Origin of the sequence: Alteromonas sp. KS69 (genome assembly GCF_003989595.1) — a bacterium.
Taxonomy (GTDB): Bacteria; Pseudomonadota; Gammaproteobacteria; order Enterobacterales; family Alteromonadaceae; genus Alteromonas; species Alteromonas naphthalenivorans.
This window is the reverse complement of the sequence record NZ_PYHU01000010.1, coordinates 57,672-115,342: the sequence shown is the minus strand read 5'-3', so window position 1 is coordinate 115,342 and position 57,671 is coordinate 57,672. Positions and strand designations below refer to the sequence as shown.

At 44.1% G+C, this 57,671-nt stretch carries 45 protein-coding genes and 1 pseudogene (2 of these 46 cut by a window edge); 19 read left to right on the top strand and 27 right to left on the bottom strand.

Annotated features, from left to right (window positions below; translation table 11 throughout):
* Nucleotides 1-1,025 carry the 5' portion of a PQQ-dependent sugar dehydrogenase gene (locus C7Y69_RS08990; protein WP_126872475.1) on the bottom strand. Its footprint begins 298 nt before the window's first position, so 1,025 of the gene's 1,323 nt are visible here — the first part of the coding sequence; the start codon lies at nucleotides 1,023-1,025; its stop codon lies beyond the left edge, outside the window.
* An 84-nt stretch (nucleotides 1,026-1,109) separates the two neighbouring features.
* On the opposite strand from C7Y69_RS08990, the gene C7Y69_RS08985 reads away from it, so the two are divergent.
* The 5 genes from C7Y69_RS08985 to C7Y69_RS08965 all read left to right on the top strand — a co-directional run bounded on the left by C7Y69_RS08985 (nucleotide 1,110) and on the right by C7Y69_RS08965 (nucleotide 8,717).
* A complete protein-coding gene (locus tag C7Y69_RS08985; protein WP_013785405.1) occupies nucleotides 1,110-1,580 on the top strand; it encodes a hypothetical protein in 471 nt (156 codons plus the stop codon).
* A gap of 220 nt (nucleotides 1,581-1,800) precedes the next feature.
* A complete protein-coding gene (locus C7Y69_RS08980; RefSeq protein WP_126872474.1) occupies nucleotides 1,801-3,369 on the top strand; it encodes an AMP-binding protein in 1,569 nt (522 codons plus the stop codon).
* Between the two features lie 139 nt (nucleotides 3,370-3,508).
* Nucleotides 3,509-6,826, top strand: coding sequence for a PAS domain-containing hybrid sensor histidine kinase/response regulator (locus C7Y69_RS08975; RefSeq protein ID WP_260563485.1), 3,318 nt, complete (start codon nucleotides 3,509-3,511; stop codon nucleotides 6,824-6,826).
* Complete coding sequence (locus C7Y69_RS08970; protein WP_126872473.1) at nucleotides 6,819-7,913, top strand: two-component system response regulator; 1,095 nt, start codon at nucleotides 6,819-6,821, stop codon at nucleotides 7,911-7,913. The genes C7Y69_RS08975 and C7Y69_RS08970 overlap by 8 nt, the downstream gene beginning before the upstream one ends.
* 222 nt (nucleotides 7,914-8,135) lie before the next feature.
* The gene (locus tag C7Y69_RS08965) at nucleotides 8,136-8,717 is read left to right on the top strand and encodes an acyloxyacyl hydrolase (RefSeq protein ID WP_126872472.1); all 582 of its coding nucleotides are present in this window, start codon (nucleotides 8,136-8,138) and stop codon (nucleotides 8,715-8,717) included.
* A gap of 118 nt (nucleotides 8,718-8,835) precedes the next feature.
* Here C7Y69_RS08965 and C7Y69_RS08960 read toward each other — a convergent pair whose 3' ends face one another.
* The 12 genes from C7Y69_RS08960 to phoB form a co-directional block, all read right to left on the bottom strand.
* Nucleotides 8,836-10,161, bottom strand: coding sequence for a tetratricopeptide repeat protein (locus C7Y69_RS08960; RefSeq protein WP_126872471.1), 1,326 nt, complete (start codon nucleotides 10,159-10,161; stop codon nucleotides 8,836-8,838).
* Nucleotides 10,162-10,165: 4 nt separating this feature from the next.
* On the bottom strand, nucleotides 10,166-10,774 hold the full coding sequence (locus C7Y69_RS08955; protein ID WP_013785411.1) for an energy transducer TonB: 609 nt from the start codon (nucleotides 10,772-10,774) through the stop codon (nucleotides 10,166-10,168).
* Between the two features lie 3 nt (nucleotides 10,775-10,777).
* Nucleotides 10,778-11,185, bottom strand: a complete 408-nt coding sequence (locus C7Y69_RS08950; RefSeq protein WP_013785412.1) for an ExbD/TolR family protein — start codon at nucleotides 11,183-11,185, stop codon at nucleotides 10,778-10,780.
* A 29-nt stretch (nucleotides 11,186-11,214) separates the two neighbouring features.
* Complete coding sequence (locus tag C7Y69_RS08945; RefSeq protein WP_013785413.1) at nucleotides 11,215-11,733, bottom strand: MotA/TolQ/ExbB proton channel family protein; 519 nt, start codon at nucleotides 11,731-11,733, stop codon at nucleotides 11,215-11,217.
* 2 nt (nucleotides 11,734-11,735) lie between these two features.
* Nucleotides 11,736-13,103, bottom strand: a complete 1,368-nt coding sequence (locus C7Y69_RS08940) for a MotA/TolQ/ExbB proton channel family protein (RefSeq protein WP_126872470.1) — start codon at nucleotides 13,101-13,103, stop codon at nucleotides 11,736-11,738.
* A gap of 13 nt (nucleotides 13,104-13,116) precedes the next feature.
* Nucleotides 13,117-13,875: a DUF3450 domain-containing protein gene (locus tag C7Y69_RS08935; protein WP_013785415.1), complete on the bottom strand. Its 759-nt coding sequence runs from the start codon at nucleotides 13,873-13,875 to the stop codon at nucleotides 13,117-13,119.
* A 155-nt stretch (nucleotides 13,876-14,030) separates the two neighbouring features.
* Nucleotides 14,031-16,727, bottom strand: coding sequence for a TonB-dependent receptor domain-containing protein (locus C7Y69_RS08930; protein WP_126872469.1), 2,697 nt, complete (start codon nucleotides 16,725-16,727; stop codon nucleotides 14,031-14,033).
* 95 nt (nucleotides 16,728-16,822) lie between these two features.
* On the bottom strand, nucleotides 16,823-20,896 hold the full coding sequence (locus C7Y69_RS08925) for a hypothetical protein (RefSeq protein WP_126872468.1): 4,074 nt from the start codon (nucleotides 20,894-20,896) through the stop codon (nucleotides 16,823-16,825).
* A 206-nt stretch (nucleotides 20,897-21,102) separates the two neighbouring features.
* Nucleotides 21,103-21,912 (bottom strand): 2OG-Fe(II) oxygenase, encoded by an 810-nt coding sequence (locus C7Y69_RS08920; RefSeq protein WP_013785418.1) that lies wholly within the window; start codon nucleotides 21,910-21,912, stop codon nucleotides 21,103-21,105.
* A gap of 24 nt (nucleotides 21,913-21,936) precedes the next feature.
* A complete protein-coding gene (locus C7Y69_RS08915) occupies nucleotides 21,937-22,899 on the bottom strand; it encodes a PstS family phosphate ABC transporter substrate-binding protein (RefSeq protein WP_126872467.1) in 963 nt (320 codons plus the stop codon).
* Entirely contained in the window at nucleotides 22,900-24,201 is a 1,302-nt protein-coding gene (phoR, locus tag C7Y69_RS08910; RefSeq protein ID WP_013785420.1) for a phosphate regulon sensor histidine kinase PhoR, read from the bottom strand.
* Nucleotides 24,202-24,274: 73 nt separating this feature from the next.
* Nucleotides 24,275-24,964, bottom strand: a complete 690-nt coding sequence (gene phoB, locus C7Y69_RS08905; protein ID WP_013785421.1) for a phosphate regulon transcriptional regulator PhoB — start codon at nucleotides 24,962-24,964, stop codon at nucleotides 24,275-24,277.
* A gap of 202 nt (nucleotides 24,965-25,166) precedes the next feature.
* Between phoB and C7Y69_RS08900 the strand changes: the two genes are divergently transcribed.
* Together C7Y69_RS08900 and rdgC are read left to right on the top strand one after the other, a co-directional pair.
* Nucleotides 25,167-26,903, top strand: a complete 1,737-nt coding sequence (locus tag C7Y69_RS08900) for a sensor histidine kinase (protein WP_126872466.1) — start codon at nucleotides 25,167-25,169, stop codon at nucleotides 26,901-26,903.
* A 93-nt stretch (nucleotides 26,904-26,996) separates the two neighbouring features.
* On the top strand, nucleotides 26,997-27,908 hold the full coding sequence (rdgC, locus tag C7Y69_RS08895; protein WP_126872465.1) for a recombination-associated protein RdgC: 912 nt from the start codon (nucleotides 26,997-26,999) through the stop codon (nucleotides 27,906-27,908).
* Between the two features lie 129 nt (nucleotides 27,909-28,037).
* On the opposite strand, the gene C7Y69_RS08890 is transcribed toward rdgC, so the two are convergent.
* Nucleotides 28,038-28,607 (bottom strand): helix-turn-helix domain-containing protein, encoded by a 570-nt coding sequence (locus tag C7Y69_RS08890; protein WP_126872464.1) that lies wholly within the window; start codon nucleotides 28,605-28,607, stop codon nucleotides 28,038-28,040.
* A gap of 163 nt (nucleotides 28,608-28,770) precedes the next feature.
* On the opposite strand from C7Y69_RS08890, the gene C7Y69_RS08885 reads away from it, so the two are divergent.
* Nucleotides 28,771-29,934, top strand: coding sequence for a benzoate/H(+) symporter BenE family transporter (locus C7Y69_RS08885; protein WP_126872463.1), 1,164 nt, complete (start codon nucleotides 28,771-28,773; stop codon nucleotides 29,932-29,934).
* Nucleotides 29,935-29,982: 48 nt separating this feature from the next.
* On the opposite strand, the gene C7Y69_RS08880 is transcribed toward C7Y69_RS08885, so the two are convergent.
* Complete coding sequence (locus tag C7Y69_RS08880; protein WP_126872462.1) at nucleotides 29,983-30,819, bottom strand: HDOD domain-containing protein; 837 nt, start codon at nucleotides 30,817-30,819, stop codon at nucleotides 29,983-29,985.
* A 389-nt stretch (nucleotides 30,820-31,208) separates the two neighbouring features.
* On the opposite strand from C7Y69_RS08880, the gene C7Y69_RS08875 reads away from it, so the two are divergent.
* Nucleotides 31,209-32,915: a dipeptidyl-peptidase 3 family protein gene (locus tag C7Y69_RS08875; RefSeq protein ID WP_126872527.1), complete on the top strand. Its 1,707-nt coding sequence runs from the start codon at nucleotides 31,209-31,211 to the stop codon at nucleotides 32,913-32,915.
* A 147-nt stretch (nucleotides 32,916-33,062) separates the two neighbouring features.
* Here the strand turns inward: C7Y69_RS08875 and C7Y69_RS08870 are convergent, their stop codons facing one another.
* From C7Y69_RS08870 to folB, 4 genes are all read right to left on the bottom strand, one after another.
* Nucleotides 33,063-33,431 carry a histidine triad nucleotide-binding protein gene (locus C7Y69_RS08870; RefSeq protein WP_126872461.1) on the bottom strand — a complete coding sequence of 123 codons (369 nt, stop codon included), beginning with the start codon at nucleotides 33,429-33,431 and terminating at the stop codon, nucleotides 33,063-33,065.
* A gap of 152 nt (nucleotides 33,432-33,583) precedes the next feature.
* The gene (locus C7Y69_RS08865) at nucleotides 33,584-34,384 is read right to left on the bottom strand and encodes an undecaprenyl-diphosphate phosphatase (RefSeq protein ID WP_057793864.1); all 801 of its coding nucleotides are present in this window, start codon (nucleotides 34,382-34,384) and stop codon (nucleotides 33,584-33,586) included.
* Nucleotides 34,385-34,392: 8 nt separating this feature from the next.
* Nucleotides 34,393-34,887: a 2-amino-4-hydroxy-6-hydroxymethyldihydropteridine diphosphokinase gene (folK, locus tag C7Y69_RS08860; protein ID WP_013785430.1), complete on the bottom strand. Its 495-nt coding sequence runs from the start codon at nucleotides 34,885-34,887 to the stop codon at nucleotides 34,393-34,395.
* Nucleotides 34,887-35,240 carry a dihydroneopterin aldolase gene (folB, locus tag C7Y69_RS08855; RefSeq protein ID WP_013785431.1) on the bottom strand — a complete coding sequence of 118 codons (354 nt, stop codon included), beginning with the start codon at nucleotides 35,238-35,240 and terminating at the stop codon, nucleotides 34,887-34,889. Before folB ends, folK begins: the two co-directional genes overlap by 1 nt.
* 238 nt (nucleotides 35,241-35,478) lie before the next feature.
* Between folB and plsY the strand changes: the two genes are divergently transcribed.
* Nucleotides 35,479-36,081 carry a glycerol-3-phosphate 1-O-acyltransferase PlsY gene (gene plsY, locus C7Y69_RS08850; RefSeq protein ID WP_126872460.1) on the top strand — a complete coding sequence of 201 codons (603 nt, stop codon included), beginning with the start codon at nucleotides 35,479-35,481 and terminating at the stop codon, nucleotides 36,079-36,081.
* A 63-nt stretch (nucleotides 36,082-36,144) separates the two neighbouring features.
* Here the strand turns inward: plsY and C7Y69_RS08845 are convergent.
* A pseudogene (locus tag C7Y69_RS08845) lies at nucleotides 36,145-37,488 on the bottom strand (ectonucleotide pyrophosphatase/phosphodiesterase).
* Nucleotides 37,489-37,564: 76 nt separating this feature from the next.
* Nucleotides 37,565-38,578: a tRNA (adenosine(37)-N6)-threonylcarbamoyltransferase complex transferase subunit TsaD gene (tsaD, locus tag C7Y69_RS08840; RefSeq protein WP_013785434.1), complete on the bottom strand. Its 1,014-nt coding sequence runs from the start codon at nucleotides 38,576-38,578 to the stop codon at nucleotides 37,565-37,567.
* 536 nt (nucleotides 38,579-39,114) lie between these two features.
* Between tsaD and rpsU the strand changes: the two genes are divergently transcribed.
* The 4 genes from rpsU (at nucleotide 39,115) to rpoD (ending at nucleotide 44,201) form a co-directional block, all read left to right on the top strand.
* The gene (rpsU, locus tag C7Y69_RS08835; RefSeq protein WP_012517258.1) at nucleotides 39,115-39,330 is read left to right on the top strand and encodes a 30S ribosomal protein S21; all 216 of its coding nucleotides are present in this window, start codon (nucleotides 39,115-39,117) and stop codon (nucleotides 39,328-39,330) included.
* 350 nt (nucleotides 39,331-39,680) lie between these two features.
* Nucleotides 39,681-40,127: a GatB/YqeY domain-containing protein gene (locus C7Y69_RS08830; RefSeq protein WP_013785435.1), complete on the top strand. Its 447-nt coding sequence runs from the start codon at nucleotides 39,681-39,683 to the stop codon at nucleotides 40,125-40,127.
* A 141-nt stretch (nucleotides 40,128-40,268) separates the two neighbouring features.
* Nucleotides 40,269-42,050, top strand: coding sequence for a DNA primase (dnaG, locus tag C7Y69_RS08825; RefSeq protein WP_013785436.1), 1,782 nt, complete (start codon nucleotides 40,269-40,271; stop codon nucleotides 42,048-42,050).
* Nucleotides 42,051-42,374: 324 nt separating this feature from the next.
* A complete protein-coding gene (rpoD, locus tag C7Y69_RS08820; protein WP_013785437.1) occupies nucleotides 42,375-44,201 on the top strand; it encodes an RNA polymerase sigma factor RpoD in 1,827 nt (608 codons plus the stop codon).
* A gap of 253 nt (nucleotides 44,202-44,454) precedes the next feature.
* On the opposite strand, the gene C7Y69_RS08815 is transcribed toward rpoD, so the two are convergent.
* From C7Y69_RS08815 to C7Y69_RS08795, 5 genes are all read right to left on the bottom strand, one after another.
* Complete coding sequence (locus tag C7Y69_RS08815) at nucleotides 44,455-46,074, bottom strand: methyl-accepting chemotaxis protein (protein WP_126872459.1); 1,620 nt, start codon at nucleotides 46,072-46,074, stop codon at nucleotides 44,455-44,457.
* A gap of 152 nt (nucleotides 46,075-46,226) precedes the next feature.
* Nucleotides 46,227-47,408: a topoisomerase IV gene (locus C7Y69_RS08810; RefSeq protein WP_126872458.1), complete on the bottom strand. Its 1,182-nt coding sequence runs from the start codon at nucleotides 47,406-47,408 to the stop codon at nucleotides 46,227-46,229.
* A gap of 32 nt (nucleotides 47,409-47,440) precedes the next feature.
* The gene (locus tag C7Y69_RS08805) at nucleotides 47,441-47,845 is read right to left on the bottom strand and encodes a phosphate ABC transporter substrate-binding protein (RefSeq protein WP_126872457.1); all 405 of its coding nucleotides are present in this window, start codon (nucleotides 47,843-47,845) and stop codon (nucleotides 47,441-47,443) included.
* Nucleotides 47,846-48,374: 529 nt separating this feature from the next.
* The gene (locus C7Y69_RS08800) at nucleotides 48,375-51,485 is read right to left on the bottom strand and encodes an efflux RND transporter permease subunit (protein WP_126872456.1); all 3,111 of its coding nucleotides are present in this window, start codon (nucleotides 51,483-51,485) and stop codon (nucleotides 48,375-48,377) included.
* 3 nt (nucleotides 51,486-51,488) lie between these two features.
* A complete protein-coding gene (locus C7Y69_RS08795; protein WP_126872455.1) occupies nucleotides 51,489-52,550 on the bottom strand; it encodes an efflux RND transporter periplasmic adaptor subunit in 1,062 nt (353 codons plus the stop codon).
* A 145-nt stretch (nucleotides 52,551-52,695) separates the two neighbouring features.
* Here C7Y69_RS08795 and C7Y69_RS08790 point away from each other — a divergent pair, with 145 nt between their 5' ends.
* From C7Y69_RS08790 to C7Y69_RS08770, 5 genes are all read left to right on the top strand, one after another.
* Nucleotides 52,696-53,217, top strand: a complete 522-nt coding sequence (locus tag C7Y69_RS08790; RefSeq protein ID WP_126872454.1) for an NUDIX hydrolase — start codon at nucleotides 52,696-52,698, stop codon at nucleotides 53,215-53,217.
* A gap of 116 nt (nucleotides 53,218-53,333) precedes the next feature.
* Entirely contained in the window at nucleotides 53,334-54,101 is a 768-nt protein-coding gene (locus C7Y69_RS08785; protein WP_126872453.1) for a class II aldolase/adducin family protein, read from the top strand.
* A 65-nt stretch (nucleotides 54,102-54,166) separates the two neighbouring features.
* A complete protein-coding gene (locus C7Y69_RS08780; RefSeq protein WP_057793892.1) occupies nucleotides 54,167-55,351 on the top strand; it encodes a mandelate racemase/muconate lactonizing enzyme family protein in 1,185 nt (394 codons plus the stop codon).
* Between the two features lie 61 nt (nucleotides 55,352-55,412).
* Entirely contained in the window at nucleotides 55,413-56,699 is a 1,287-nt protein-coding gene (locus tag C7Y69_RS08775) for a hypothetical protein (RefSeq protein ID WP_126872452.1), read from the top strand.
* Complete coding sequence (locus tag C7Y69_RS08770) at nucleotides 56,696-57,049, top strand: hypothetical protein (RefSeq protein ID WP_126872451.1); 354 nt, start codon at nucleotides 56,696-56,698, stop codon at nucleotides 57,047-57,049. Before C7Y69_RS08775 ends, C7Y69_RS08770 begins: the two co-directional genes overlap by 4 nt.
* A gap of 96 nt (nucleotides 57,050-57,145) precedes the next feature.
* On the opposite strand, the gene C7Y69_RS08765 is transcribed toward C7Y69_RS08770, so the two are convergent.
* A protein-coding gene (locus C7Y69_RS08765) for an amidohydrolase family protein (protein ID WP_126872450.1) crosses the window boundary here: on the bottom strand, nucleotides 57,146-57,671 show its 3' portion. 344 nt of this gene lie beyond the right edge of the window; 526 of the gene's 870 nt are visible here — the last part of the coding sequence; the start codon falls outside the window, past its right edge — the gene reads right to left on this strand; the stop codon is at nucleotides 57,146-57,148.

Sequence of the window (57,671 nt, the reverse complement as noted above, 5' to 3'; positions counted from 1 at the left end):
AGCGGATTCACCATGCCTTCGTAATGATTAAAGGGGGAAATGGTTGCCCCTGAATAATCTTTACCTAGCGTAACCACCGGCCAACCATAGTTCATTCCAGGCGTAAGCTTGTTTAACTCATCACCGCCATCAGGGCCGTGCTCATGCAAGTAAATATCACCATTTTGCAATTTCACTAACCCTTGTGGGTTCCTGTGCCCCAAGGTATAAACAAACGGTGCATTATTAAAAGGCACATTTGAGACAGGCTCTCCTTCTAAAGTAAAACGAAGCACTTTCCCTAACTGTGAACTTAATACTTGGGCCTGCTCGCGGTAATCGAAACCATCGCCTGTGGTTACCAACCAAGTACCATCTTTCATGGCGACAAGCTTACCGCCAAAATGCACAGGCGTAGCTTTACTGTCTTTAATTTCCATTACTGGTGTGAGTGCTTTAATTTGCCCATCATCAGCCAAAACACCCCGCATCACTGCCAAACGATTAGCGTCGTCGGTACCCTTCGAGTACGAAAAAAGAATGATTCTCGAGGTGCTAAAATCAGGAGAAAGCGCCATGTGCAGCAGACCGCCCTGCCCTTTTTGATAAAGCTGTGGAAGGGGTAATTTTTGTTGAGCTAAGGTTTTTCGAGCTGATGCTTGTGCTGAGCCGGCTTGTTGGGGCGAAGAAGGTTTGCCAGAACTATTAACAGTATAAGGTACAGTGACAATCGTGCCGTCTCGTTCTGCCACTAGCCAGCTGCTATCGGGCAATTGCAAAAGTGCTTTCGGATAATGTAAATCTTTGGCAATTGCCGTCGTTATTGCTGTATCAGACGTTTGCGCCTTAAGAGCACTTTTACCTGATATATTTGCTGAAACACCAAACGCTGACTGTACATTCAAAAACATGAGCAACAAAATGGCTACATGTCGTGAAATCGATTGTGTCCGATGTTTTTTAAATCCGCTTATTTTGTAAACTCGCATTTTATTAATAGCCATTTTATTACCTAGTCTTGCCGACTCACTATTGCTAAACAGCATTCCCTTACCCTATTTATTACGCTACCTTAGCATGCAATAGTAGTTTGATTGTTATAACACCTTAAAATAGCGGAAACAGCGGTTATGTGGTCTTTTATCAAAAGTTTTCTTCCTGCGTGGTTAGCAACCTTTCTAGTGGCTAGCAGTTTACACACGTTTCAAGTACTGAATGCACTGTCCAGTATTGGGGTAGAAATATCATCCACTGAGTGGTTATCTGCTGCTTGGAAGGATGCCGTAGGCTTGCTACCCACCTACGGCATTATCATCGCTGTTGCACTGTTACTTGCGTTCTGGGTTGTCACTATCATTCGCAAATACGCGATAAAGCACGACATTAAAAAACCTCGCTTTATCACGTTAACGAGTGTAGCGGGTGCAAGCAGTATTGCCGTCGCGTTACTTGCCATGCAGCCTATTCTTAACGTCACGCTTATTGCGGGAGCGCGCGGGTACGATGGCTTTTTACTTCAATGTTTCGCAGGACTATTAGGTGGTTTCATTTATGGCTTATTGCGGGCAACGAGTGAGTCGGGTGCACTTTCAAATAGGTAATAGCCGCCACTCCCAACGCTAATGTCACGCAGGATCCACGCTTAAACCTTTCTCAAACCAGCGATCCCCAGCCCCATTCAAATTTATTCAAACTGTCAGCAACCATCACTGAGGTGAATATTTAGCTATAATGTAATAGGTATGTAAATAAAAATGAACATTTGTTACTGTAGCGACATAGTCATCTTTCATTGAAACCTCTCATTCAGGATAAAGCATTATGTTAACGTACCCAGAAAACGTTACTTGCCTGGCCGACAATATTGAAGCCGTTCTTACTAAGCATGCTGATAAGCCTGCGTATACCGCATTGGGTCAAACCCTTACCTTCAAAGAAATAGACGAAAAATCTGCTGCCTTAGCGCGCTACTTCACTCATGAAGCCAAGCTAGAAGCCGGCGACAGAATTGCTATCCAGCTGCCTAACCTTATTCAAAACCCTATTGCCGTTTATGCTGCTTTGCGCGCAGGCTTGGTAGTGGTTAACACTAACCCGCTTTATACCGAGCGGGAAATGAAGCACCAATTTACTGATAGCGGCGCAACAGCGTTAGTTATCTTAAGTGATTTACTGCCAAAATTTGATGCCATTAAAAGCGACACTCAAATTAAAACCGTTGTTGCTACATCGGCGACTGAATTATTAGATGCTGCTACAGCGCCTACTTTAACAGGTACTGTATCGTTAACTGATGCGATTAACGCCGGTGCAAATTTGCCCGCCGTGGTAAGACCTAAAACAGAGTTTGAAGCCCTTGCCATGTTGCAATACACGGGAGGAACTACAGGGGTATCTAAAGGCGCAGCCCTTAGCCATAAAAACGTTATGAGCAACAGCGTTCAAATGCTTGACCACCTAGGCGGGTTCTTCAAGGAAGGTGAAGAAGTGGTAGTTTGTCCACTTCCTTTGTATCACATTTATGCCTTTACTGTTTGTATGATGGCACTATTCGCGAAGGGCAGCCATATCGTGCTTATTCCGAATCCTCGTGATATCGACGGTTTCATTCAAACATTAAAGCCGCATAAAATTACCGCGTTTGCGGGTATCAATACTTTGTTCGTTGGTTTGGGTCGTCACCCAGAATTTGCCAAGCTCGACTTTTCAAAACTGCATTTAACCATGTCTGGTGGTACAGCCCTCGCTCAAGGCGCAGTATCTATATGGAAACAAGTAACAGGCAATACTATTACTGAAGGTTACGGGTTGTCAGAAACCGCGCCAGTGGTTTCTTTTAACTTACCTGGCGAAGAAGAAGTTGGTACCGTTGGTAAACCACTGCAAGATACTGAGGTAGCTTTGCTAGATAGCTACGATAACCCAGTAGGCGAAGGCGAGTCAGGGCAAATTGCGGTTCGTGGACCACAAGTGATGCTGGGCTATTGGAACAGAGACGATGAGACAGCAAAAGTCATGACCAAAGATGGCTACTTTAAAACCGGTGATATCGGCGTTTGGGTAGCATCTGGCGCACTTAAAATTGTCGATCGCTTGAAAGACATGATTATTGTTTCTGGTTTCAATGTGTACCCCAATGAAGTAGAAGATGTACTCACAGCTCACCCAGATATTATGGAAGCCGCTGTTGTTGGCAAGCCAGATGATAAGTCAGGTGAGCGAGTATGCGCGTTCATCACGGTCAGCAAGCCAGTTAATAACGATGACATCATTGCCTTTTGCAAAGAAAGCTTAACCAACTACAAAGTCCCTAAGGAACTTACCGTTTTAGAAGAACTTCCTAAATCTACCGTTGGGAAAATTCTGCGTAGAGAGCTTCGTTCAGTCTAAATTGTCTTGGCGATAATTGCCGTTAATATGAATAAAATCAGGTTATTGCTACCAAAGAATAACCTGATTTGTTTGCTGCAATACCATTTTCATTCTATACATAATCTATTAGGCCTAACGTAAGTCTGCTCCCAACGCTGTGAACTCCCTTTTAATCAAGCAAATCAAAGCTGCTTTTTCTTGTGAAAACAACGAAGAAGGCGAACTTTGGTTAGACGATATACTTAATAAAACCTCTTTATTAGACAACCATGATGCATCCCGCCTTACCACGGGCCTTAGTGCATTGCTCGCCTCTATTGACAATACATACCGCCAACATGGTCTTGAAGCAGAAGGTAAGACAACAAGCGGCGGTTATGCACGTCAAAATAATATGGATAGGCCACCTGTAGCTCAGGGGCAAACTTCGCCTCAAGAATTAGCAGCCATAACCGACAACCTTGTTCAATCGGTAAATACATTATTAACAGCGCAAGCGCGCCCCGAAATTGATGACGACATTGCTAGCTTAACGTCGCTGTCTACCTTGGTATTAGACTTAATTACTGAGCAGCAACATAAAGAGAACGACATGCTGATCCAAAGGCGAGCTATGGATGAGCACAGCATAGTTGTCACGCTCGACTTAAATGGCACTATCTTAAGCGCTAATGATAAATGTTGTCAGCTATCTGAATTTACTCGAGGCGAGCTTATCGGGAACAATGCGGATATGCTCAATGTTAAAAACGTTCCCCTGCCCACACGCTTAGCCATTCTGCAATCCTTATTTAAAGGAGAGATTTGGCACGGCGAGCTTCAAAGTGTCACGAAATCCGGCACCCCTTGGTTTGTATTTTGTACCATTGTTCCCAACGTTAATGAACAAGGCCGTGTCGAAAACCTCGTTGTACTCTGCACAGATATTTCCAATCAAAAAAGGTTAGAAAAAAGGTTAGAGACCGGTAGGCAGTTTTATCAAAGTATTACTAACAGCATCGGTGAAGGTGTATATGCCGTAGATGCTAAAGGCAAAACCCAATTTCTCAACCCTGAAGCATCTCGTTTGTTAGGGTGGGAATTAGCAGATTTACAAAGCCACAGGTTCCACAATGCTGTTCATTATCAAAAAGAAGATGGCACACTTTTATCTCGAGATGAATGCCCCGTAAACCATGCGATCTGTAAGGGAAAAACCTATAGCTCTGATGAAGACTTCTTTACCGATAAGCGAGGACGCATCTTTCCAATTTCAATTGTTGCAGTACCTCTTGAAGACATTCATGGCGAACCCAACGGCCACGTAGGCGTGTTTAGAGATATAAGTGGACGTAAAGGGTTAGAGCGACAGCTGCAACATGCCTACAAAGAAGCGGCTAATGCCAACAAAGCCAAGGGTGACTTTTTAGCCACAATGAGCCACGAAATTCGCACCCCAATGAATGCCATTATAGGCTTAACCCACTTAGCACTTGAAACCGACAATTACACGCAGCAGCAAAGTTACATGACCAAGGTAAAAGGCAGCGCCACCTCGTTGCTAACGCTAATAAACGGCATTTTGGATTTTTCCAAAGTTGAAGCCCAACAAATTGAATTACACCATGCTGATTTCAACCTTGCCGATATGATGAACAAGCTCGCACAGGTGTTTCAACATAAAGCGCGCCAAAAGCATTTACAGTTACTATTCGACATGCGCTTAGACACAGACGTTACCTGTAACGGTGATAGCGACAAGATTTATCAGGTATTGGTTAATTTATTGGGAAATGCAATCAAGTTCACTCGTCACGGATTCGTTAAATTAACCGTCAGTAAAGAAAAAGACGCCCTTAGTTTTTGTGTGAGCGATACAGGTATAGGCATTGATGCCGACAACAAAGAAAAACTGTTTAACGCCTTCGTACAGGCCGATGCGTCTATTTCAAGGGAATATGGCGGTACTGGATTAGGCCTAGCGATTAGCAAGCGCTTAGTTGAACTGATGCATGGTGAACTTGAATTTACCAGTGAGCTTGGTAAGGGAACGCAATTTTGTTTTGCTGTTCCGGAATTGGTTCATGAGACGGCTAATGAAATTAGCCGTGAAAAAGTAAAGCCAGCCATACCCATATCGAAATTGGATCACCCCTTACTGTGTGCGAACACAAGCCAGGATATGGATGAAGCGAACAATATTTTAGCACACACACTGTCGCGACTCTCCATACCTTGCACCTTTGTTAACCCAAATACAGATGCGTTCCCAGTTACACGGCATGATGCAATGGTGTTGCTTCCCGCTAAGCCAGCAGAATGGCAAAAATTCGTCAACCATATAAAACTTGGTGAATATGAAAACCTCAACCTTGTATGTATTGTAACGCCTATCGACACCGAAGAAGCTAAACGTCGATTACAATCTGTCAAACTCAACACGCTTAATATTATAGAGTTACCCTTTACTGACGTTCACATCTTGCGGGAATTATTCCCTACCTCTAGCTCCACTTCGCCAACTCACGCTGATGGATTGGAAAGCAAGATATGGCGTAAGCGACGACTAGCAGGAAAGCATGCCTTGTTGGTTGATGATGACAGTATAAGCCTTGAAATAGCGCAGCAAATTTTACTTGATGCAGGCTTGAGTGTGACCACAGCAACCTCTGGCGAGCAAGCCTTGGCACTGGGCAATAGTAACGACTTCGACGTGGTACTACTCGATTGCATTCTTCCAAATATGAGTGGATTCACTGTTGCTGAGGAACTAAATAATTTAAATGGCTGGCACTGTCCTATCATTGCACTTAGTGCAGATGGTAGTAGCGAGAATAAACAAAAAGCATCTAGCGTTGGTATGTGTGCGCACTTGTTGAAACCCGCAAGCGCGGCTGAAATATTACATGTCATCGACATCAATATTCACACTACTGCCAATCTAAATAACATGCATGACAGTAGCGACCCCTTCCTCACTTCCCTGGCTGAATTTTACTCTAATTACGGAAATGCAGAGTTACTCGCACAGCTTATTAATATTATGATTGAGAATGACTCAAAGCATGATGCTATTAACTCGCTATTGGCCGATGCCAGAAAAATAGGGGCTAATACCTTGATTACCGCGTTGGAAGGGCTACCAAACAACCTTGAAAACAACACTAATTATGCACATAAAATATCCAACATCTCTTTCGCTTTAGACGCCACTCTTCGACTTATTGCGCATACGCTTTCATTGCCAAAAGAGTATGATGAATACGAAGTAGAAGAGACTTTATCGCTCTCAGATTTGTCAGCGGTGATCACTAGCCTTGAGTCATACGATGCCGAGGCGGTGTCTATGCTATCAGCGCTTTACGATAAACATGCATCATCAACATCGGCATCGGTACATGCATTAAACCATGCAAGGCAACTTGTTAGTGTTTACGATTACGGCCGAGCACTTGAAGAACTTTTACGCCTAAGGGATACATTGCTAAATGGCTGATAACCAGAAATCGAGAAAAACGGACTTTAGCATTTTAGTCGTTGACGACGAGCCTGCAAACATCGATTTATTACAGGGTATTCTGTCGCCTTATTACCAAGTAAAAGTAGCGCCCACTGGGCATATTGCGTTGAAAGTCGTAGAGCAGTTCACTCCAGACCTTATTTTACTCGATATCATGATGCCGGGTATTGATGGCCATGAGGTATGCAGACAGATTAAAACTTCCCCAGCGCTTGCCCCAAGACTGGCTAAGGTGCCTATCATATTTGTAACGGCTTTGGGTCAAGGTCAAGATGAAGAGAAAGGATTTGAATTAGGTGCAGTGGATTATATTACTAAGCCTATCTCACCGGCTTTGGTGCTTGCTAGAGTAAAAACTCACATCTCGTTAGCACATCAAGTGAGAGTAACTGAACAAGAAGTTAAAATCAGAACTCAAGAGCTACTTCGTAGTCAGCAAAGTGCTATTAGTATGTTGGCCGCAGCCGGACATTACAACGATACTGACACCGGCCATCACATCTGGCGCATGGCCGCTTATTGTCAGTGTTTAGCGTTAGCCTCCGGTTGGTCACCCGAAGAAGCCTCTTTGCTGGCACAAGCCGCGCCTATGCACGATACCGGGAAAATAGGAATTCCTGATAGTATTTTAAAAGCCCCAAGACGACTTACCTTTGATGAAATGGAAGTCATGCGCACTCATGCGGCAATTGGCTATGAAATATTAACCCGCAGTAATTCACCCTTGTTTAGTTTGGCGGCAGAAATTGCACGCTATCATCATGAAAAGTGGGATGGCAATGGTTACCCTGATTCATTACAGCGTGAACAGATTCCAGTAAGCGCACGCATTGTGGCAATTGCAGATGTGTTTGATGCTCTGACGATGAAGCGGCCTTATAAACAAGCGTGGCCAGATGAAGAAGCATTTGCCTACATTGAAAGTGAATCGGGCAAGCACTTCGACCCGGAATTAGTGTCCACTTTTATGTCTATCAAAGAAGATGTGTTGAAAACAAAAGTTTACTGGAATGAACTTGAAGCTAGAAATGAACTCCCATCAATTGAAGCCTTTCTTCCCTGAGCCTTTATTCTTGGCGCCTTCTGTGAAAGGCGCTAATCAGCGAAAGCAGTTTATTGCGCAAAAAAGTACGATGAAACGACGGGTTTTAGCGTTAATCTGTTAGTTCGTTTTCCTCTAAATTATCAGAATAAAATTGTCATATTTAATCGAATAAAACACGTCTTTTTTTAGAATTGGGTTACCGATGTTCCTCCCTCATATAGGGCGTTGGAGGAACACACTATGACTAACACACACATCGTTACATTTACGGCATTACTCACACTATTACTTACCCCACTTTCTGCTAGTAGCAGCGAGAGCCAATCGACTAGCCTATGGCCCACACAAACACAAAGCGCCCATGGCTATGCTATCGACTTTATACGCGGGGAAGGCGCTGTAAATGGCATCAAATTAGCTTATCAATATAATATCGACCAGCCTTTAAACGTAAGTTGGCCTATGACTTTAACCATGGAAACCAGCGCAAACTTTTGGGAGTATGGCGACGATAACCAGTACGACTCAAATGTCGTACTCGCCCTTTCACCTATTTTACGGTTTCCACTGACCACAGTGTTTGATAAACCTATCGATTTAGAGTTGGGTATTGGGGTGTCGTTGCTAGACGATACACAATTTGCGGGTAAAGACGTGTCTACCCATTATCAATTTGAAGATAGAATTGGATTTTCAACGACGTTTGGACAATACCAAGAATACCGCGTGTCATTGCGCTATTTTCATTACTCCAACGCCGGCTTTAAGAAGCCTAACCCTGGATTAGATTTTGTATCATTATCTTTTAGCCAGCGGCTTTAAGGGTAACGACTCAGCCTAGTAAGCCATTAATTACGATGGCCCAAACAAAAACGCCGCAGGCTCGTTTAGATGCCTGCGGCGTTTCTACTACCACGTATAAACGTGCTAACTGTTGCGTTTAACTATTACCAAACTCAGTTTCGATGATTTCAGCTTGTCTCTTTTCAGATTGAACAAACTGTTTCCACTGCTGCGCCATAGCTCGGCTTTTCTGATGCTTTTCAGCTTCAGCAAGCTGGTTAAGCGCCAGTGCGTACTGCTTTTGATTATAAAGGGCCATGCCTTTAATCAAATACACCAAGCCTGGGTTACGCATCTCACCTTTTTCAACGGCGCGATCTGCCGCTGCAATAGCGTCGTCCCAGCGTTGTTCGTTAAGTAGGATTTGCGCTAACTGAGCATCTAACTCACCATCTTCTGATAATTCTGCTGCTTGCATCATCACCGGAATGGCTTTGTCTTGCTCTTTGGCTAGCGTCCAGCTTTGCCCTAAAAACTTAAGATTTCGAAGGTTTTCTTCCAGCACGCCCTCTTTCATGGCTTGTTCCATCAACAATGCACCTTTATAAGGAGCACGGTGATAGTAATAAAGCTGCGCCATGTTGAAGATATCCGCTGGAGACTCTACAAAACCCTGTTGGTAAGCCGTTTCCATAATCGCAAGCTGCTTACGCTCTTCACCTAACTCACCGTACATACCAGCCAGTTGTATCCAATATTTCGGTTCGCTGTACAGCTTTACCAGCTTAATCAAAATATCTTTTACTTTCTCAGGTTGCTTTAGTTCATAGTAAACCGCGCGTTGAAGAATAAGCCATGCTTCATCGGGTAACATGCCCTCGGCTTCATGTTCATCAATGGCCTGTGTTATCCAATCAGCAGACTCTTGATACTGCTTATTTTGATAGTAGGCTTGCGCTTTTAACACCTTATTTTTAGGTGGTATAACACCGTCGTTTAATACTTCCCAGCGTTCGATAAACTCAATCGTTCTGTCGTAGTTACCTTGCATCAAATGCAACTGCGCTAAGCTGAAAAGCGTCGACATTTCGAACTTCTCAGGAATAGGTTGCTGGTTAACCACGTTTTCAAACGACTCTAACGCTTTGTCGTAATTTTCATCGTTGTAGTAAATAAAGCCGAAAAAGTTATACATCATGGCTTTTTCGTAGCTATTCATCGAGTCAGATTTATCTTCCACCTCTTTAAGAATAGCTATAGCTTCTTCTACATTCCCCGCATCGTCGGCGGCTGATTGTGCTCGCGCTAACTGCTCGTAAACCTTTCCACGAAGTGTAGGCACACGACGGGTTTTCTTATCACTGGCTTTTTGTTCCTGAGCAACTGCATCACCGGCAACCAACAGAGTAGGAACAGACACAGTTGCGCAAACAACTGCAAACGCCAGTGCACTAAGCAATGTATTCGTTTGTTTTTTTCTCATGTCATTATCCGTCTATCTGGAAGGTAATACGGTTTTGAATACCAGACACTTCCGTGGCTTCGCCATTTACCACTCGCGGCTTATATTTAAACTTCATTGCGGCATCCATTGCTGCTTGTTCAAATATACCTTCTGGGTTGGCTTCTATCACGATAGGATCTCGTACTGCGCCTTGCTTAGTTACCGTAAATTCAACAATAACAAAGCCTTCAATACCACGTTGTAAAGCTCGACGAGGATAAACCGGCGCCACCTTAACAATAGGTAAATACTCGCCATCACCAGACTCAAGGGCTAACCCTCCGTCTAATGAAATATCATCACCAACATCTGCACCAAAGTCCATAGACGTCCCTTCCGCATCCGGAGTAGGTGAGTCCATTTGAGGTTGTTCCATTTGCGGTGGCGGCTGATCTGGCTTAGGCGGCTTCTTAGGCTTACGATCTTTTTTCTCGACCTGTTCGTCCTGCTTAACCCTAACAAAGTCAAGTACACTACCCTTTGGCGGTTCCGTTAACGCACTGCCACCCATCTTGATGAGTGATTGCATCAAGAAGAACAGGCCTAACGTGATCGCAAGGGATATAACAAATGCGATTATATATCGTGGCATGATTTATGGCTCTTGAGCTGCAATCGAAACATCAAAAACACCTGCCGCACGGGAGGCATCCATAACTTTAATAAGGGTTTCAGTCGTTGATTCTTTATCTGCTTGAATCACAACGGTACCCTGCGGGTTTTCAGCGTGAAGACGCTCGATGTTCGCCTGTACTGCACGCTCATCTATACGACGCTTATTGATCCAAATTTCGCCTTTGTCAGAGATAGCGATAAGAATGTTAGCCCGGTCTTTTTTAACAGCAGTGGCTGCTTCAGGACGGTTAACATCAATACCCGCTTCTTTTACGAAGGATGCGGTTACGATAAAGAAAATCAACATGATAAATACAACGTCCAGCATGGGCGTCATATCGATGGCTGCTTCTTCTTCATCAACTAGGTTTTGAAAATGTTGCTTCATAATTTTTACCTTACCTTAATGCCGTAGCATTAACGTTGAATAGTCAATGCATCCTCAAGATGCGTGCGTTCAGATTTCACCATACGGTTAAGCCATGTAGAGGCAAATACGCCTGAAAGTGCACCAACCATGCCCGCCATAGTGGGGATAGTGGCTTTCGATACGCCTGATGCCATAGAGCGGGCGTTACCCGAACCAGCAATGGCCATCACATCGAACACTTCAATCATACCGGTTACCGTTCCCATCAAGCCAAGTAGCGGACAAAGCGCAACCAAAGACTGAATAATCGGGATACTACCGTTAAGACGCATAGTTAACTGTGAAATCGTTTTCTGACGAACTTGCTGTGCAATCCAAGAAGCGCGGTCGTTACGTGCAGTCCACATAGACACCGCTTCTTTCTTAGCTTGCTTATGCCAAATCATCAGATACATGGCACGCTCGAGGATCAAAAGCCACATAACGAATATCAGCAGACCGATGACCAGGAGAACCTGGCCACCTGTTTCTGTGAAATCGCGAATTGCCTCCAGAAACTCGATCATGATTAGCTCCGCTCTGCGCGCTCTGCAATAACGCCAGACGCTTGTTCTTGAAGAATGTATACGATGTTCTTAGAACGTGTATTAAGCATGGCGTATAGCAAAGTCATCGGAATCGCGACTACTAGGCCAAGAACCGTTGTAACTAGTGCTGTTGAAATACCACCAGCCATTAGTTTCGGGTCGCCTGTACCAAACAAGGTAATTGCCTGGAAAGTATTAATCATACCGGTAACCGTACCAAGTAGACCCATAAGCGGTGCTACTACTGAGATAATCTTGATGATAGTAAGGTTACGCCCTAACTTAGGTACTTCACCTAAAATCGCTTCGGTAAGATGAAGCTCTAGTGCTTCAACATCAGCATTTGGATGCTCATCACGTACTTTAAGTACACGGCCTAGCGGGTTGTTAGTTTTAACTTCTTTGCTCTTAAGTTGCTTGTTCACTTTCATGCGAATAAGCGACAAGGTAATCAAACGCTCTATGGCTAGCAGTAAACCAAACGCACCAACGATAAGGATGATGTATCCAACCACGCCGCCTTGCTCTACACGCTCTTTCAGATTAGGCGCTTGAACTAACAAGCCTAGAATTGAACCACCGGTTGGGTCGATACCAAACTGTACAAGTTCACCGCTAGTCGATTCTTGAAGCTCTGCAGCAGAACTGTTGTAACGGTCAGCAGGCTGACGGATAAGTTCTGAAACCGTACCAGTCACACCGTTGTATTCAAGGTATTTACCGTCAGCAACTAATGCGAAAGGTCCTACGCGCACCACGTCTTTTGATACTTTCTGGCCACCCGCTTCAACTACGTCAGTAGTGAATTTGGTTACTTTACCTGACTCAGTCATTTCACGTTGCATTTCAAACCATACACGCTCAATTTCTTCGATAGAGGCAAGCTTTGAGCTAGAGCCCATGTCTTGTGCCATCTTATCTAAGAAGTCTGAACGGCCTGAGATTTGCGCCGATACTACTGAGTTATAGAATTTGTTTTTTGTATCGCCAGCAATTTGCTGTAGTACACCGAACAATTCTTTTAATGAACCTAAACGTGTATCTAGTGCGCCGTTAAGGTCAGCTAATTTGAATTCATTTTCTTCGAATTGCGTTTCAAGCTGCTCTGATTGAGCTAGCATTTGGTCACGACGAGCACGGGTGTCACGCAATACTTGATCTTGCTCAGCACGTTGAGCGATGAAATCGCGCTCACGTTGTTTGTTTTGCTCAGACTGGGCAAATTGACCTTCTTCTAGCTGCTTAAGCAGTGCATCAAGGTCCATTGCGCGGTCGTTCTGTGCTACTGCACCAGCGCTTAAGCTAAGGGCTACTAGGCCAAAAGCGATACGTTTTACTGAATTAAACATTCTCATCAACCTCTTAGTCTGTGATAGCCACTGGTAGCATTAATAAGTCTGGGGCAAGTTGTTTCTTCGCCATGCGCAGACCTTTGGTAATTTGTGTGCGGTAGCTACTGTCTAGCTCTTCCCACTGGCGAGTTTGCTTGTTCCAAACACCTTGTGAACTAGCATCACGAGTTTGATAAATAAGCGCTGTGCGACCTAAGCGTAAAAACTCAACGTCACGCTCTTGACCATTAATAGTATGCAAACCACTGTAAGCTTCCATGGTGCGACCGTAGTCCATCTCAACTTGGTACGCTTCCATTACACGTCGGAACTTCTCAGACGCGGCTACATCGGCGCGGTCCATCATGGCTTTCAAATCCATAACGCGGTTTTTGCGTTCTTCAGGAAGAAAAGGTACGTCTAGGGCAATAAACTGTTCCATGCCGTCAATCATACGCATCATAAGCGGGGTAATTTGACGCTCAACAACCGATACTTCATCAATAGCGGCGTTCAAGTCATCCATTTCTTGTTCTTGGCTGTTAATTTGTTTACGAAGTTGAGTGTTATAAACTTCCAAACCTTCAATTTCTTTCATCAAAGTTTTGAATTGCTGAAGTTTACTGTCAATCTGATCGGTAATGCCGTTTATTTTTTCCTGCGACTTCGCAGCAGATTCATTAATTTTCGCCGCCTCATCGATAACGGGATTTAGTACTTCATCGTCTTGTGCTAGTACAGGTGTCGCTACAAGCGCGCCTGCAATAAGCAAAGAATTGATAAGCTTCATACATTCAAACCTTTAAAGTTAAAAGAAATCGGGATTACCGACTATAAAATTCTGGGCGTAGGATAGGAGTTTTCCATGACAGTTTTATTACATAACCGTCATATTCAGCAGACAATCGCGCAATAAAAAGCCCGGACAATTCCGGGCTTTTTAAATTAGAAGTCGTAACTTACACTAGCACTAATACCTGTGCCGACGGTTTCACGGCGCAACAAGAGTCCTTCTTGTTCAATTTCCTTATCCTCGTTGAGGATATTTTGAAACTTCAGTTTGACCGTAGTGTTGAAGTCAGGATAGTAAGTGTAAACAAAATCCAAAGAATGGAATGGATTTTCTATCCCGTCTTCGAACCCGCGAACACCTGGTGCAATAATTCGCTCACCAAAAGAGTTATACACCAATGAAGCCGAATGCTCTCCATTGTCTGAATCCCAACCTAATTGAAGGTTAGCAACCCACTCAGAGTGACCCACTAAACGACGTTGGTCATTAGTAATAGTCGCTGTAATGGTGCCGCCATAAGCTTCTCGTGCTTGCTGTGAGAACAAAGAATCTTGATCACCGCTGCCAATGGTCACTTCTGAATCTGATATCGTCATGTTACCAGATATAAAGAAGTTACTCATTGAATCGCTGATGAAGCTGAGGTCGTGTAAAAACTCCACTTCAACCCCATATAACTCACCTTCTTCGCCGTTAGCGGTAAGCAGCTGAGGTACCCCCTCACCGCCATCGAACTGAACCATCTCGATAGGGTTTTCCATGTCTTTATAAAATAGAGCAACAGACACGTTATTCCCTTGAGACATGTACCATTCCCAGCGAACATCTATGTTCATAAGCTCTGTTTCAACCAAAGATGGTGAACCACGAACAAGGAATTCGGTAAGCGGATCGATAAAGAATGTAGTACTGATATCACGTAAATCAGGACGAATTAACGTTTGGCTGATGTTGAAACGATATTGCATTTCATCACTGGCAATATAGGTTAATGCGAATGAAGGAAGAATATCGTCTTCATTATAAATACTGTCCGCAATTTCATCCGTTTCTGCTGCAAACTCATTCGAGTGTTCAACAAAAGGCACTGAGATTTGCTGGAACTCTTCCCAACGGGCACCACCACTTAAACGCCACTTTTTATCAATGAAGGCATCAACCATCAAGTAACCAGCAGTCAGTTTACTGGCTGCAGAATACTTATCACCTTCACCGGTATTGTCTTGAAATAGCGAGCTACCTGTTGAACTTGCGTAGAAGTCAGGGTTATTAATATTTTCTTCTGAGAAAATATCATACAGTCGGTTGCCCACTTTAAATTCATCATTAATACCAAAATGGCGAATCGCTAAATCGATATTAACGGCATCACGGGTTTTCTCGTAATAATCGAAACCAGCTTTAATTTCGATATCATACCCGTCTCCGTAGAAGGGGGTAGAGATATTAAAACCATAAGTATCAGATTCATCTTGAAGGCTTTGATATTGACGGTTTAAGTTAGTCCCTGAAGTATCATCAATACGTTCAAGCTCTAACGCACCTGCGTCGTCATAGAATAACTGGTAAGTGACTTCCATAATATCTGGCGCTTCACGCGAGGCACGGCTTGTACCTGCATACCAATCAAAAAACACACCGTTAGCAATATCGAGGAAGTTATGTGTCCCTTTCAACTGTGACGACACCATTTCACGCTCTTCGAAAATGATATCCATACGACTGAACTCTTCCACGCCGATGGTGCTTTCACTATCGTCGAAGTATTCACCGTCACGCAGACGGTCACGCATGTCGTGCAACATCATATTAACCAGTTCAATTTTGTGGTTACTATTTAACTCGTAACCCACATTAAACATGCCGCTCCAGCGAACATTTTGTTCGGTCGAAATCATGTCACGATATTTGGTGAAGCGAGGATTATCTTGTCCGCCACCAATATCATTACCCAATTGTTCTTCGGTAATTGACCATTCGTTACTGTAAGAAACCGTCGCTAAGAAACCCAGTACACTGTCATCGTCAAACGTGTAACGATTACCTAGGGTTGCGCCTAAATTGAAGTCTGGCTCTGCAGACTTACTTTCAGGGCCAATATCCCAGTTGAATGAATTCAATATTTCTTGTGTTTGCGCTAACGAGCGTGAAGAATCACCTTCAAAGCCGTCAGAGCCAGAAGCGGCAAGGTTAGATGCAATGATAGACGGCAAAGCACGTGTGCCATCGTCTCGTCCAGTCCAATCGTCGCTGCCACCTTCATAGAAAAATCCATCGTTACTGTTTTCTGAATTCCAACCTGCCCCACCAGACACACTGAAAACGAATTCAGTTGGAATAGATTTAGTACGAATATTAACGTTACCGCCACCAAAATGACCAGGCATATTGGGTGAAAACGATTTTTGTACGTTCAAGCTTTCAATGATACTTGAAGGGAATAAATCCAATGGAACCACTGAACGCGTAGGGTCAGGGCTAGGTACTGTCATACCATTTAATTGTGTGCTTGAGTAACGTTCCCCCAAGCCACGAACGTAGATGAATTTACCATCTACCAATGTCAATCCAGTTACACGACGAAGTGCTGCTGCTGCATCGCCATCACCGGTACGTGCAATTTGATCTGCACCCATGATATCGGCAACAAACGCTTGGTTTTGACGTTCTTGCATTACCGCTGTTGCAGTCCCTTTTAATCGGGTACCTGTAGCAACAACTTCTTCAATCACTTCATCTTCTGATTGTTGCGCTATTGCCGCTGTCGACAACAAACTTGAACCCAGAATGGAAGAAATGGCAAGAGTCAGGCTACCTAACTTGAATATTGACGATTGATTATTTTTCATTATGGAAACTCCTATGGGACTGTAGTTAGGAAGACCTTTCAACACAAAAGCTAAGGCGCACAAGCGCCTTAGCTTCAATGAATGACGAAAGTAAATTAGTCTTCAAGACCTACAGTTACCCAGCCTAGCGTCCAGTTAGCTTCGCCATCGAATGCACCTTTATAATCAGTGCTATCGAAGAAGCTATCTAGCGTAGACGCATCAAAACCAGAACCAAGTAACGCTGAATCACTGCTTGGCACATAGCCGGTTGCATCATCGAAGCTTAGTGCATCAATATCCGCAACAACGGTGTTACCGTCTTGTGCTTCAAACCACTCTTGGGTTGTTGCCGTGCCAATCACGTCAGAACCAAATGCGCTTGTAGACTCACAAGCCACTGTAGAGTGAGTAACAGTAAGTGAAGCATCTGCTGCGTTTGCAATTGATTCATCACCGTTAACGCGTAGGCAGTTGCTGTAGTCAGCGCCGCCAGTTACTACTAAGTTCTTAATGGTTCCTGCGGTACCGTTGCGAAGACGTACGCCGTTGGTATCTGTAGAACCAATAATGGTTACATTAGAAACAGTAGGCGTTGTTAGTGGTGTCCAAGTAGGGTTATCTTCGTTATTGTCAGCTTCAAATGCATTGTCGCCGCCATTAAGGCCCTGCTTGATAAGCACGTACTGTGCTTTACCCGTCCAACCGAAAGACCAATCTAGTGAGTCATCACCAATGGCAGTTAGAACTAGGTGACTAACGTTTACCGAGCCACCGAAGAACTCAACACCATCGTCTAAGTTTTCGTGAACTTGGATAAAGTCAACTTCAGTGCCACTACCGACACCTGCAAATGAGATACCGTTTAGTTCATCACCTGCTGCAAGTGCTTTACCTGCATGTTTAACGATAACATAGCGGAAAGTACCTGAGCTATCTTCTGCGTCAGCGCCGCCATATAGGCCAGCATCGCCTTCAGCAGACACACCACAAGCTGCTAATTCAGCATCTGAGCTTGCATCGTCGTCACCTGTGTTACACAAGTTAGTTGGCGCATTACCTAAGATAACTAGGCCACCCCATTGACCGATAGTCGTTTCGCCACCTGTAATATCTTCAGATGAAGTGAACGTGATAGGTAATGTTGCTGTACCAGACGCTTCCATTTTCGAACCGCGGCGTACAACTAAGAAATCGTCGCCATCTTCACCAAATACGGTCGTACCGCGTTGGATATAAAGCGTGGCACTATCAGCATTATCGTTACCTACGGCAGTGCGGCCTTTAATTAACCAGTGAGCATCATTGGTTAAAGAAGCGTCTGCGGTAAAGGTAGTATCAGCAGCAAGTTGATACACTGGCTTATCAGTAATCGCAGCAAAGCTGCTTGAAACGTCAGTGGCTAGGCCTTGCTCAAATGCGTTAGTCACATCAGAAGGAATTGAATCGTTAACAGCAACAGTCCAACCATCCATCCAGTTGTTTTCACCGTCGAACGCACCGATGTAGTCAGTTGATGTGAAGAAATCACTGTCAGCAGACATATCAACGCCAGCGCCAAGCAAAGGAGAACCAGAGCGAGGTGTGAAGCCATCAGTAGAAAGCATCAATGCGTCAGCCGTTTGTACACTGTTCCCAGTTTGGCCGGAAAACCATGCTTGTGTTGAACCACCGCTGATTTCATCAGAACCGAAGTTGTCGTCAGTTTCACACGCAACTATTGAGTTTTCTACTGAAAGCGCACCAGACTCTGCATTCGCGATAGATTCAGCACCGTTAACACGTAGGCAATTTGAATAGCCTTCACCCGCAGTAACCACTACGTTACGCAGTGCACCTGCGGTACCATTACGTAGACGCACACCGTTTGTACCCTCGGCACCAACAATAGTTACGTTCGAGATAGTTGGGCTAGTAAGCGGCAACCACGCAGGGTTATCTTCGTTGTTATCCGCTTCGATAGCGTTATCGCCACCCGCAGCCGATTGCTGGATATAAACATTTTGTGCGTTACCAGTCCAACCAAATGACCAATCAAGTGAATCATCGCCAATATCAGTCAACACAATGTTACGAACGCTTACTGTACCACCGAAGAATTCAACTCCGTCATCTAGATTTTGGTGAACTTGGATAAATTCAACTTCAGTACCAGAACCAATACCTGCAAATGAAATTCCGTTTAACTCGTCACCTGCCGCTAATGCGCGACCTGCATGCTTAACAACAATATAGCGAAGCGTACCTGAGTTATCTTCAGCATCTGCACCACCGTAAAGCCCTGCATCACCTTCCGCTGCTACACCACATGCTGCTAATTCAGCGTCAGAGGTATCTGAATCGTCACCCGTGTTACATAAGTTAGTAGGTGCATTACCAAGAAGTACCAAACCACCCCATTGACCAATAGACGTTTCTTGACCTGTTAGGTCTTGAACCGACGTAAAGGTAATTGGCGCGTTGGCCGTACCCGCAGCTTCAATTTGAGAGCCACGACGCACTACTAAGAAGTCATCGCCTTCTTCACCGAAAACGGTTGTGCCTTGTTCAATGTAAAGTACCGCGTTGTCTGCGTTATCGTTACCAACAGCTAAGCGACCTTTAATTAACCAGTAAGCATCGTTAGTTAATGTTACATCACTGGTTAGTGTTGTATCTTCAGCAAGTTCATAAACTGGCTTGTCAGTTAATTCTGGGAAGTTAGCTGATACATCTGTCGCAAGGCCTTGCTCGAAAGCAGTCTGAATATCAGTTGGGAATCCACCGTTTACACCAACCGTCCAGCCTGTAGTCCAGTCTTCACCAGCAGGGTCAAATGCGCCAATGTAGTTTCCACTGTTTGCTAAAGGCGAAGCTGACGTAGGGAAATACCCGTTATCTTCAAAAAGAAGTTCAGAAGGTGTTAGTACACTATTGCCGGTTTGGCCTTCGAACCACGCTTGCGTAGAATCGCCACTAATTTCATCTGAACCAAAGTTGTTTGCGGGGGTTTCACAAGCAACTACCGAGTTAGTGATTGAAAGCTCACCAGACTCTGCATTCGCGATTGACTCGTCGCCATTTACGCGCAGGCAGTTAGCCGCTAATGTAGAGCCGGTAACGACTACATTAGATAGCACCCCTGCTGTACCGTTACGTAAACGAACGCCGTTAGTACCGTCGGCGCTTACAATGGTTACGTTAGAAACAGTTGGCTTGGTAAGTGGTAACCATGAAGGGTTATCTTCATTGTTATCCGCTTCAATAGCGTTGTCGCCACCGTCTGCAGATTGCTGAATATAAACGTTAGTTGCACTACCCGTCCAACCGAAAGACCAATCTAGAGAATCGTCACCAATGTCTGTTAGCACTACATTGCTTACGCTAACCGTACCACCGAAAAATTCGATACCGTCATCAAGATTTTGGTGAACTTGAATGTGATTAACTGTTGTTTCAGAACCGATACCAGCAAATGAAATACCGTTTAGTTCATCACCAGACGCCAAGGCTTTACCAGCATGCTTAACAACAACATATTCTAGTGTACCAGAATCATCTTCTGCGTCGTTTCCGCCGTACAAGCCAGCATCACCTTCCGCAGACACACCACAAGACGCTAGTTCGTCGTCAGACGTTTGGTCATCGTCACCTGTGTTACAAAGGTTAGTGGGTGCATTACCTAGTAATACCACACCACCCCATTGACCAATTGATGTTTCTTCACCAGTAACGTCTTGAATAGATGTCATTACAATTGGCGCTGAAGATGAACCAGACGCTTCAATTTGTGAACCACGGCGTACTACTAAGAAGTCGTCACCGTCTTCACCGATAACGGTTGTACCTTCTTCAATGGTAAGTACTGTTGAATCTGCGTTGTCGTTACCAACTGCCGTACGCCCCTTAATGATCCAGTGCGCATCATTGGTTAACGTCATGTCTTGCGTTAACACTAAATCGTCATCTAAGCGATAAACAGGCTTATCAGTAATTGTAGAGAATTCGCTTGATGCATCAGTCGCCAAGCCTAATGAAAATGGCGTATCAACATCAGGGGTAGTTGGCGTAGTTGGGGTAGTCGGCGTGGTAGGAGTCGTTGGCGTTGCAACAACTTCGTCACCTTCATTAATATTTATATCGCCACCGCAACCTGCAAGAACAAGTGCAGTCGTGATTGCACTGATCTTAAAAACATTACGAATTTCCATTAAATTCTCCAGTTAGATCTTAGTTTGAATTTCAAAGTCCGGTAGAGATTAAATGAGAAGGGTGACATTTTTGTTACAAATGTGGATTCACACTGAAATTTTTGGAACTTTTATAAAATCAGTTAACACCTTAAATTTTGTCTTGTTTTTTATATTGTTAGTGAGAGATTGAAGGGGCGAACCGGGTGGTTATATTGACAAAGGGACTAATTTTTATCTCGAAACCACTTAGTTATGACGTTTTTATTACCAGCTGTTACAGGCTCAGCATAATGAAGCGTATTGAAGTTAGGCTCCCCTGTGTTCGTCAGATTATTCCATAGGAGTGCTGTGCCTCGATGGGGTTTTACCGATACACCCATTTTTGTAAAATGAGTATGGCCTCCTTCCATGCCATCATCTAAGTAAACCATGCAAGTCCATGTTCGTTGACCTCGCCGCTTTGCGTGTTCTAAATATTGCGGCGTACCTGGGGGAAAGAAATCAAAATGCGGTTTAAAGTATTGACCCTGCTCATAATGCTGAGCTTGTATAACTTCTTTTTCTCCTATGCCCAAGCCTAAAAAATTGACGATGCGGCTATCTATTGAGGTAACTAGTGCGCTGTCCATAAAGGCGAGTTCGCAAGTTGACGATGTTCTGATCCCTTTTGCAGAGGGCGCCCCTGTCAGTTTTGAGGGCGAAAGCTTGCTAGAAGAAAGGTCGATTACAGCATGGCACTCTTCTGCCGATAAAAAGTCATCTACACGATAAAGCTGAACTTCCTTTTCATCGCACAAACAGGTCACATTATTAATTGAAGGCTGATGTAAAAATGCGGGCGTTGCGAGCTTGCGATAAAACTCTACATCTCGGTCGAAAACATAGTTTGAAGGTAAATTACGGCCTAAAAGCCGACGAACTGTATCTGCATCAAACCCATTTAGCGTTAACTGCTCTGTAATCACGGGAAGTGCTGTGCCTGCGAGAAGGTTTTTAACTACCCAATTTTTCCAGCGTGATGAAACATGCTCCACGGTTATTCACCTGTTTGATACAAATTAATCGACCAACCTACGCTGCCTTAAGAGCATATCTTCACGAATTGGAAAGTACCCATCACGCGCGACTTGTTCTTGCCCTTGTTCAGATAGAATATAACGCAAAAACTCTCTTTCAAGGGTAGGCAGTGGCTCACCAGGTTTTTTGTTTATCACCAAATACAAGAAGCGCGAGAACGGATAAGACTCACTACGAACGTTATCTATGGTAAGTGGCACTAACGAATCTTTCGTTTCACCTAACGGCAGCGCCCGCACCCCTGCGGTTTTGTAACCATAGGCCGCATAACCCATAGCGCCTTTACCTGAGGCGACAGAAAGTACCACTGAAGCCGACCCAGGCTGCTCGTTTACCGTATTTCTAAAATCACCGTCACACATGGCTATGATTTTAAATAATCCATAGGTTCCTGATACCGAGTTTCGCCCGTACAAGCGAATTGGGGCGCGATAGCCATTAGCATCAATGCCTAACTCTGACCATTTATTGATTGGCCCATCCCCACCGCAAAATTGTGTTTGAGAAAAGATAGAATCGACTTGCTTCAGGGTAAGGCCTTGTAGCGGGTTTCTGCGTTCCACAAAAATAGCGATAGCATCCATCGCAACCTTAAGGACTAAAGGCGGGTAACCGTGCTTGCGGGTAAAATCGCGAATTTCACTAGGCTTTAATTCTCGGCTCATGGGGCCGATAGTGGCTGTACCTTCAATAAGCGCAGGGGGCGCAGTAGAAGACCCCGAGGCTTGAATTTGGAAACCCACCTGCGGATAGAGGGCTTTGAACTCTTGCGACCAAAAGGTCATTAAATTCGCGAGTGTGTCTGAACCTACCGAGGTGATCTTTCCTGCCACCCCAGGTTGGCGTTCATACTCTAGCTCATGGGTAGTTTCAGCCCCCAACGAGCCTGATACAAGAAGCAAAACGGCCACATTGCACGAGGCGATGAATTGCTTTATTCGCATTTAAATTTGCTCCGCAATTAACTCTTTATCAAGCACAAAGGAAAACTGACTGCCCTCACCTAAGGTACTGGCAATGTCTAAACGGGAATTGTGATGGCTAAGTACGTGCTTTACTATCGACAAGCCTAATCCTGAGCCACCAGTCTTGCGAGACCGTGCTTTATCGACACGGTAAAAACGCTCGGTAAGTCGATTAAGGTGATTAGACTCAATACCATCGCCATTATCATGAACGGCAAATTTAGCCCCTTCCTCGTCACCATGCCAATATACATGAATTTCTCCACCAGGTGGAGTGTAGTGCACGGCATTGAATACCAAGTTAGAACAAGCACTTCGCAATTCGGTTTCAACCCCAAATACTTTTAGTTCGGTATCAATATGAAATTCAATATGGTGCTGTTTTTCTTTATTAAGCGCCTGCGCTTCTCGCTCTATCTGAGACAGTACCGTAGGAATATTCACTACGTTTTCATAAATGCGTTCAGAGCTGGCCTCAATGCGAGACAACACTAATAAATCTTCAATCAAATTTTGCATACGATGAGTTTGCGCGGTCATTTCCTTCATGGCTTTTTGCATAAAAGGATCGGCCGACTCATCCACCGGCAAAATTTCTAAATACCCATTAATTACCGTAAGCGGCGTTCTTAATTCATGTGACACATTGGCGACAAAATCTTTACGCATGGCCTCTAACTGAGAAACACGGGTAATATCACGCGCAATTAATAAAAGGTGTTCGTCACCATAAGGCATAACCCGATATTCAAAGGTTTTATGCGGGTTAGTGGGTGATGGTACTTCAATAGGATATTTGAAATTTCCAGCATGGAAGTACTGAATAAACTCTGGGTGGCGTAGTAAATTATCGAGCCTTCTGCCCGCATCCTGTGGCCACTTCAAGCCCAAATCCAGCCGGGCTAAGCGGTTACACCAAATAATACATGCTTTTGAATCCACCACTACCGCGGCATCGGGTAAGGCTTCAGAGCCCTCACGAAATCGCTTCACGAGTTCACCTAGCTCTTTACGCTTATTTCTGTTTCTGCGCTGCAGGTAATAAATGCCTTCGTAAATATGTTCCCACACACCACGCACGGTGGGTGGTGACATTTTACGACTATGCCACAACCAGCGGTTAAGCTTGTATAAATGCCAATAGTTGAAGATAAGCAGCAAGGTGGCGCCAATGGCTACAGCAAATAACATGTCATTCATATACCAACCGATTAGCGCGAATACCAAAAGGTATAGCACTAGTCGAAGGGTACTTCTCAGCCATGAGAACGGGTAGTACATAGTGAATGCGCCCTGAAACAGTGAAACGCGGAGAGCGAAGAGACGCTATCGGCGTCTCTTATCCGCTGGGAATTTAGAGTTTGGTAGAGAAACGGTAACCGGCTCCACGCACGGTTTGAATCATAGCATCATGCCCATGACGAGAGATAGCTTTGCGTAAACGTCTGATATGCACATCAACGGTTCTATCTTCCACATATACATTCGTCCCCCAGACATTGTCGAGTAATAGCTCACGGCTATAAACGCGCTCTGGATGGGTCATGAAGAAGTGAAGAAGTTTAAACTCGGTTGGACCCATGTCTAACGGATCTTCATTGGCCATAACGCGATGAGACACAGGCTCAAGTTTCAAGCCGTTAAATTCAATAGGCTCTTCATTTGATGTAGGCGTTACTCGTCGCATCACCGCTTTTATTCGAGCAATAAGCTCTTTAGGTGAGAACGGTTTGGTGACGTAATCGTCAGCACCCGCATCAAGACCGCGAATTTTATCTTCTTCTTCGCCTCTTGCGGTAAGCATGATCACTGGGATATCACGAGTGAACTCATGTTGCTTTAAACTCTTGGCCAATTGAACGCCGCTTCCACCAGGTAGCATCCAATCGAGTAAGATTAAATCTGGGTAAGGTTCACATATTTTTTCTTGCGCTATATCGTAATCTTCGGCTTCAATAATATTAAAACCAGATTGCTCTAACACAAACTTAAGCATTTCACGGATGGGCGCTTCGTCCTCAACCACCAAAACTGTACGAGACATTATTATTTTCCTGCTCATCACAAAACGCCGCTATTATTAATGTGCACTGTGACACTTTTATTAAAACGATTACATTAATGTGTCAAGTTTTCTACAAAGATGGGTCGTATTTTCTTCATAGCGCTTGCTTGTTTATTCATACATTTACGCATATTCTTGGCAATGAAGGTAAAGTAAATTATAGACAGAGGAATGTTGTTCAATGGCGGCGGTAAAAACTGGGTTATCAAGAAAACTGCTGACACGAGTGCTCTCTGTATACTTCATTCTTACGCTTATTGTTACCGTTGGACAGATTTTTACCGAGTATCTAAGTACCAAAGATCATGTCGAAGACGAATTACAAACTTTAAAAAATACCTTCTCAACCAGCTTAACCCGTGCCCTGTGGGAATTGAACAGCGAACAAGCTAGCTCAATAGCAGAGGGGTTATTAGAACTTCCTATTGTTGAAGGTGTACAAGTTAGGGATGAAAATGGCAATCAAATTGCCGACTACGGTTTAAGCATTCAGCGTCCCCGCTCTCCTATCGAAGAAGAACTTATTGAAGACCACCCGGGTGGGATTTTCAGTTATAGCTTTCCATTAATATTTAAATTTTCAGGACGAGAATCGACCGTAGGCGATGTAACGCTCTACTCAAGTTTCGATACTATTTTTGGCCGTATCGAAATTGGCATCTTTTTTCTTATTGGAAATGCGTTAATAAAAACCACCTTTTTGGTGTTTCTTTTTATGACCGCGTTTCGCACCATGTTGTCCGAACCCTTGGCTGAAATAATTCATCAAATGGAAGGATTTGATCCGCTTCATCCCGATGAAAGCAAGCTTTCAGTCAAAATAAGTGACGATAATGAGTTATTGCAATTAAAAGAATCGTACAACAATGTTATCGACGATTTAATCGTATCTAATGGTAAGTTGACCAATGCTCAAAGCCAGCTATCGCATGCCAATAAAAAGCTAGACGATCAGAATCTTATTTTAGAGCAAGAAGTCGCTAAGAAAACCTCTTCGCTTTCTCAAATTATGCTTAGCCTTGAACAACAAAAAGACGAGCTTATCGCAAATCAAAGAGAGCTTCGTCAAGAGAATGAAAATAGGCAGTATATAGAAGATGAGCTTCGCAAAAAAAATTCGGAGTTAGCGAATTCAATGGGAAATTTACAACTCGCCAAAGACCAATTGGTCGAATCTGAGCGCATGGCCTCTCTTGGCGGTTTGGTAGCTGGGATTACCCATGACGTAAATACACCACTTGGCGTTGGCGTAACTGCCGCCAGCTTTTTGCAAGAGCGACTTAATAACTTAAAAACGAGTTTTGAAGAAAAAAGCCTGACTACAAAAAACATGGAAAACTTCATTAATGAAGCAGAACAAACGGCTAATCTCCTGTTAACTAACTTAAACAGAGCATCTGAGCTTATCGCCAGCTTCAAACAAGTGGCGGTGGATCAAACCAGCGAAACTGAACGAGAGATAAACCTTAACGATTACATTCGTGACATCATTAAATCACTTAAGCCAAGCTTCAAGCATAATAATCATGAAATAGTGGTTAGTTGCCCTGAAGATCTTTATATTCGCTGTGCACCAGGGGCCATTGCCCAAATTGTGACGAACATGATTGTGAACTCTTTAGTGCATGGTTTTGAAGACACTAACGATGGCAAAATAACGTTAGATGTGAGTACGGATAACAACACCATAGAAATGCGTTACCGTGACAACGGGAAAGGCTTGTCTAATGATGATTTAGATAAGTTGTTTGACGCCTTCTTTACGACTAAGCGAGGAGAAGGCGGCAGCGGGCTTGGCACACACATTATGTACAACCTTGTTACTCAGTCTTTATCTGGCCACATTGAAGCGCAAAGCAAACCTGGCGATGGCCTCCAATATACCATTCGCTTTCCCATGAAGGGCAAACCGGCTTAACAAAAAATCTCTATAGCTCCCGTACTATATCCGTTGCACCGCATTCGCTAGCTTGGTACGCTTGCCCACCATTTTTAAAAGAGATAGCCTCAAATGTGGTTTAAAAATATAAAAGCCTACCAAATTACACAGCCACTTTCCCTTGACGATGACGACCTAGAGCGCGTGCTAAGCGAGCAAGCCTTCCGTCCTTGTAAGAGTCAAGACTTGGCCACTATGGGCTTTGCCTCCCCTTTCTCCCAAGCCGGCAAACAAGGCACTATGTTTCAGCGTGTTGGGCAACGTTACTGGCTTACCGTTAAGAAGCAAGAAAAGCTACTTCCCGCCGCGGTAATTAATGCCGAACTGGACGACATGGTTGCCAAAATTGAAATGGAAACCGGTTCGCCTGTCGGTAAAAAGGCTAAAGCCGATCTTAAGCAGGAAATTCAAACTCGCTTGTTGCCTCAAGCGTTTACTAAAAACACTTACACCCATGGGTTTATTTCGTTAGAAGATAACCTTGTGGCTGTTGATGCCTCTGCCGATGGCAAAGCTGAAGCCTTTTTGGCCCTAGTTCGAAAAGCCATTGGCTCACTACCGGTTGTGCCTTTAGCCCGCCACAGTTTGCAGTCTGAACTGACTCACTGGCTGACTGACTCAGCGCCAGATGGCATAGCACTACTTGAAGAAGCCGAGTTCAAATCTACAGATGATGCTGGCAGTATTATTCGCTGTAAAAACCAGCCGCTTGATAGTGATGAAATCACGATTCATTTGGATGCAGGTAAGCTGGTACAAAAAGTGGCGTTTGAATATCAAGATACCCTAACGGCAGTTATTGCTGAAGATGGCTCGTTAAAGCGTATTAAGTTTACCGATAGATTAAAAGAAGAGACTGAAGACATTCCTAAAGACCAAATTGAAGCACGCCTAGATGCTGAATTTGCGTTAATGTCTGCAGAGCTTTGTACTTTGCTAAACTTCTTGCGTGAAACGCTCAACTTGAATGACGCTAACACCTAAACCGTGTTTAACTAGCGTGAAATTAATACGTGTTGAGCAGTGCCCCATGGGTATTGCTCAACATTTTGTTTATCTTTGCCACCCGTTAGTTACCCGCTTCACCTCTAATCACTTGCCTGCCAGCTGCCTTTACAGCACCGGGTAGTGGATAATATTAATAAACTGGGTTTCCCCACTTTCATCTTTATAGCCATGCGCTTGATCGGCATCTATTAAATACTGCTCGCCGGCTTTGATGGTTTTACACTCATTACCTTGCCACAAGGTTAACCTGCCTCCAATGCAATGAATATGTTCAGTAACCCCACTTTGATGGGCCGTAGAGCGTTGCTCATGAAAATGCGTTAAGGTAATTTCAAACACCTCAAAACCTTTGTTTACATCAAACGGAAAAAGGGTTTTCACTTGCATGTTTGGGTCGTGAATAAAGCCGTGATTAACATCGAATTCAGATTGTGCGTTTGCCGCAATAAAGGAGGAAAACGAAGCATTCAACCCAGTCGCAATTTTCCACAAGGTAGCGATAGTAGGGCTTGACTCTTGCCGCTCTATTTGGCCTAACATGGCTTTAGACACACCGGTTAACGTGGCGGCTTTATCAAGAGACAAGCCCATATCACCACGCAACTGCTTTAAACGCGCAGAAATACTTAACGAAAAGTCTCCCGCCTGTAGTGCATCGCTATTGGTCTTCATCATTTACTGCTTCTTGTCACATTCTTACAAATAGAGTCGATTTAGCATTTTAATGCAAAACGCCTTGTGCGCTATAACGCACAAGTGTAGAGTTAACTTATTGTGTACGTTATAACGCACACAGTATGAAGTAGTTTAGGTTTAGGTTCAAATGGTTGGGGCAAAGATGAAATCAGAATGGCAGATTAGCCACATTTCTTCAGGATTAACGGCAGTCACCGTTGGCTATAGCAGTGCTGTTGTTATTGTTATTGATGTTGCCCGTAAAGCGGGGGCAAGCCCTGATATGGTCATTAGTTGGCTTCTCGCCTTAGGCCTAGGCATGGGCATTTCCTGTATTTTCTATTCTTGGCTAATGAAAATGCCTGTCGTCACCGCCTGGTCGACCCCTGGTGCGGCCTTTTTATTAGGTAGCGTGGAGCAGTACACCCTTCCTGAGAGTATTGGCGCCTTTATTATCTGCGCAGTGCTTTCGCTGGTTACCGCGCAAAGTCGCAGTTTGCTCAATCAAATAAGCCGCATTCCGGCTAGTATCTCATCGGCGCTACTGGCAGGTATTCTATTGCCTATCTGTATATCGATATTCACTGATGTAGAACAACACCCCTATATTGTTGCCAGTTTTCTGGCTATCTATCTTGTTGGAAGCCGATTTTTCCCTCGCTACCTTATGTTGTGTTTACTGGCTGTTTCTATTGTCACTAGTAGCTTCTTAAACGGTGAAATCCCGTTAACTCTCTCACTACCCACTCCCGTGTGGGTCAGCCCTGAGTTTTCAGTTACCGCCGCCATTGGGCTTGCCGTTCCTTTGTACATTATTACTACCCTTTCTCAGAATTTACCCGGCATTGCGATACACCATTCCCATGGTTACCACCCCGACCATAAAACAGTGCTAAGTGGCATTGCCATATTGCAGGGGGTGCTAGCGCCATTTGGCGGGTTCACGTTCAATCTTGCGGCAATAACCGCGGCCTTGTGCATGGGGGAAGAAGCAGATAAAGATAAAAGTCAGCGTTATAAAGCGGCCATCGCCGCAGGTATTGGTTACCTATTTATGGGGCTACTTGCGTCTGTTGTGGTGGTTTTGTTCGTTTCAATGCCCCCGATTGTAGTGCATTTACTGGCAGGTCTTGCGCTGCTGTCTACCTTGCAAGCCGCCTTGGTCAAAACCGTAGAGAGCGACAAATACCGTCACGCTGCCTTGGTCACTTTTTTATGTACGGCATCAGGCTTTAGTCTTCTATCCATCACGTCAGCGGTGTGGGGCCTTTTACTTGGCTTATTGTTAATGTTGGTTGAAAGCAACAAACAAAAAAGCCGAACATAAGTTCGGCTTCAGATAATCCTGCTTTACTAACATTATGCTAGTAAGGTGTTAGGCAAATATTTGTTTCGCCGCACCGGCAAGATCGGCAAATTCATCTGAGTGAAGTATCGCCACATCATCAATAACATCACGCTGTATGGCTAAGTTCAAAACCGCGTCTTTTTGACTGTCCATTGCGCCAGAAACGGCAGCGCCAACACGAACGAAATCTATGTAGGTAACCTGTTCAGGTATATAGCTCAAATCTTTCCAGCATTTGGCTACACTCACAAACTCTTCACCAAAGCCCCATTCTCGCATGATGCTAGCGCCAATTCGGCCCGCTAGCTTGTCGATGGCCACTTCTAAAAAGGTTGGATTCGCAAACACTTCAGGATGTCTTTCTGCTTCGGTCAGGATAGGCAATACGCCAATGTTATGGGTTAACGCTGTTAGCGTCATAATATCCATACTCATTTCACGCTTTTTCGTGCGCGCGATATAAAGCTGCATTACCGCCATTGAATTAGCCACGATATTAACGGTATTCGCCCACTCTTTTTGTAGATAGGCACTCACTACATCATTTTTAGAAACGAACAGCTGTTCCATGGCAAGCGCGGTTGAAATATTTTTGATTTGGCGTAACCCAATACGAGTTACCGCTTGGCTGATAGAATTTACTTTTATACTCCGGCCCATGTAAGCGCTGTTCGCAATTTTAATCATTCTTGCGCTTAGCGAGGGGTCTTGTCCGATAACATCACCCATAGCACTTAGGTTGATATTAGGATCATCCGCTGACTTTCTCACTTTTAAAGCAATAGCCGGTAACGTAGGAAGTACGAGTGTGTCGTTTGTTATTTTTTCAACAAGAATTGTTGAGAGCGCATTTTGTGTAGACATATACCTACCCTTAGATATGTTTCAAATAGCCACTAAAAGGCAATGAATTTAAGATACCCGCGGTTACACTGTAATCCTTGTTTGCGAGTAAATGACCAAGTTGCAGTTGCTCAGAGACTTACTATTCCACTATACGCTACACATATGAAAAGCATAGCTTTATGATAGCAGGAAATCATATTCCCCTTATGTTATAACCTTTATTAAGCTTAAGTTATATTGAACCTTTTACTAACTCAACATTGAATATGCATTATTACGCGTTGTGAATAGTGTAGTACATATGCCTTTACATGAAACCTTGATACACATCAAAACGCTGCTCGCTAACGTGTTAGTTTATTGTATATTCTTATCCTGCCAATAAATCTAAAACAGAAACCTTTATGATGAAATTATCACCTAAACATTACTCTACTCTTGCCGTGGCAGTTGCCACAAGTTTATTTATGAGCGCCTGCTCCAAGGCACCAGAAGAAGGCATATCAAAAGCAAACCCTTCCGTAGAGGCTTCGCATACCACATCATCAGATAGCACGCTTCTTGTGAATGAGTCTAGGCTATCTATTTATCATCCCGTTGAATTGACCAGTGATTTATCCCATTTAAGCGACAATCAACAAAAGATGATAGGTTTGCTCATAGATGCGTCTAAAATAATGGACGACTTATTTTGGAAACAGGCCTTCTTCGGCGATAAAAATGCGTTTTTAAATAGTATTGAAAACGACGACGTTAAACACTTTGCTTCAATCAACTATGGGCCATGGGACAGATTGAACGGCGATAATGCGTTTCTTTCAGGCTATGAAGAGAAAGCCCTAGGTGCTGAATTTTATCCTCACAACATGACAAAGGCTGACTTCGCGACCGCCACGTTCGATGACAAACAAGGCTTATACTCGTTGGTGAAGCAAGATGAAGCTGGCAACCTTTACTCTGTGCCCTACTCTGAGGCGTACAAAAGTGAACTCACCGCTGCATCAAAGATTCTTAAAGAGGCTGCTGAACTTGCCGAAGATCCAAGCTTTAAAGCCTACTTAACCCTGCGCGCACAAGCATTACTTACCGACGATTACTTAGCCTCGGACATGGCGTGGATGGACATGAAGACAAACCCTGTAGAGTTGGTAATTGGCCCAATCGAAAGCTATGAAGACCAACTATTTGGTTATCGCGCCGCCTTTGAAGCCTACGTTTTGGTAAAAGATTTAGCGTGGAGTGAAAAACTCGCAAAATACGCTGCTTTTCTTCCAGAGCTACAAAAAGGTTTGCCTGTACCTGCCCAGTACAAAGCGGAAGTACCTGGCTCCGACGCCGACTTAAACGCCTATGACGTTGTGTATTACGCGGGGCATTCAAATGCTGGCAGTAAAACCATTGCGATCAACTTACCTAATGATGAGCGTGTACAGCTTGAAAAAGGCACCCGTCGTTTGCAACTTAAAAACGCGATGCGTGCCAAGTTCGACAATATTCTTATTCCTATTGCGGATATGTTAATTGCACCTGAGCAACGTGATCATATTACGTTTGATGCGTTTTTTGCTAACACCATGTTTCATGAAGTGGCGCATGGCTTAGGTATAAAAAACACCCTTGATGGTAGCGATACGGTAAGAGGCTCACTTAAAGAACACGCCTCGGCATTAGAAGAAGGTAAAGCTGACATTTTGGGTCTTTACATGATTCAAAGCTTGCTTGAAAAAGGCGAAATTTCAGAGGGTACACTTGAAGATTACTATGTCACTTTTATGGCCGGCATTTTCCGCTCAGTACGTTTTGGGGCCTCTAGTGCGCACGGTAAGGCGAATATGATTCGCTTTAATTTCTTTGCACAAGAAGGCGCTTTTGAGCAAACCGAAGAAGGTGTTTATCGCGTTAATGTTGAGAAGATGGGCGCAGCAGTCGCCGCATTATCTGAGCTTATTTTAACCCTGCAAGGTGATGGCGACTACGATGGTGTTGCAGAACTTGTAGCCAATATGGGCGTGATTAAACCACAGCTAGCAGCAGATTTAGCGCGCTTAGAAGCGGCAAACATCCCTGTCGATATTCACTTCGAACAAGGTAAAAAGGTACTTGGTTTGAACTAACCACTATCTATCGATAAGCGGTTCATTAAACACTAAGCCAGTTAGTTGCCTGTGTTAAGCAACTGACTGGCTATTTAACTCACCATTCTACGTTGAGTGGTGAGTTAAAACGTTTTTCATTCTAAGGGCTTTTACGCTAAACCCTATCTATTCCAAACGCTTTGCGGTATCAGTATATGGCGGCCAGCCCATGATTTTACCGGCTAGCACATGTAAGTGTATGTGGTACACCGTTTGCCCACCAAACTCATTACAGTTCATTACCGTGCGGTAACCCTGCTCATCTACGCCTAATTCACCCGCGACCTTTGCAGCCACATAAGATAGGTGCCCTACGACTTCCCTGTCTTCTTTAGTGATGTCGTTAATGGTAGGAATAGCCTTTTTCGGGATCACTAAAAAATGCACCGGCGCTTGCGGATTTATATCCCTAAACGCCAACGAGATATCATCTTCATAAAGGATATCTGCTGGTATTTCTTTATTGATAATCTTCGTAAAAATAGTGTCTAACATTGCGTACTCCCTGCATCAATTATTGTAACCATACTACATTGTTTATGCTTTAAAAGAGGCGCTTTCCCTAGACAGGAATTCGCCTTATTGTATTACACCAACACAGTCATTTGCGACCCAGTCTTCTTTGCTCTTGAGTTTATAGGAACAACTTATGCAAAAACGAACCAAAGCAAAATGACGCCTAACAGTAAGCGGTAAATCACAAATGGCAGCATACCAATTCGCGATATCCAGCTAAGGAAGAGGTAAATACATAAGTAAGCACTCACAAATGAGAACGCAGCGCCATAGAGCAACGCAGACCAATCAACGGCTTCGTTAGCTTGTAATAAATCAAGAGTGGCAAGTAAACCGGCGCCCAAAATAACGGGAATAGACAGTAAAAACGAAAAGCGCGCACAGCTCTCTCTATTTAAGCCCAGCATCAAACCTGCTGTCATGGTAATACCCGAGCGAGAAGTACCGGGAATCAGCGCCAGTACTTGCGCTAGACCAATTAACAATGCTTGTTTCCAGTTAAGCGATGTTAATTCTTGAGTGCGTTTCGCGGTGGCGTCGGCATACCATAGGGCAAGACCAAAAATAATAGTGGTTGCGGCGATAACAAGGGCTGTTCTGGCATTAAGTTCTATCCAGTCTTTCATTACAAAACCAATAATCACAGCAGGTATAGTTGCGATAATCACATACCAGGCTAACTTACTGTCAGTGTTTTGCTCTTTTGTGAATCCCTTGGTAACCCAAGCCACTGTCATTTGTGCGATTTCTTGGCGAAAGTAAATCATTACCGCCAGTAAACTTCCCACGTGAACAGCAACGTCAAACGCTAACCCCTGACTTACCCAGCCAAATAGTTCTGCGGGCAGCAAAAGATGCCCAGAACTGCTGATAGGTAAAAATTCGGTAACGCCCTGAATAATGGCCAATATGATTATTTCGAACAGTGTCATTCCGTTGCTTAGCTCCAAGTAAAATTGATGGGCGAGAGTGTTTGTTTTTCTTTATCAAATGCCTGCCAAAGTGCCTCGTAGGTTTTGCCTTCAACAGGGTGGATTTCATTAGGAACCAATTCAGCTAACGGCCATAATACAAAGGCGTTATACAGAATCTCTTCCCGAGGTAGCACAACGGGTTCATGGGTAATTTGGTCATCGTACGTGAGTAAATCTAAGTCCAGTGTACGGGAACAAAATTTCTTTTCCCCGTGTTTACGGCCGTTGTCACTTTCAATCTGACGAAAGGTATCTCGCACTTCAATAATACTCATAGAAGTAACGGCTTTCGCCACTAGGTTATAAAAGGCACTGCCATCGAAGCCGACTGACTCACTCTCATATACCGACGAGTAACTAACGTCATCGAAATGCAGTTTAAGCGCTTTAATACTTTCTCGTATGTAGTGTTCTTTGTCGATATTGGAACCCACACTGATTAAAATGGTATGACGCCCCACTAGGACTTTTCCTGATACATAGCCACTGCCACCGTTTGGGCATTAGGTAGAATATTCGGCTTCACAATTTTAAGGCTGATGGCATGGGCCGGAAACATGGCTAATACCTTGTTCATTACCGCGCCGCCAAATGCTTCTAACAGCATAAAACGACTGTTTTTTCCTACCTCGGTAATACAATCAGCCACGTCGGCATAGTTAATGGTATCGTCGACATTATCTGACTGCATTGCGGCATCTAGGTTAGCGTCGAGTTCAACATCGAGCAACAGCGTGGTTAAACGCTCCCGTTCCCAATCATACACACCGATAAGGGTATCGACAGCCAGCCCTGTTATATATATTTTTCCCATAAACCTTTTCATTCTTATGACCATACTGGTCTTACTACCACGTTAACTTCTTCTCAAAAGGTGGTATATCACTTTTGAATGGAGTAGCTTTACGCTTTACGTTATTCGCCATGGGGCGATGGTGGCACAACTATACCGTTGTACTGCAAGTGGGGGCAACACGCACAATAGCATTCGCCCCATATTATTAGTGTAGATATACGTTTAGTGTACAAAGCAGCAGGTTAAAGTAGCAATAATGATACCGTTGGCCCTTTTAATGATTTGCGTAGCCTATTTGTTTGGCTCTTTATCGAGCGCGGTAGTTATCTGCAAAGCATTTTCTCTTCCCGATCCCCGCACTGCTGGTTCTAAGAACCCCGGCGCCACCAATGTATATCGAATTGGCGGCAGGATTCCGGCATTGCTGGTGCTAGTAATGGATATTTTAAAAGGGACTATTCCGGTTTATTCCAGCTACTTTTTGGGCTTAGACCCCGTGCTTTTAGGCCTAGTCGCTATTGCCGCATGTATAGGTCATATTTTCCCTTTATATTTTGGCTTCAAAGGGGGCAAAGCAGTAGCAACGGCCTTTGGTGCCATGTTACCCATTGGATTAGATTTAGCTGGCTTGCTTATTTTGAGCTGGGTTATAGTGGTGTTTCTTACCGGCTATTCCTCACTTGGCGCCTTGGTAGCAGTAAGCCTTGCCCCGCTTTTTACTTGGTTAATAAAACCCCTTTATACCGTTCCAGTCATCATGCTCTCTTTGCTGATTATCTTGCGTCATCGCGACAATATCAAAAGGTTAGTCAGCCGCTCTGAGGGCAAAATTTGGGACAAAGGCAACACCAAAGAGTGAGCAACCTTTCTTTAGCGTACATGTTTTATTTTCGCTCGGGCGTATGGTAAAGCTGCCCTAGCGTTATTCCTCTTTTAAACCTTCCCGAAGTACCTTAATTTCACCATCGATAGGGGCAAGTAAGGCCAAGCCCATAATTTCAGCAAGCGCTGGGTATATTTCTAGATTACTGAAAGCTGGAAGCATTTTACCTTGTTTAAACGAAGGCCCGGACGCCACAAATAGCCCGCCCATGTCTGGCAACGTATTGAGATAACCATGGCTACCTTTGCTCACATGAGTATCTCCTTCACTTTTAAACCGTGCAGGCGGGGCAGTTTCCATAATAATATCGCCGGTTCGCGCATTGTACTGTGCATGCCTGACATCGCGTTCAACGGAGGTAAGCAAGATGAATCTCCCTTCCGCTAACAACCGGAGGCGATTTTTTTCATCTTCAATTTGCTCATAGGTAACCTCTGGCTTAGCATATAAACGCACTTGCGCACCACTGTTAAGCACAGTGAAATAATCAGGAATATTTAAAGACTCAACCATAATCTGGTGGCTATCTTTGACGTTGGTCATACCGTGATCAGATACCACAACCAAATTAACGTCTATCGAAAGCGCATTTAATCGGTCGTACAATTGACCGATTAGCTTATCTACCTTTGCAACAGCCTCTTTTGTTTTCTCGGACATAGGCCCTTCGTCGTGACCCACAGTGTCAGTCAATGAAAAGTAGCCTGAGACAAAAAGTGGCCTTGCAGCTTCCGGCAGACTTAACCATTGAACAATTTGGTCTATCCGTTGTTGGTAATCTGCATGCTTCGAGTAGTGATAAAGATAAGAAGGCAGCGCTCCTGCTATTCTAGCGTCAGATTCAGGCTAGAAATAGGTTGCAGCTTTATGCCCCTGAAACTCGGCCAAATGCCAACGCGGCATCGCAGTAATCCAGCTGCTATCGTCTTGCGCCTTCCCCATAGAATATTGTGCGTAGCTACCCTCTTTGCTGGGTCGCAACTTGTCATAAAAACGATTATCGACAATGCCGTGATGTATGGGGAGTAGCCCAGTCACAATAGAAATATGGTTGGGGAAAGTATTGGCGGGATAGACAGGTGTTAACGATGTGCTTCGAACACCAGCCTTAGCAATTCGTGCGAGATTTTTTGCATTGTGCAGCTCGATGTAATCATGTCTAAACCCGTCTAAAGATATAAGAACTACATGATTTTTGCTACTTTCAGCCGACTGGCTCGAGGCCAGATTCTTATGGCTAACCGCATTCTGATTAACGACGGTGTTATTAATTGCATGCTTATTATCTGCATGGGCACTAAAGGCCGCTAGCGACAACCAACTAGCGGTAAGTACCGCGCCAATAAACGGTATTGTGAGCCGAGCGCTATCACGGAAAAACACCACTAGATTTCCTACATGCTAAGTAAATTTATTTGCTACTTAGCATGCATGATAAAACCCTGTGATGACAACATTATTATACTGGCGCTAACGTATCCAGCGGCCAGCGAGGCTTAGCTTGTGAAGAAAGCCCCAATACTTCACCGGCTTTCAAACGCTGCATACCTGCATAAGCTATCATGGCGCCGTTGTCGGTACAGTACGCTAAGTTAGGATAGAAAACCTCACCACGTAAGTCGTCCATCAAGGTTTTCATTTGTGTACGCAACATGGTGTTCGCACTTACGCCACCGGCAATCACTAAGCGCTTCATACCCGTTTGCTTGAGTGCACGCTTACACTTAATAATAAGCGTGTCGATAACCGCTTCTTGAAATGCGTATGCAATATTAGCTTTGGTTTGCTCGTTGTCATCCGCAGCACGGATGGTATTAGCGGCAAAAGTTTTCAAGCCGCTGAAGCTGAAATCTAAACCTGGGCGGTCTGTCATTGGCCTTGGGAATTTGTAATGCCCTGGCTCGCCTTTTTCTGCCAGCTTGGCTAATAAAGGCCCGCCTGGATAATCAAGCCCCAGTAGTTTGGCCGTTTTATCAAAGGCTTCACCGGCTGCGTCATCTATCGACTCACCGAGAACTTCGTAGCTGCCTATGCCTTCTACTTTTACCAACATAGAGTGGCCGCCAGAAACTAGTAATGCAATAAAAGGAAATTCAGGCGCGTTATCTTCTAACATGGGGGCGAGTAAATGCCCTTCCATATGATGTACACCTACTGCGGGTACCCCCCACGCGTAAGCTAGAGAACGCCCCACGGAAGAACCCACTAGTAACGCACCAATAAGGCCTGGGCCTTGGGTGAAGGCTACGCCGTCTAATTCATTAGGTTGGGTGTTAGCATCACTAAGCGCTTTTTCGATAAGCGGGATAATTTTTCTAACATGATCCCGTGACGCAAGTTCAGGCACTACACCACCGTAATCGGCGTGTAATTTCACTTGGCTGTATAATTCGTGTGACAATAATCCCGCAGTGTCGTCATAAACGGCGATACCCGTTTCATCACAAGAAGTTTCTATTCCTAATATACGCATACTATTCCTAATATTTGCATTGAGCCAAACCTTACTTTTACGTCTTTAACAACAATGTTTACGGTATAACAAACACCAATGGCTTGCTTAGTTATCGAACCTGTCGAGCCCAAGCTATAGCCGAATCGCAAGTATTGAGCATAATCAGCATCGTTTACCCTGCAAGAGGATACTTGAGTTACCTCAGCACTTATTGCAACAAAGTTTATTGCAATAGATCAGCACCTGACCTGTTTGATCATCTGCGATCTGTGATATGATCCACTCAACCAATGCGGGATCGCGCTGAATTCTTCTTCTCACGTAGACAGATAAAAGGTATTACCTTGTCTCAGAGGGCGCAGAGTTTACCTTTATTCCGCATATCTTGGAATGGTGCTTCGTTTATTTGCGCAATATTGCCTATTTTTTGGCAATTCAGTCTTTACTTTCTGTTCGGAAATGATTAGAATTTCGCACCATTTTTAACCCGGGTGGCCTTTTTAGCGCTCAATTTCCCGGAATTATACAGCAAAAGTTTTGAGGTGAGTGTTTAAATGCCTATCGTTAAAGTTAGAGAAAACGAGCCGTTTGATGTAGCGCTGCGTCGTTTTAAGCGTTCTTGTGAAAAAGCAGGTGTATTGTCTGAAGTTCGTCGTCGTGAGTTCTTCGAAAAGCCTACTTGGGAACGCAAGCGTAAGAAAGCCGCTGCGAAAAAGCGTCATCTAAAGAAATTAGCTCGTGAAAACGCACGTCGCGTAAAACTCTACTAAAACAGGGTTAAGTTACGAGTCTGAAAGGTGTTGCATTTGCAGCACCTTTCGCGTTTCTGGGGTACAGAAAATTTTTGATTAGCGCTTGTTAGCATTATTTGTTTACGCGAAACGCGCCGGTTATTAACATGCAGTGCGTCGGTGAATATCAAGACCCCCTGATAGACTCCCGATTTTTAATACCCCACTGACTTGCCCGTTATAGATAGTGTATGCCTTTTTATGAGTGTCCCTGCATAGAATGTTTTTTTACTTTTACTGTTTAACTTTTTTCTTTTTATAACTTTTTTCTTTATACCTTTATAATGACTTTCCTTCTTTGTTGAAACTTTACTTAATTTGGGAGCATCATGGCTTTAATAGACGATTTAAAATCTGCACAAAAAGATGCAATGCGCGCTAAAGAGAAATTACGTCTAGGCACCATTCGCATGGCAATAGCAGCCATTAAACAACGTGAAATCGACGAGCAAATCACCCTTACTGATAGCGACATTCTTGCAGTACTAACCAAGATGGTTAAGCAACGTCAAGATGCCGCCTCTCAATTTGATGCCGCTGACCGTGATGACTTGGCCAGTAAAGAGCGTGAAGAGATTGTTGTGTTAGAAGGTTTCCTTCCACAGCCTTTGACCGAAGACGAACTGGCTGCCTTAATTGATGAAGCTATGGTAAGTACCGGTGCTCAAGGCATGCAAGACATGGGTAAAGTAATGGGTAGCCTTAAACCACAAGTACAAGGCCGCACAGATATGGGCGCTCTAAGCGCTAAAATAAAAGCCCGTTTAAATGCCTAACTATCGATAAAAGTCGAGGGGTAGTAATAGCATTAGCTAGGTTTGTGTAATCGCAAACCTGGCATTTTCATTATTTACCTTCCCTGTTACAGTACTTTTTTGTGCTACCCTAATTACCGTTATAAGCATTAGTGTCTCCCCATGGCCGGAAAAATACCTCGCGATTTTATTGATGATCTTCTCTCACGTACCGATGTTGTAGACATTGTTGATAGTAGGGTGAAGTTAAAAAAAGCGGGCAAAAATTATCAAGCTTGCTGCCCTTTTCATAATGAGAAAAGCCCTTCTTTTACCGTAAGCCAAGAAAAGCAGTTCTATCATTGTTTTGGTTGTGGTGCGCACGGCAACGCTATTTCCTTTTTGATGGAGTTCGACCGCCTTGAATTTGTTGAGGCCATTGAAGAACTCGCCAAACTCTATGGACTAGAAGTGCCGAGAGAGAAAGGTCACTTGCCTGTTGTTAGCGAAGAGAAAAAGCAACAGCAGCAAGACGATTACTCACTAATGGAACAAGTTGTTCGCTTTTTTCAACACCAATTAAAACAAAATGAAAATAGTGGTAAAGCCATAGATTATCTAAAAAGCCGTGGGCTTAGTGGCGATATCGTTAAGCAATGGGAAATCGGCTATGCACCCGACAGTTGGGATGCGTTGCTAAAAACGTTTGGCAAAGACCAAGCCCGGGTAAAACAGCTTATCGACTTAAAATTGGTTAATCAGAACGACCAAGGCAGACGTTACGACTTCTTTCGCGACCGAATTATGTTCCCCATTCGGGACAAGCGAGGCCGCGTAGTCGGTTTTGGTGGCCGTGTATTGGAAGACGGTGGCCCAAAATACTTAAACTCTCCTGAAACCCGTATATTCCATAAAGGCAGTGAGCTATTTGGTTTTTACCAAGCTCGTCAACAGAACCGTCAGCTCGACGCAGTCCTTATTGTTGAAGGTTATATGGATGTGGTGGCGTTAAGTCAGTTTGGTATTAACCAAGCAACGGCTGCACTTGGCACCGCCACCACGGCTGAACATATGCAAATGTTAGTGCGCGCAACCCCGCATATTGTTTGTTGTTATGATGGCGACCGTGCAGGTCGAGAAGCGGCGTGGCGCGCATTAGAAAATGCTCTGCCTGCTTTGAAAGACGGTGTCAGACTGTCTTTCTTATTCTTACCTGACGGCGAAGACCCAGATACTATGGTAAGAAAAATTGGTAAAGATGCCTTCATGGAAATGCTTGATAATGCTATGCCATTGTCACGCTTCTTCTTCGAAAATCAATTGAAAACACATAAAGTGGGTACACCGGAAGGTAAAATAGCGCTTCGCAAAGCAGCCATGCCGTTAATCGAGAGTGTGCAGGGTGACGACCAAAAGCAAATGCTATTAGAAGAGCTTGCTAAACACACCGGTGAATACGATAGATTTAAGTTACAGCAAGATATATCCAAAGCGAACCACGCCAGTAGCAAACCCGCATATTCAGCGAATAGAAATCAAGTAGGTAAAGCTCGCTTGTCACCGCTACGCATGCTGATTAGGTTACTGCTAGACTCTCCCTCGTTAGCCACACGTTGTGATGACGTGCAACCTTCGGTATTTGAAGGGAGTGACGCAACCGGGATGGACCTGTTATTGGATATTCATCGCTATTGTGCCCAATATCCCCAAGCAACCACTGCTCAGCTAGTTGAAAACTTCCGCAATCATCCCCATTCTTCTACTATCGCGAAATTATTGTTACAAGAACATCTTGTTAAAGACGAGGATGCTGAGCGTGTTTATAGCGACAGTTTTGCTCGATTACTCGATTGGCATTTCGATAGCCGCATAGAAACTTTAATTTCCCGCTCTCGGGTTCAACCACTCACTCAAGTGGAAAAAGAGGAACTGAACTTGTTAATGAAGGAGCGCCAGAAAAGCTGACCATAAGGTCGAGGCTAATAACTGGCTAAAAAAACAGCCGTCAATCTGGTAAAACCATTAGTAATTCTGCTATACTGGCTAATTCGCTGCACGCACGCTTATAAGCATAAATGTGAACAAATTTGCAGCAATGTCAGTAGCAATTATAAAGCCGAACAAAACGGGCAGAACCAAACCCGGGCAGGTGTGCACCGTTTCATATGACGTGACACCGAGCGGAAGCGGCATTGATACAACAGTAGTACTACAGAGAAATAATGTACATACCTCTTTGGTATGGGTATTTCTATTGCAAACTAATTGAATGTGAGAAGTGTAGGTTATATGGCGCAAAGCAAGCAGTCTCAGATTAAACTCCTGATTGCAAAAGGTAAAGAGCAAGGTTACTTAACCTTTGCAGAAGTTAACGACCACCTGCCGCAAGATATTGTCGATTCTGATCAAATTGAAGATATTATTCGCATGATCAACGACATGGGAATTCAAGTTTCTGAATCTGCTCCAGATTCAGACGAACTTCTCATGCAAGAAGCAACCGCCGATGAAGACGCAGCCGAAGCTGCGGCTCAAGCGCTTGCTACAGTAGAAAGCGAAATTGGGCGCACCACCGACCCTGTGCGTATGTATATGCGTGAAATGGGTACGGTTGAGCTTCTTACTCGTGAAGGCGAAATTGAAATTGCCAAGCGTATAGAAGATGGTATTAACCAGGTTCAGTGCTCTGTTGCTGAATACCCTGAAGCCATCACCTATTTGCTCGATCAATGGGACTTGTACGAAGCAGAAGAAATTCGCATTAGCGACATTATTTCTGGTTTTGTTGACCCGAATGATGATCAAGATCTTGCTCCTACGGCCACGCACATCGGCTCTGAACTTTCAGAAGAAGAACTGGAAGATGAAGATGATGACGATGATGAAGAAGACGAAGATGAAGGCGGTGTAGATCCTGAATTAGCCCGTGCTAAGTTTGGTGCACTTCGTGATCAATACATCAAAGCACGTGACGTTATCGAGAAGAAAGGCCGCTCTCATGCTGCCGCTCGTGAACAAATCAATGCATTGAGTGAAGTCTTCAAAGAATTCCGTCTAGTGCCTAAGCAATTTGATCGTATGGTTAAAAACATGCGTTCAATGATGGACAAAGTGCGTATCCAAGAACGTCTTGTTATGAAGTTCTGTGTTGTTAACGCTAAAATGCCTAAGAAAGATTTCATCAAGGCATTTGCAGGAAACGAAACGTCTTCTGCTTGGTTAACAAAAGCGATTAAAGCTAACGCAGCTTATTCTGACGCATTAGCCGTTAATAAAGAAGAAATTGAACGCTGTATTAGCAAGATGAACCAGGTTGAACAAGAAACTGGTTTGGTTATTGCTGATATCAAAGACATCAACCGTCGTATGTCAATTGGTGAAGCAAAGGCTCGCCGTGCGAAGAAAGAGATGGTTGAAGCTAACTTACGTTTGGTTATTTCAATTGCTAAGAAATACACCAACCGTGGTTTGCAGTTCCTTGACCTTATTCAGGAAGGTAACATCGGCCTGATGAAGGCGGTAGATAAGTTTGAATATCGCCGTGGTTATAAGTTCTCAACTTATGCTACCTGGTGGATTCGTCAGGCAATTACCCGTTCTATTGCCGACCAAGCGCGTACTATCCGTATTCCTGTGCACATGATTGAAACGATTAACAAACTTAATCGTATCTCTCGTCAAATGCTACAAGAAATGGGTCGTGAGCCAACACCTGAAGAGTTGTCTGAACGCATGCTTATGCCAGAAGACAAAATTCGTAAAGTGTTGAAAATTGCTAAAGAGCCAATCTCAATGGAAACGCCAATTGGCGATGATGAAGATTCGCATCTAGGTGATTTTATCGAGGACAGCACCATTATACAGCCCCTCGATTCTGCGACCGGCGGTAGCCTTAAAGACGCAACACAAGAAGTGTTGGCAGGGCTTACAGCACGTGAAGCGAAGGTACTTCGTATGCGTTTCGGTATCGACATGAATACTGACCATACACTTGAAGAAGTGGGCAAGCAGTTTGACGTTACCCGTGAGCGTATTCGTCAAATTGAAGCGAAGGCATTGCGTAAGCTACGTCATCCTAGCCGCTCTGAGCAGCTACGAAGCTTCTTAGACGAGTAGAATACTCGCAAGTAATAAAACAATATAAAATCCCCTGCTTTGTCAGGGGATTTTTTTTATCTGAATTGGCGCTAAGCTGTGGCACAAAATAGTCACTTGCAACAGCCAACATGGTTACTTACCAAAGTAATTACGTTCCATTTGCGGCGCTAATTATTCAGTAGCTTCGTGATTTTTACTCGCCGATAGCAACTTAATGTCAGATACAAAAACGCCCTCAATGTTGAGGGCGTTTTTTATATTTAGTTAGCGGTTATACGCGGAACTGCTTTGCTATCAGTTCTAAATGCTGTGCTAAATCGGCAAGTTCGTTACACATCACACCTAATTCGCCCGAACGACTAGAGGTTTGCTCTGTACGTTGGTGAATCTCTTCAACATGCCTCACAATGTCTACCGCCACTGTACGCTGATCTTCAGTGTTGTGCGCAATCTGTTCGTTCATTTGATTAATGCGACCAATTGTACTGGTAATCGTTTCTAAACTAACACCGGCTTTATTAGCTGTTTCAACACTATTGGTTGCTTGCTCGGTACCGCGAGACATCACTTCTACAGCCGAATGCGCTGCGCTCTGTAGCTGCTCAATGGTGCTTTGAATTTCTTCAGTCGATTGTTGGGTACGTGATGCTAGTGTACGAACTTCATCAGCAACAACGGCGAAACCACGCCCTTGCTCGCCGGCTCTAGCAGCTTCAATAGCGGCATTAAGTGCCAGTAAGTTAGTTTGTTCAGCAATACCTTTAATCACGTCGAGTACCGAACCAACTTTATTAGAATCTGACTCAAGGCGCCCAATCACATCAGCGGTTTCACGCACGTTTTCGGCTAACTGCTGAATACTAGAAACGGTTTGTTGTACTATTTGACGACCTTCGCCAGCGGCGCTAGTCGCTTCATTAGCATCAGCAGCAGCTTGTGCGGCACTGTGTGCTACTCCGTCTACTGAACCACTCATTGTATCAACCGCTAGTTTGGCGTTTTGTGCAGACTGCTGTTGAATATCAATAGTACGCTGGGTTTCTTCCGTTAGGCCGCGAAGGTTTTGCGCCAAGTTTGATAACGGCAAACTTGCCTCAACCACATCTTTCACAACGCCTTGCAGCTTATCCATGAACTGGTTAAACCAATAAACCAATTCACCAATTTCATCTTCACTTTTCGTTGCGATACGAACGGTCAAATCACCGTTTTCTTGGGCAATATCTTTAAGCGAGCGCACTACATCGTCAATGCTTTGCTTGATACCACGAACAATGGGCACAGCGGTAGCAAACAATAATAAGGTGACGACGATAGTCATTACCACACCGGTACTAATAAGTGAGGTATTAGCGGCGTTGGTTCTTTCAAACGACTCAACAAAAGCGGCCTGTTGCTCGTCTCTAAAATTCGACATAGAGGCAATAACGGCGTCATATGAGCCATTCATCTGCGACGACAATTGACCTAAACGGCTAAAATCAGCAGTGCCATCAACCATAGATTGAGATACACCGAAAGCCACTTCGAAGTAATCATCAAACCCCTGGGAAATCTTAGATATTGCAGGACCGAATTCAGGGCTAATTGCTTTAATCTCATCAAGCCCTGCTTTTGCATCTGAGGCTAACTCACTCGCAGCGCTTAATGTATCTTGATCGCCTGTGGTCACCGCGCTACTCAATGTATCCCTCACCTTTTGCATATCTACCAAAGTAGAGGCAGACAATTGAAGTGCGGGGAACTGAACCTTCTCAACTTTCTCTAGGGTGTCGCCATTGTTCAAAGCAACATAAACCGTAATTAAGAGGTAAATAATAAAGCTTAATGCAGCAATTCCCGGTATCAGGAAAATCTTTGTTGCGATGGGCATTTTTTTTAGAAAATTCATTTTTATCTCACCAATTACGTCACGTTACTTTAGGCACGGCCACAAAACATGGCTTTGTTATTCTATATCTTCACTTTCTCAAAAAACTTTAGAAATATCTTAGCCCTGCGCATTGCTGAACAGGGCTATAAAACATCCAACTGTAATGCTAATTAGAATGTATAGTTTGCGCCAACTCTAAGAAGCGTAGCATCGTTAGCGTCAATTAGGTCATCGCTGTACCAAGTAACGCCAGCTTTAAGTGCAAATCCTGGCTCTACATCATAACGAAGGCCTAAAGTAACAGCAGAAGTGTCCTGTGCTTGGTCGGCAGCAATACCTGTAGCCGCTTGGTAAATTGCAGACCATGTTGCATCCGTTACTGCATCGCCTGTGTCAATCATGCTAGGCAGCCCGGCTACAAGCCCAACTTGATCAGCATTATCAGCTTCTTCTACTTCATAAGTAATATGAGGTGTAAATTTACCAAAGCGCATTCCAGCAGTTACATACCATGCTTCGTTTGACGCGATGATTGCATCATCTACTTCTGTTTTTGTAAACTCAGCGCCAACAAACCAGTCATATTTATCAATAGCCACGGCTACTTCAAAGAATGTACCTGTGTCTTCATTTACGCTGAACCCTTCTGCGGCAGCAGTTGCTGATGGAATGAATGACCCAAATTGTCCCATCCCCGCAACAAACGTATCAAAATCTTCGTTAACTGCCGTGGTTTTACCGCGTGCTAGTAAAGTACGAGCACTGAACCAATCACGTGTCGCTTCAAAAGAAACGGCAACTACGTTTTCTAACTCTAGCTCAGCCGGTGTACCGGAAATAAAAGTATCAGCTTGAACTCGACCCACAGTAAACTGCGCGCCATATTCCCAATCGCCTGAGTATGTGCTGTAGTCAAGACGCACACCATCGATGTTGTTGAAATCGATGCCGTAAACAGAGTCAGGTGGCGTTAACCAGTGGTACGAATAACCCACATCTAATGACGCAGAGTATTTGAACAGTGGTAAACGGATTCTACCCGCACTAATGCTTACGTTGTTATTTACCACGTAAGTCATGTAAGCCCACTCGAAGCTTGCATCGTAGTCATCACTACCACGGCCTACTAACTGCGCCGTAGCAGAAAGCTTGTCGCTTACATCGCCACGTACTTGCAGTCCAAAGACACTTGCTGGATCAAAGGTAAAGTCGCTGTCGTAATCGTATACTGCTTCGTCATCATCTAGTGTCATACCACCGATTAAGTTAGCGAAGCCGTTAATTTGAATTTCTGCAAATGCTGGTGCGGCTAAAAGGCTAGCAGCGGTCAAAAAGGCAAGTTTGGTTTTCATGCTCGTTCCTTAAAAATTCTTAAACTGTGTAATCAAAAAGTGGCAACTACGCGAACGCTTCCGTCTACGGAGCCAGCATCTACATAGCCAATTGCACCTGGGTCTGCAGCAACAGCTGAAACCACCTCGGCGTCGCTACCTAATGCTTTAGGAGGCTGACCTTTCCCAGTAAAAACTAATTTAGACCAAAAAGCGGTAAGCTGAGACGCTGATTTATTCAAAACTTTACCGTTGAATTCATCTGTCGCAGCTTGCCCTTCAGCAAGTGCTAGTGGAACTGCTTTCGTGCCGTTTGGAAAAGCTTTCATTTTGTTAAGGAAGAGGCGGCTGATTGAATCTTTATCTAACGCATCACCATTGGATGGGTGAACTATCACTGCTACATCTGCAAAAGCCATGCTGCTGCATAAACTCGCTGCTAGTATCCACTGTTTCATTACATGTCCTCTAAGTCGTATTTGTTTCGGTAGCGCGATTTAAGAACGTTAATCTTCAATTCGCAACACCGATATGCTTATTTTTTAAGCTTACTCATACAGATATCTTCCTGCTTAAAGATTAAGATAAGTATTAGCAAGGATTGGAAAAACTGCCAACTGAGATACGAAAAAATTTTCGTATAAACTTTCTGTACGTTCAGTCTGGCTTTAAAAAGTAGGCGCAGTTTAGGGAAGAAGGGCGTAGAAACAACTATACTAAAGGATAAGCGTAACGGTAGGGGTCACTGATTCATACGTGAAAATAATTAAGGCTTAGCGGAAAAATAAATAAAACCCAATATAATCAAATGCATACAAGAAGATCAAAAAATTCACTTAGGAGTGTCGAACGATATTAATGTATAAAAACATATACCTTAATATCGTACGACTTTTTGAACTTTTCAATACTTCTTAGTTATTCACTACGTATAGATGAATTGAATAGGCGTTTAATAAACACGCTTTTGCTCATAGTAAAACAGACTTAGTTTTCTTCTCCTTTACGGTAGGGAATTTCAACTTCTAAGCGTTCTATCTCAGTGGTTCTTTGCTGAGGTGAGCCTGTATTTCGGGCCAGCCAACTGTAAGCGGTAGGCACTACGTATAAGGTCATGAATGCTGAAACCAACACGCCTGCAGCGATAACCATACCAATAACCATGCGACTTTCCGCGCCAGGCCCTGAAGCAAACACTAAGGGCAAAGAACTGAATACCGTCGTAAAACCAGTCATAACGATAGGGCGAAGACGCTGAGCAGCTGCCCGTCGCAGAGCATCTTCGAAGTTCATACCTGCATCGCGAAGTTGATTCGCAAACTCCACAATCAAAATACCGTTCTTCGCAGCAAGACCAATCAACATAACCAGCCCTATTTGGCTATAAATATTAAGTGTCATACCGGCAAAATAGAGGCCAATAAAAGCACCTATCAGCGCAAGAGGTACAGTTAACATGATGACTAGCGGGTGTATCCAGCTTTCAAATTGCGCAGCAAGGATCAAGTATGTGACTGCAAGCGCCAGCATGAACACATAGATAAATGAATTTCCTTGTTCTTGATAAAGCTGTGACTCACCTTTGTAGTCGATAGATACGTTGTCGGGTAGCTCTGTGCGTACGATATTCTCGAGGTAAGCTAAGCCTTCCCCTAACGTGTAGTCGCCGGCAAGGTTGGCTGAAATGGTCACAGCACGCATACGGTTATAGCGATTTAAACGAGAGGACGTTGCCTGCTCTTCGAAAGTAAGCAAGTTGTCCATGGGAATAAGCTCGCCGCTTCTGGAAGAGCGAACATAAAGATTATCGATACTATTTGGGCTTCTGAAATCAGCCTCTATACCCTCGATAATAACATCGTACTCTTCGCCTCTATCTAAAAATGTGGATACCGTACGTTGCCCTAACATCACTTCTAAGGTACGGCCAATATCACTTATAGACACACCTAAATCAGCTGCCCTGTCTCTGTCTATATTGACCAACAACTGAGGTGATGTTTCTTTATAGTCAGAGTCGATACGAACTAAGTTTCTATTTTCTGACGCTTTTTCGATTAGGATGTCACGCCATTCAACTAAGTTCTCGTACGTATCACCTTGCAAGACGAATTGCACTGGGCGGCCGAAACCTGCGCCTGAAATACCACTTCGCATGATGGCAAATGCTCTTACATCTGGCACGACATCAAGCTTCGCACTGATTTCATCCATTAATGTGAAGGTGCTAAAGTCACGTTCATCCCAATCGGCAGAGCCAATAATAGCCATACCTGCATTATTCCCAAACCCAGGTGTACGTACCAGTAATCTGCCTATTTCACCACTTTCACGGTAAGGCATTAGAATGTCTTCGATAAGTTTTAAATTAGCGGCATTGCTTTCGAAACTAGCCCCTTCTTGCGAATTCATTAAAATATAAAAATTACCGCGATCTTCTTTTGGCACAAATTCGCTAGGTAACTTTTCTGATATTTGCACTAATGCCACCACTGAAACAATCAGCAATAACACCATGATAAACGGCTGGTGAATAGTACTTCCTAGGCTTTTGAAATAGCGATTTTCTAGGGCATGAAAACGCTTATCCATCCACGCCCCGAATCCTGCTGAACGGGTACGCTTTTTCAGAATTTTCGAGGCCATCATGGGCGATAGGGTTAATGCGGTGAAACTAGAAAACGCCACAGCAGCAGCAATAGCTAAGGCAAACTCAGTAAACAAACGCCCTACATTACCTTCTAAAAACACCAAGGGCACAAATACAGAAATCAATACCAGGGTAGTAGCAATAACTGCAAAACCCACCTCTCTAGCGCCTCGAAAAGCGGCTAATATAGGGGGCTCGCCCATTTCTATACGACGGGAAATATTCTCAAGTACCACAATAGCGTCATCTACCACCAGCCCAATCGCCAACACCATGGCCAGTAAGGTAAGTAGGTTGATAGAGAAGCCTAATGCATACATCACAATAAATGCTGCGACTAGAGATACGGGTACGGTGACCGCGGGAATAAGTGTGGCGCGTACATTGCCTAAGAAAAGATAAATAACAATCACCACCATAAGCATGGCTATGGCAAGGGTTTCATAAACTTCGTTAATCGATGCTTCAATAAATACCGATGAGTCGTAGCTAGGCACAATGAAAATATTGTCCGGCAAGGTTTCTTCAATTTTTCTGATTTGCGCTTTTGCTGAGCGTGCAACATCTAAGGTATTAGCTTTTGACTGCTTTATAATGCCCAAACCAATCATGTTAACGCCGTCGCCTCTGAACTCGGTTTCGTCGTCTTCAGCCGCCAATTCCACATTCGCAATTTCACCTAAGCGAACAAGGTATCCATCGTCTCCTACTGCAACCGTTAGGGCGGCAAAGTCTTCTGGCGATAAAAAAGTACGCGCTACACGCACTTCAAAGTTTCTATCTAGCGACTCAACTTCACCGGCAGGAAGTTCGACATTTTCAGAACTAATAACACTTTCAACATCGGTTACGGTAATTCCCCGAGCTGCCATGGCGTTTCTATCAAGAAATACTTTCATGGCATAGCGACGACCACCACCAATTTGAACCCGGGCGACCCCATCGGCTACCGATAAGCGGTCTACCAAGAAGCGTTCTGCGTAGTCGGTAAGCTCCATGGTGTTAAGATTCGTACTGCGTAAGTTGTACCAAACAATAGCGCTTTGATCGGAATCGGCCTTTGACACTTCTGGGGGATCGGCCTGATCAGGCAGGTTATTTAACGCCCTACTCACTCGCTCTCGCACATCGTTGGCGGCAGCGTCGATATCTCGAGATAGTTTAAATTCTATGGTGATATCAGAACGGCCATTAGTGGACGCTGAGGTAATATTTTTAATCCCCTCAATACCCGAAATTCTATCTTCGAGTAATTGAGTAATGCGAGTTTCAACAATATTGGCCGATGCGCCCGTGTATTTGGTTGAAACCGATACAATAGGCGGGTCAATGTCTGGGTATTCACGAAGGGCCAGCATGGAAATGGCGACCACACCAAATATAATCAGCAGCAGGTTGATAACCGTTGCAAATACTGGCCTTTTTACTGAAATGTCAGATAACAACATGGCTTAACCCTCGTTGTTACGGTTAAGAACGTTAACAGCAGACTGGTCGCGCACTCTAAGCGTGCCTTCTGTTATCACTTCGTCACCAGCTTTAAGGCCTGACACAATTTGAACAATACCAGGTCGGCGCTCGCCAATCACCACTTCACGCTGATGGGCAACGTCGTCTTCTACCACATACACATATTGAATATCTTGCACTGGCACCAAGGCTTTCTCAGGAAGAATAAGCGTATCAAGCACACGCTTTTCAACCACGATGGTAAGTAACATGCCTGGGCGCAATCGTTGGTCTTTGTTGTCAATAATTGCGCGTACGCTAATAGCGCGGCTGATGGGATCTAATCGGGTATCAATATGAGTGATTTTTCCGCTAAACACTTCATCAGGATAGGCCACCGATGTAGCAGAAACCTTTTGACCTTTCGCTACACTCGCCAATTGATTTTCGGCAATACTGAAATCAACTTTGACTACGCTAATATCATCAAGGGTAGTTATAACGCCAGCGGGCTGCACCAATGAGCCAATGCTGACTTGTCGTGCGCCCAGCACACCTGAAAATGGCGCGCGAATTTGCAAATCATCAACCTGTGCTTCAGCGATGTCTAATTGCGCTTCTAATCCTTTTACCCGTGCTTGTTGTTCATCAAGCAGTTGCTCAGATGCGGCGCTAGATTCACGTAAGTTAAAAATACGGGTGTATTGGCGCTTTGCTTCATCAATATTGGCGCGTAATTCAGCAACCCGAGCCAACTCTTCATTGTTGTTTAGCTGAATAAGCACTTGGCCAGCTTTCACACTATCGCCATCTTCGAAGTTAACTGAGCGTACGGTTTCGGTAACTTGTGCAGTGACCGCTATCGATTCATTCGCTCTGGCAGTGCCAAGGGCTTCAATAGTAATCGCCATTGCGCCTTGCTCTACCAATATGGTTTTCACTGTTGTGGCTAAAGGACCGCCTTTTTTCACCTCTTTTTCTGCGGGCAAGTTTAAATAGACAACCACAGCCGCTAACAATAAAGCCCCTATTAGTAATGGAGATAGTAATTTGCGTGAAGACATAACCTTTCCTATTGGTAAATAGGCACCACGTGATAAAGTAACCAAGTTGGTGCATTAACGAGATTCAGGGTCGCGTTCAAACTAAAACCTTTATCTACGTTTTTATTATTATTAATTTTTTCTGAATAGTATTTTACCCAAACTAATGAGTATCAATTTTCGCTTATCATCCATTTTGGTAGTTTTAACGCTTTTTGGATGTACAAAGACGGTGCCTGAAGCGCCTTTTTGCCGAAGCACGAATAACGATGAGCATACTCAAAGTGCCGCAGCATGCATCATTAAGGTGCAAAACAAAGCGCTTTTGATTAAACATCGCCTTTCAAATCGTCTAGATTTTCCCGGTGGTGGAAAAAAAGATGGCGAATCATTAGTTTGCGCAGCCCACAGAGAAACATGGGAAGAAACAGGTTTCAATGTCGAGGTCGGTGAAAAACTGGCCGTTACACAAAACGGTCTTGCGCTATTTGAGTGTACATTAAACGCTGGGGTAGAACACTTGCCAGATGTGTTTGATGCGCCGCCATGGGCAAAACTAGAAGTGATTGAATTAGTACAAGCCGATCCCTTTTTACTTACTCATATCGAACTTCGCTTTCCTGATGACCTTATTGCGTTTCGCGATAGCTTTAATAAAATTAAAGTGAGCCAGTCCCAGCAAGAATAATGTGTGAGTAGTTGTGCCAATGCCCTTGCTTTGGTAATTTGACTACCCGCTGATATCAGAAGGCATTAAGCCATCATTATCTTCATGTTTAGCCTACGATATTTAGGAGACAGGCCGTGTATTCATTAGCTCCTCTTAGCCTTAAAGGCAAAGTGTCTGAAATAGAATGGCAAACCCGCGTCGATTTAGCTGCATGCTATCGACTGGTTGCTGATATGCGTTGGGGCGACCTTATCTATACGCATATTTCGGCTAAAGTCCCCGGTACCGACCATTACTTAGTTAACGCCTTTGGTTTAGGGTTTGACGAAGTGACAGCGTCGAACCTTGTCAAAGTAGACCTTGAAGGTAACATTCTTGATGATTCACCTTATCAAATAAACCCAGCTGGATTTACTATCCATAGTGCCATTCACGAAGTTCGTCACGATGCACTATGCGTTATTCATTTGCATACACTCGCCACCATTTCAGTGGCATCGGTAAAAGGTGGGTTAAAGCCTTGGAGCCAGTATTCTTTATTTTCACTTCCCTCGTTGTCGTACCATAGTTACGAAGGCTTAGCAGTAAACGACAGTGAAAAGAAAAGACTACAAAATGATTTGGGCGATACCAATCATATGCTACTGCCTAATCATGGAGGGCTAACAGTAGGCCCCACCGTAGGTGATGCATTCATGCGCTTTTATGATTTACAAAGAGCCTGTGAAATTCAGCTGGCACTCATGCAGTCGAATGAAGAGGTTATTGATATACCCCAGCCTATTATCGACGGTATTTATCAGCAAGCCAGCGTGGTTCACAGTGGTGAAACCGGCGGCCAGAAGGCCTGGCCCGCCATGCTAAGAAAAGCCTATAAGCTTGACCCTGGCTTTTGTGAATAAACCCTTTTAAGCGTCGTTGCCAGTGCCGCTAGCAGCGACTACAAACAGACAATAGAGAAGTAATAATGAAAGTAACCAAAGTAGAAATATTCGATATTGAGTGCCCTAAGCGCCCAGCGTGGAATCCTGTTTTTGTGCGAGTATACACGGATGAAGGCATTGTCGGTGTGGGTGAAGCGGGCTTAGCTTACGATTGGGGACATAGTGCGGCAGCGCACATGATAAAGGAAATTGCTGAAGCCATGCTTATTGGCTTCAACCCATTTCACACTGAGCTATTGTGGTCGCGTATGCTACGTGAAGGCTTTTGGGGCTTAGGTGGCGGACCTGTTATTTATGCAGCAATGAGTGCCATTGATACTGCACTTTGGGACATTAAAGGCAGAGCTCTAGGCTTGCCCGTTTACGAACTGCTGGGTGGAAAAACCAACGGTAAACTGCGCAGTTATGCTAGCCAATTGCAATTCGACTGGGATAAAGAAGTCACCAAGCTTAACGATCCTGCAGACTATGCACGCGCTACCGAAAAAGCATTAAAAGACGGCTACGATGCGGTAAAAGTAGACCCTATTGTTTACGATAAAGATGGCGTGACACATTTCGATCGCACTAAACTTTTCTCTAAGCCAGAATTAAAATTATTTAAAGCTCGCTTACAAGCTATACGCGACACCATGGGTGAAGACGGCGATATTATTTTTGAATGCCACAGCTTGTTAGGGGCATCTACCGCCATACAGCTTGGCGACATTGTTGAAGAAATTGGCTGCTTGTATTACGAAGAGCCCGTAAATTACTTAAATTCAAAACTACACGATAAAGTGGCTAAAAATGTAAACGTACCGATTGCTGGTGGTGAACGCTTGTATCATCGCTGGGACGTGCGCCCTTATTTAGAAGACCAATCTATTGATGTACTGCAGCCTGACGTAGGCTTGTGTGGCGGGTTTACTGAAGCGAAAAAAGTATGTGATTACGCCGACATCTATGACGTGCGCATTCAAGCCCATGTATGTGGCGGACCTGTAGCGACCGCAGCCAGTTTGCACTTAGAAACCGCAATACCTAACTTCTTAATTCACGAACATCACACTTACGCCATTAAAGACTGGAACCGTGAGCTTTGTTTACAAGACCCACAACCTGTAAATGGCTTTATTGAAGCGCCAGACACTCCTGGATTAGGTATCGACTTAAATGACGAGATTGTTTACCGCTCGCCTCATATGACTGTAACAGAACTTAAATAACGAAACGCTTAGATTGGGGCAATGATTTTTGCCCCGCCTGTTTTCAAGGATAAGAAGAAGTATGTCAGCCTCGGCTTCCCCATCGGCTTTGTTGTGCTCGCCGCCCGTCTCTATTGTTACGTATACGCCTATCGCGTTAACCCGTAAATTCAGTGCGCTTACGCCGTCTTTAACCAGCAAAGTTGAAGAAGTCATGCACAGCCAAGATTGGGTACTTAATCAAGAAAGTAAACTGGACATGGGCTATGTATCTACCGATTCTGACTTATTAAGCCCCATGTTTACCCCATTGGTAAAACTTGAAGTCGATCATGAAAGTCCAGCTTTTCAACATGCATTTTCAACCCTAGAAGAAATAGGCCTTAAGCTTCAAGGTTTAAATTTACGCTTATATCAAACAGGCATTGCTACCTTACAAGCTACATTGGCACCCTCATCTCAGGAACAACTCACTCTATGTTGGCAAAAGATTGAAAACAGAGATATTGAACAAAGCCTGTCTTTAATTTTACAAGCGGCAGGCGGTGTCATGATTAACTTGCTAAACACCACCTTCGATACGCTGAGTAAACGCTGTAAATTATTGACCTCTGAACTCACCGACAGTGACGCGGTATTGTGGACCGGACGTTGTTATATTACTCGCGTTCCAGAATCTGCCGAAGAAGCCACACAGGTGTTCTCAATTATTCATGAATGTCCGCCTAGCAACTACGAGAACAATGAGGCTTTCTTTCGTTCGGGAAATTGCCTATTTTTAAACAATGATATTGCACTGTCGTTGGATAACCGGCGGGTTCTGTTTTTGCTTCAGCATTACAATGCGATGTTGTATGCCTATCAACAATCGATGAGCAACGCCTACCATCAGCTGCAATCGCTTAAAGCACTGTCGTCGGGGCGGCGCAGAAAAGCCCTTGAAAAATTGATCCAGCGCATGGTTTCAATTAGAACCCTAGCGTATATTCGATTGGAGTTTTGTGATTCGCTTCGAGGCCTGCAAGGAAGTCGAAAGCCACTCGCGAACGCACTCATAGATGCATGGGAAATTAATGCCGTAGAAGAGAGTTTGCTTGATAGGGCAGCTTATATTAATAACGCCATATCAAGTTACGAAAACCAACTTAATCGTGCTATAAATAAATCGATTGAAGTGATACTCATGCTAATTGGGGGTATTTCTTTGGTAGATATTACCAACAACTTTGTCGCCGCATCACAATCTGTGAAGCATGATTCAACGTGGGGTATCTACGATATATTCTCGCTAATGTCATCTGAAAATACAGTTAACCTAGCCTTAATAGCGGTGCTGTTAATGGCCTTACTATTTGCGAAGAACAAATGAATAAGCGCACAAAATTTACCATTATATTGACACCAGGCACACACGCTTACGAACCAGTGAAAGAAGCGTTAAACGAATATTTATCGACCTATTATGGTGGATGCACGCACATTGATTGTGAAGGGTCTTGGCGTGAAGACGCGTGCGAATTCAAACCTCGTTACGACGCCAATTTAATTACCGAGAAGTCACTGTGTGTGTGGTGCGCGGTAATGCCAGATAAAGCAGAGCGCTTTGTGGATGAGCTTCGTGCCTTCCTCACTATATTGAAAAAGCAGCAAAGCGCAGAATTTAGCTTTATTCATATTGAAAGCCAGACAGTGGCCGCCCACCATCAACTTATCGACTAAAAAGCGGCTTAAGGGTGCCCGCTCTTGGGTGTAAGCCCTTGGCTGCAAGCTAGCGGCGTAGCACTATCGCTTGAAATAATGGCTGACATTAGTCGTTTATATATTTAGGCCATACCAACGGGCGGTATTGTTTGCCAACAGGCTGCATTTTTCTTCAAGGGTAAACTGCGCCAGCATTTTTTCATATTGCAGCCAAAGCGCTTGATAACTGTGGCGCCAGTTAGATAGTGGAAAATTACTTGCTAACATTACTCGCGACACGCCAAATATAGCTACCGTTTCCACGACAATACTTTGCGCACTGCGCCAATGCCAGTCTCTGCATTGCATTTCCCACCCTGAGAGTTTTACTGCCACCCGAGAACACTGAGCGAGTGCTTTCATATTAATTCGCCACTGCTTAAGGTAGGTAGCCGTAACGTCAGAGCCTAACAGCGCTGAACCTGCGTGATTAATAATGACTGAAAGTGCGGGCAATGCCTCTAATAACTTTAATAACGCTCTTACCGCCTTGCCGTCACCCACATCCAGTTGGGCATCGAATGAAAATCCATATTCGCTACTACGCTTAAGGGCATGTTTTGTTTTAGGGTGGGTTAATATAAAGCCAGCTTGTTCATCT

Bases quoted from the DNA above. Each gene is read 5' to 3' on its own strand.
- rpsU (WP_012517258.1), top strand. From the start codon at position 39,115: ATGCCTATCGTTAAAGTTAGAGAAAACGAGCCGTTTGATGTAGCGCTG.
- C7Y69_RS08880 (WP_126872462.1), bottom strand. From the start codon at position 30,819: ATGTCTACACAAAATGCGCTCTCAACAATTCTTGTTGAAAAAATAACA.
- C7Y69_RS08770 (WP_126872451.1), top strand. From the start codon at position 56,696: ATGAATAAGCGCACAAAATTTACCATTATATTGACACCAGGCACACAC.
- C7Y69_RS08980 (WP_126872474.1), top strand. From the start codon at position 1,801: ATGTTAACGTACCCAGAAAACGTTACTTGCCTGGCCGACAATATTGAA.
- C7Y69_RS08810 (WP_126872458.1), bottom strand. From the start codon at position 47,408: ATGAAAACCAAACTTGCCTTTTTGACCGCTGCTAGCCTTTTAGCCGCA.
- rdgC (WP_126872465.1), top strand. From the start codon at position 26,997: ATGTGGTTTAAAAATATAAAAGCCTACCAAATTACACAGCCACTTTCC.
- C7Y69_RS08865 (WP_057793864.1), bottom strand. From the start codon at position 34,384: ATGACACTGTTCGAAATAATCATATTGGCCATTATTCAGGGCGTTACC.
- C7Y69_RS08970 (WP_126872473.1), top strand. From the start codon at position 6,819: ATGGCTGATAACCAGAAATCGAGAAAAACGGACTTTAGCATTTTAGTC.
- C7Y69_RS08790 (WP_126872454.1), top strand. From the start codon at position 52,696: ATGAGTATCAATTTTCGCTTATCATCCATTTTGGTAGTTTTAACGCTT.
- phoB (WP_013785421.1), bottom strand. From the start codon at position 24,964: ATGTCTCGTACAGTTTTGGTGGTTGAGGACGAAGCGCCCATCCGTGAA.
- C7Y69_RS08925 (WP_126872468.1), bottom strand. From the start codon at position 20,896: ATGGAAATTCGTAATGTTTTTAAGATCAGTGCAATCACGACTGCACTT.
- C7Y69_RS08955 (WP_013785411.1), bottom strand. From the start codon at position 10,774: ATGCCACGATATATAATCGCATTTGTTATATCCCTTGCGATCACGTTA.
- tsaD (WP_013785434.1), bottom strand. From the start codon at position 38,578: ATGCGTATATTAGGAATAGAAACTTCTTGTGATGAAACGGGTATCGCC.
- C7Y69_RS08985 (WP_013785405.1), top strand. From the start codon at position 1,110: ATGTGGTCTTTTATCAAAAGTTTTCTTCCTGCGTGGTTAGCAACCTTT.
- C7Y69_RS08885 (WP_126872463.1), top strand. From the start codon at position 28,771: ATGAAATCAGAATGGCAGATTAGCCACATTTCTTCAGGATTAACGGCA.
- C7Y69_RS08945 (WP_013785413.1), bottom strand. From the start codon at position 11,733: ATGATCGAGTTTCTGGAGGCAATTCGCGATTTCACAGAAACAGGTGGC.
- C7Y69_RS08795 (WP_126872455.1), bottom strand. From the start codon at position 52,550: ATGTCTTCACGCAAATTACTATCTCCATTACTAATAGGGGCTTTATTG.
- C7Y69_RS08960 (WP_126872471.1), bottom strand. From the start codon at position 10,161: ATGAGAAAAAAACAAACGAATACATTGCTTAGTGCACTGGCGTTTGCA.
- rpoD (WP_013785437.1), top strand. From the start codon at position 42,375: ATGGCGCAAAGCAAGCAGTCTCAGATTAAACTCCTGATTGCAAAAGGT.
- C7Y69_RS08950 (WP_013785412.1), bottom strand. From the start codon at position 11,185: ATGAAGCAACATTTTCAAAACCTAGTTGATGAAGAAGAAGCAGCCATC.
- C7Y69_RS08780 (WP_057793892.1), top strand. From the start codon at position 54,167: ATGAAAGTAACCAAAGTAGAAATATTCGATATTGAGTGCCCTAAGCGC.
- C7Y69_RS08965 (WP_126872472.1), top strand. From the start codon at position 8,136: ATGACTAACACACACATCGTTACATTTACGGCATTACTCACACTATTA.
- C7Y69_RS08935 (WP_013785415.1), bottom strand. From the start codon at position 13,875: ATGAAGCTTATCAATTCTTTGCTTATTGCAGGCGCGCTTGTAGCGACA.
- C7Y69_RS08870 (WP_126872461.1), bottom strand. From the start codon at position 33,431: ATGTTAGACACTATTTTTACGAAGATTATCAATAAAGAAATACCAGCA.
- C7Y69_RS08815 (WP_126872459.1), bottom strand. From the start codon at position 46,074: ATGAATTTTCTAAAAAAAATGCCCATCGCAACAAAGATTTTCCTGATA.
- C7Y69_RS08890 (WP_126872464.1), bottom strand. From the start codon at position 28,607: ATGATGAAGACCAATAGCGATGCACTACAGGCGGGAGACTTTTCGTTA.
- C7Y69_RS08800 (WP_126872456.1), bottom strand. From the start codon at position 51,485: ATGTTGTTATCTGACATTTCAGTAAAAAGGCCAGTATTTGCAACGGTT.
- C7Y69_RS08805 (WP_126872457.1), bottom strand. From the start codon at position 47,845: ATGAAACAGTGGATACTAGCAGCGAGTTTATGCAGCAGCATGGCTTTT.
- dnaG (WP_013785436.1), top strand. From the start codon at position 40,269: ATGGCCGGAAAAATACCTCGCGATTTTATTGATGATCTTCTCTCACGT.
- C7Y69_RS08900 (WP_126872466.1), top strand. From the start codon at position 25,167: ATGGCGGCGGTAAAAACTGGGTTATCAAGAAAACTGCTGACACGAGTG.
- plsY (WP_126872460.1), top strand. From the start codon at position 35,479: ATGATACCGTTGGCCCTTTTAATGATTTGCGTAGCCTATTTGTTTGGC.
- C7Y69_RS08830 (WP_013785435.1), top strand. From the start codon at position 39,681: ATGGCTTTAATAGACGATTTAAAATCTGCACAAAAAGATGCAATGCGC.
- C7Y69_RS08930 (WP_126872469.1), bottom strand. From the start codon at position 16,727: ATGAAAAATAATCAATCGTCAATATTCAAGTTAGGTAGCCTGACTCTT.
- phoR (WP_013785420.1), bottom strand. From the start codon at position 24,201: ATGTACTACCCGTTCTCATGGCTGAGAAGTACCCTTCGACTAGTGCTA.
- C7Y69_RS08775 (WP_126872452.1), top strand. From the start codon at position 55,413: ATGTCAGCCTCGGCTTCCCCATCGGCTTTGTTGTGCTCGCCGCCCGTC.
- C7Y69_RS08915 (WP_126872467.1), bottom strand. From the start codon at position 22,899: ATGCGAATAAAGCAATTCATCGCCTCGTGCAATGTGGCCGTTTTGCTT.
- C7Y69_RS08875 (WP_126872527.1), top strand. From the start codon at position 31,209: ATGAAATTATCACCTAAACATTACTCTACTCTTGCCGTGGCAGTTGCC.
- folB (WP_013785431.1), bottom strand. From the start codon at position 35,240: ATGGGAAAAATATATATAACAGGGCTGGCTGTCGATACCCTTATCGGT.
- C7Y69_RS08940 (WP_126872470.1), bottom strand. From the start codon at position 13,103: ATGTTTAATTCAGTAAAACGTATCGCTTTTGGCCTAGTAGCCCTTAGC.